Consider the following 57,671-nt stretch of genomic DNA (forward strand, 5'->3'; position numbering starts at 1 on the left):
CAGCAGTATTTTCATCTTACAGGAGTTTTAGGAAGGTGGCTCTATGCAGCGCGCAGGTTGGCTCTATTAGAGCGCGCGACTGGCTCTAAACCTCTGCGCTGGTGGCTCTATCTCGCCGTGTTTCGCAGACTGCCCCGCAGCTGAGAGTAACAATGTTTTCGTCTGCAGTACGAAGCGGGCATGATTCCATTTGAGTCCGGAGATATTCGCAGAGCCTGTAGGTTTCTTCAGCGTTGCAGCCTTCTAACAACAGAGAAAACTCATCTCCGCCGATCCTGTAAGCACGGATATTTTCAGTCTGGATCTTTTTCAGTGTATCCGATAAATAAAGCAGTACCCTATCGCCCGCCGGATGTCCGCATAAATCGTTCACGACTTTAAAATTATCGACATCGATCGCCGCCAGCGCAATGAAATTTTGGGCTTTCCGGCATTCTTCCATAAGCTTCGGCAGATGGTCATCGAAGGTTTTTCTGTTGTTCAGCCCAGTGAATGGATCCAGCTTCAGCTGTTCCTCCATGTTTTGCTGTCTGTCATCGAATTTCATCATGGTTGCAAGATTATCGTGCCCATATAGTATCAGGACCTTTGCCAGCAGGTAGGAACAAAGGAACATGAAGCAGGCGACAAATATCTGCATAAGCATATTACTGTCCAATTTTCCTAAAAAATATATTTTGACACCCACCAGCAACACCGCAAGGCTGCTTATCCAAAAGACCCAATGGGTAATTTTGACATTTGAAAAGACGGTGGAGACGAAAATAGGCAGAATGAAAGAAGCTAGCAATACGTCGGCTATATTATGCGTAAGGGAAAGATAGAAGGAAAATATGATAAAGAGCGCAAGGGACATGTATTCCTTCGAAACAAGGGGAAAACGGGTTGAACGGATAAAAAGGTCTGCAAAAATGGTAAAAGCAAAGAGGCCTATGGCGGGCAGTACAATATAATTCCGCAGATAGGCATCAGGCGGACTTGTAAGGACACTCCGGGCTGCCAAATACCATATCACATGCGCCAGGATTATGATAGCAGCAGTGACATAGCCGGTATTTACTATGTATCGGCACCATTTGATAGGTTCTATGTATGACCTCTCTATGTCGCGGCTGATCCTTTTATCCATAGATGCCCCTCATCCTGATATGCTTCAAAATTTGAAGTCTATTAAAATTCGGTCCCTGGCGGATTTGCGAGGGATTCACTCGCGGAGAATCTGCCGGAAGACCCATCAGGCGGTGAATTGGCCCGTAAGTCTACAGGAATCAGTTCCCGCCTGACGGGGTCAGGCAAATTCTCCGCAGCCCAGAGGCTGCAAATTCCCCGGCGGATTCAGTTCCCGCCTGCCCTTGCGACTGCTTAGCCACTGCTCAGCTACTGCTTAGCCATGTCCTGAAAACTATTGCTTGCCAATTGCTTGTCGGGCCGGAAACCCCACCCGGCCCCCGCCCTACCTGATGATCCTCATCTCCCTGGTCGTCTTGTTCAGTGCTTCGGCGGTCCCATCCGGCTTGACGGTTACCAGGTTCTCTACGCGCATGCCGAATTTGCCTGCAATGTATATGCCGGGTTCGATGCTGAAGACGTTGCCCGGCTTAAGTGGTTTGTCGTTGCCTTCGATGATGTACGGGTTTTCGTGAACTGCTATGCCTACGCCGTGGCCGACGCGGTTGAAGAAGTACTTCCCGTAGCCCGCCTCTTCGATGATCCGGCGCGCGGCACGGTCGACATCCTGGCCGGTCGCTCCCGGCTTTACAGCGGCTTCTCCGGCAGCTTGCGCCAGGCGGACTATTTCGTAGATCTTGCGCTGTTCGTCTGTGGGTTCGCCGACGAAGAAGGTGCGCGAGGTGTCGGAACAGTATGATTTATAGCGGCAGCCAAGGTCGAGGATGATGACGTCCTGCTCCTGTATCACGCGCTGGTCCCCGCCGTAGTGGGGCATGGAGGCGTTGGGTCCGCTTGCCACGATGGGGGAGAAGGACATCTCCGTGCAGCCGGCCTCTTCGAGGAAGTCGGGGATCTTCTTTATAATGTCGCGCTCTTTCATTCCGGGCTTTATGAAGGTGAAAAGTTTTTCGACCGTGAAATCGATCATGCGGGCCGCTTCGCGGAGACGGTCAAGCTCCTCGTCGTCCTTTTGGGAACGCAGCGGGGCGAGTATGTCCTGGCCGTTGACCATCCGGATGTCCATAGTGTCTCGTATCGCGAGCATGTCTACAGCACGGACGCCGTCGTTGAAGGCGATCTTTCCGCCGAGGATGCCGAGGTGTTCGCAGCCGCGCTTAAATGCGCCAGTGAAGCCCTCGTGGTCGTTCCATTCAGCGTAGAAAGGCACGTCACCGAAGGCCCTGACGATCTCTTCCTTGTAAAGCAGCGGCGTCATCGCGAAGCACTTTCCATTTTTGTCGACCGCCAGTCCGCGCACGCGTTCATCGGGATGGGTGTCGAGCTCGCCGATGTATTCGAGGTCCGTGGATGGCCCTATGTAGAGTGCGTCGAGGCCTCTCTTTTTAAGTTCTTCCGCAAGTTTTGCTGCCCGCTCGGTCCTGATCATGACTTTTTCCTCCTCCGGAATTTTAATAGTCGTTTTAAAAATGAAACCTGAATAAACCACTCTATTATAATAGTTCTATTGGCAAATTTATCAATAATGGCAATAATTCTTTTGATAATTCCGTATCTATAAGGCAATGACGCAAAACATTAATTGACACCCAAATACGAATGCCCTAAGATTAGTTCAGTATTTTTGCTTATTCAATCTCAAAGGAGGCTAAAACAGTGAAGAATCGTTTTATCATTACCACGGCAGTTGTTCTCGCGGTCGGATTCTTTACCCTCGCATCGTTTGCTCCCGCAGCTGAAGCAGCGGCGAAAAAGGGCAAGGTGGCGATCGTAACGAACACTGTTTCTCAGAACGAAGAGGAATACCGTTCTGCGCAGGAAATGGTCAAAAAGTACGGCGACCGCATCGTACACGTTACGTGGCCGGACAACTTCATGGCCGAGCAGGAGCAGATGGTAAGCATCGTAGCGAAGCTTGCCTACGATCCTCAGATCAAAGCGCTCATCATCAACCAGGCGGTACCGGGAACCAATGCCGCGGTGGACAAACTCCTTGAGACAAGAAAAGACGTTTTTATCGTATATTCAACGCCGCAGGAGAACCCCCCGGATGTCGCAGCCCGCGCCCAGCTCATCATCCAGCCTGACGAACTCAGGATGGGAGACGCCATCCCCCTTCAGGCAAAGAAGCTTGGAGCCAAGACCTTCGTGCACTATTCCTTCCCGAGGCACATGTCGCAGGTGCTCCTCTCCTCGCGCCGTGAGCTGATGAAGAAGAAGTGCGCCGAACTTGGGATCAAGTTTGTTGACGCGACCGCTCCCGACCCAACAGGAGACTCCGGACTTCCCGGCGCTCAGCAGTTCATCCTTGAGGACGTTCCCAAGATGGTAGCGAAGTACGGCAAGGACACAGCATTCTTCTCCACGAACTGCGCAATGCAGATCCCGCTCATCAAGGCAGTAGTCGACGCAAAGGCGATCTATCCTCAGCCTTGCTGCCCGTCGCCCTACCATGGATTCCCGACAGCTCTCGGGATCAAGTCAAACACCGAGAAGCAGGGCAACCTGGAGTACGTCATAGCCGAGACGAAGAGGATACTGAAGGAAAAGGGCTGCTCCGGCAGACTCTCGACCTGGCCCGTTCCCGTCGCGATGATGGCGACCGTTGCCAGCACGGAATACGCGATGAAGGTCATCGACGGACAAGTCCCGTTTGACAAGCTGAACGTTCCCGTGCTTGAGAAGGACATGGCCAACTACGCGAAGGTCAAGGTCTCGACCACTCCCTACGTAGACGAAGCGGGCAAGAAATATCCGACCTTCCTCTTCGTGCTGATGGACTTCCTCACATACTAGTACAGTGTCAGCCGGGAGCAGCAGAACTCCAGATTTAATTCTGATCTGATCCACAAAAAGAATTCGCAGGATCTGATTCCTGCGGATTCTTTTTGTCATTCAAAAAAGCTGTCAGCGCAGCGGAAAATTTTATACCCTGACAGCAACAGAGACACGGGGAAAAATTGAAAGAGGGGGCAATGCTGTTGAGCGAAAACCTTCTTAGTTTCCGTAACGTATCAAAAAGCTATTATGGGAACACTGTCCTGTCAAACATAAACATCGAAGTCAAAAAGGGTGAGATACACGCTCTTATAGGAGAGAACGGAGCGGGGAAATCCACCCTGATGAACATCCTCTTCGGAATGCCCGTCATCCACACTACAGGGGGATACGAGGGCGAGATCCTCATCGACGGGCAAAAGACCGACATCCGCTCGCCCTATGAGGCGATGCAGGCTGGTATCGGCATGGTGCATCAGGAATTTATGCTTATCCCCCAGTACACGATAGCCGAGAACATCAAACTGAACAGGGAAATTACTACGCCGAACGCAGTCTCGAGGGTCCTTGGCAAAAGACTGGAAACCATAGATATGGCAAAGATGAACGAACACGCGCGCAAGGCTCTTGATACACTCGACATGAACATCGAGGCCTATACCATGATCGCTGGACTGCCTGTCGGTCACATGCAATTTATAGAGATCGCGAGAGAGATCGACAAAACGGGCATCAAGATCCTCGTATTTGACGAACCTACCGCAGTCCTCACAGAGTCTGAGGCGCAGAATCTGCTTGCGGCGATCAAGAGGCTTGCCGGCATGGGGATAGGTATCATGTTCATCAGCCACAGGCTGGACGAGATAGTCAGCGTCGCCGACCGTGTGACCATACTGCGGGACGGCGAGCATGTCGCAACTAAAGATATTGGGGATACAAACGCGGCTGAGATAGCGTCGCTGATGATAGGCAGAAAGGTCTCGATCGCGCGCGACTGCTCCGAGTGCAGAGAACTCTCCGACGAGGTCGAACTGCGGATCGAGGATCTGCATGTAGCCATGCCCGGAGAGAGCGTCCGCGGGATCAGCCTTGATATCAGAAAGGGAGAGATCGTAGGCATCGGCGGTCTGGCCGGGCAGGGCAAGCTGGGGATCGCCAACGGCATAATGGGCACTTACCCTGCCAGAGGCAAGGTGATCTTCAGGGGAAACGAACTGACGCTTAACGACCCTCACAGCGTAATAAAATCGGGCATCGCATTCGTAAGCGAGGACCGGAAAGGCGTAGGCCTCCTGCTCAACGAATCGGTAGAACTCAACATAGCCTTCACCGCAATGCAGACAAATGACCGATTCATGATCAAAGCAGCCTGTATGGCGTTCCAGAATGACCGAGAAATGCGGAAGCATGCACTGAAGATGATCGAAGACCTTGACATCCGCTGCGAGTCGCCTCTGCAGCAAACCGGCAGCCTCAGCGGAGGCAATCAGCAGAAGGTGTGCGTAGCGCGCGCACTGACCCAGGAACCGACATTCCTCTTCGTTTCAGAGCCTACGCGCGGCATCGACATCGGTGCGAAGAAGCTCATTCTCGATCTGCTGCTCAAGCTCAACGAGCAGCTCGGAATGACGATCGTTATGACCTCCTCCGAGTTGGCGGAGCTTCGCAGCATCTGCGACAGGATAGTCATCGTATGCGAGGGAAGGGTCGTCGGGGTGCTGCCGCCTGACGCAACTGATGCGGAATTTGGACTTCTTATGTCCGGCAGCAAGATAAATACTGCTGAAAGGAGTCCTGAAAATGCCTGAGACGAATACAGTCGGACTGATGTACAAAGTTAAGGACGTCGTCAGCACCATCGGGATGCCGACATTGATCATCGCCGCCTTCTGGGTCTTGACCCTCGTGGGCGGATATATCGTGGGCATCTCCATGTCGGCGCTTCTTTCCGACACGATCAAGCGCGCAGGCATGAACGGGATACTGGTGCTCGCGATGGTCCCCGCCATACAGTCCGGGACCGGACCGAACTTTGCCCTCCCCATCGGCATAGTCTGCGGGCTCTTCGCGATGGTATGCTCGATCGAAGCGGGCGTATCCGGGTATGCCTGGTTCCTGCTCTCGTTTGCCTTGACTGTGCCCCTTGCGGCAGTCGTCGGGTACGGTTACGGAAAGCTGATGAACGCAGTCAAAGGTTCCGAGATGACGATCGCGACCTACACAGGCTTCTCTGTCGTCGCACTTATGTGCCTCGCATGGCTTATGATCCCCTTCAAGAACCCAAAGATGGGATGGTTCATAGGTAAAGGGCTTCGTGAGACGATACAGCTGGACGCGGTTGGAGCGGCACAGATACTCAACAATATCCTGGCCTTTGAGGTAGGCGGGATCATCATCCCGACGGGACTGCTCCTCTTCTTTGCCCTCTTTTGTGTACTTATCTGGCTCTTTTTCCGCTCGAAGATGGGGATCGCCATCTCTGCCGGCGGGATAAACCCGATGTTTGCGCAGGCTACGGGGCTGAATATCGATAAGAACAGGATATATGCCAACGTGCTGTCCACAGTCCTGGGAGGGCTCGGGATCATCGTTTACTCCCAGAGCTTTGGTTATGCCCAGCTCTACACGGCTCCGCTCATGATGGCCTTTCCGGCCGTCGCAGCGGTGCTGATCGGCGGAGCCACCGCCTCGCGCGCGAAAGTCTCCCACGCAATAATCGGCGTATTCCTCTTCCAGGGACTGCTGACAACGGCGCTCCCGGTCGCGAATGAGATATTCGCGGGGACAGACCTTTCAGAGATAATGAGGATGATCATTCAGAATGGCATCATCCTCTACGCACTGACGCAGGTGAAGGGAGGTGCGAGATAATGGGAGAAATGCTTAAAACCGGGACTGAAGGCAGGAACATCGGACAGTGGCTGCTGGACAACATCGTTACTCTGATATTCGTCGGCTTCACGCTTTTCGGATTCTTCGTCTCGGAAAATGTCTCGCTCCCTTACTTCCTTTCGGAACTCTCAAGCCGCATATTCCGCAACACCTTTCTTGTCCTTTCGCTTGTCATCCCGGTGCTTGCCGGGCTTGGACTGAACTTCGGGATCGTTATCGGAGCGATGTCGGGACAGATCGCCATTTCGCTTGTGAGGTACTTTGAGCTAGGAGGAGTCTCAGGTCTGCTCTACGCATTCGTGATCGCCTTCTTCGTGGCCGCGCTCTGCGGCTACCTTACGGGTCTGCTCTACAACAAGACCAGAGGGCAGGAGATGATAGCCAGCCTCATCGTCGGCTACTTCGCCAACGGCGTCTACCAGTTCCTCTTCCTCTTTGTAGTCGGTGTTATCATAGCAGTCCCTGCGACGCACCCGATGATCAAGCCGGACGGGATAGGGATACGCATGACGGTCGACCTCGTGCCGGCTCAGAGCGGCGGCCTTAAGTACGCCCTCGACGACATATGTACGATACCTTTCGTTCACGCGCTTCTGATAGTGGCCGCCGGCATAATCATCTTCACCGTCGCGCGCTGGTGGCTCAACAACAGGAGGAAAGAGAGCTACAAAAATGACAGAGGAAGCGCCATAAGCAATATGGTGCTCGGAATCGTACTCGCGGCTGTTTCGATCCACGCGATAGCCGCCGAGACGCCGATGACGATGGTCCGCCGCGTACCGGTGGTGACGGGGCTTCTGATCGTGGCGCTCTGCATTTTCACCGTCCTCATCACCAAAACAAAGCTCGGACAGGACTTCCGCTCCGCCGGCTTCAGCCAGCACGTCTCTCAGATCTCGGGCATCAACGTGGACCAGACAAGGATCATCGCGACGATGATATCTACCGTTCTCGCGGCCTGGGGGCAGATAATCTACCTCCAGAACATGGGCACGCTCAACACCTACAATGCCCATACGCAGATCGGGATGTTCTCAGTCGCATCACTGCTCGTCGGCGGGGCTTCCACCTCGAAGGCGAACATCAAAAACGCGATCTTCGGAACGATCCTCTTCAACTCAATGTTCATAATGTCCCCCGAGATCGGCCAGTCTCTCTTCGGACAGGCACTGCTGGGCGAGTACTTCAGGACTTTCATGGTCTACGGGGTAATAGGCCTCGCACTTGGCCTCTACGTCTGGAAGGCACTGAAGCAGCACCGTGCGGCAGCGATGCAGGAGTAAGCCGGAGACCGGCTGTACATTAAATAAAAAATGCGGAGAGCCCGTCAGGCTCTCCGCATTTTTTATTCCCCGCAACGGAGAATTCGCAACTTTACCCGTCGCTGGAGAATTTGCCCGCTTCGCATCGCGGCAAATTGCGGCCAAAGGCCGCGGAGGTTCATAATCTCCGTCGTTCCCGGATGCTACTTGACGGAAATTCCAGCGGCTTGGGGTTAAAAGGTTTAAATTCAGTCATAGCAAGAATCTAGAGACGCTGGATCCCCGATACGGGCACTCGGGGAAGACGATATAAAAGACCCTCATTCACTGCCGAATGGGTCTTCCGGCAAATTCCCCGCAACGCGAGCATCGCAAAGCGTTGCAAATTCCCCGCTTCTGTTTTTCCCGGTTTAACGATAGCCCCTCTAAAACCGCAAGTGGGGCAGATCGCGGATGATGATGACGCAATGCGCAGTGGAGCCTCACGAAGGCGTATATGAATACGTCGAAGTGAGGCTCCGCAAGCCTTGCTAAGTCAGCGCCGTGCTTTTAAGGTTTTAACGATAGTCATCAATATCGTAATTGAGGTTTAGAGCGAGTGATGACGACGCAATGTGCAGTGGAGCCTCACGAAGGCGTATATCAATACGTCGAAGTGAGGCTCCACAAGCCTTGCTAAGTCAGCGCCGTGCTTTTAAGGTTTTAACGATAGTCATCAATATCGTAATTGAGGTTTAGAGCGAGTGATGACGACGCAATGTGCAGTGGAGTCTCACGAAGGCGTATATCAATACGTCGAAGTGAGGCTCCACAAGCCTTGCTAAGTCAGCGCCGCTCTAAACCTCAATTACCCCCAGAGCCGCAATAGTCTCCATATCCTTATCCCCCCTGCCGGACAGGTTGACGAGGACCTTTTTGTCTTTTTCCATTTCGGCGGCGATCCTTAGTGCTCCGGCGAGGGCGTGGGAGCTTTCGAGGGCGGGGATTATGCCCTCGGTGCGGCAGAGAAGCTTAAAGGCATTAAGGGCCTCTTTGTCGCTTGCGCAGATGTACTCGCCCCTGCCGCTCTCCTTCAGCGCGGCGTGGGCCGGGCCTACCGAAGGGTAGTCGAGTCCGGCGGCAATGGAATATACTTGCGCGGGTTCACCCTTTTCATCTGTGAGAACGTAGCTTTTAAAGCCGTGCATGACTCCCGGGGCACCCTTTGTCAGACTGGCTGCGTGATCTCCGTAGGTCAGACCTCTTCCGGAGGGTTCGACCCCGATAAGCCGAACTTCCGGGTCTTCTATGAAGGCTGTGAAGGCGCCGATGGCGTTGCTCCCGCCGCCGACACATGCGACGACCGCGTCGGGAAGGGAGCCGGTCCGCTCGATCATCTGGACCCTGGCCTCTTCGCCTATTATCTTTTGAAAATCCTGGACTATGGTCGGGTAGGGGTGGGGGCCTACGGCTGAGCCGAGGAGGTAAAAGACCGAGAGGTCTTTGCAGAACACTTCAAGAGCCGCGTCAACGGCCTCCTTGAGGGTTCCCTGTCCCTCCGATACCGGGACCACTCTCGCACCCAGTGCCTTCATCCTGAGGACGTTCGGTGCCTGGCGTCCGATGTCTACAACTCCCATGTATATGTCGCACTCCATGCCCATCAGCGCGGCTACGGTGGCGCTGGCGACTCCGTGCATTCCCGCTCCCGTCTCCGCGATGATCTTCTTTTTGCCCATCCTTTTCGCGAGCAGGGCCTGTCCGATGCAGTTGTTTATCTTGTGGGCTCCGGTATGGTTCAGGTCTTCCCTCTTGAGGAATATCCTTGCTCCCCCGTTTTTCGCGGTGAGGTTTTTGCACTCGGTGAGTGCGGAGGGCCGGCCGACATAATCCTTCAGCAGGGTCAGGTATTCTTCCCTGAAAACGGTGCTGCAGCGGCACTTCTCATACTCGGCCGCTATCTCTTCGAGCACTGGGGTGAGGTTTTCGGGAACGTAGCTGCCCCCGAAATCACCGAACATGCCTTTCACGGGGAAACCTGCCTGATTTTGTAATCTCTCTGTCATGATATTATCCTCCTCTTAGCTCTTGTAAACTCTCTGGTCTGTTCTCATCTTTTCAGCGCGTGCTGCCGTGGTGCATTTATAAAAAAAGGGGGACTGAAAGAAAATTTCCCTTTCAGTCCCCCTGTATCGACACAGCAAGATACGGGCGGACGCTAGACGCACCACCAGCTGTTGAAATTCTTATTCGTGAGGTTGGTAAATGATCTCATGCAGCTTCCCCCGAAATTCCGATATATTGCGCGAAATAGTACCACTCTAATCAATAAATTGCAATCCCACTAAATGATCATGTCTAAAAATACCCAAACACAAGCGCCAGATATATTTCCTGGAGGCTCCGTCGCAGGAAGATCATTTTTGATATAAAATACTACAGTGGTGCCTGAAAAATCGCCGTAAAATCTTATTTTTACCAAGGGGTCGCTTTTTTTTGAGTTCTGTAAAAATTTTGTTTTTTATCCTTACTCTGGGGTATATCCTGGGGAGCATAAAATTCTTCAACATCAGGCTGGGCACATCCGGAGTTCTCCTTGTTGCTCTGATCTTCGGGCATTTTGGACAGGAGATATCCGGCGCTGTCCGTGACATCGGCCTGGTATGTTTTGTTGCGTCTGTGGGATTGATAGCAGGTCCAGTATTTTTCTGCAATTTCAAAAGCAGAGCCGTTGCCTACATGGTAATAGGATTCGTGACGATCATTTCCGGCGCAGCTTTATGCGTGGCTTCAATAAAGATATTGGGGATTCCAGTTCCTCTTGCTGTAGGAATAATGAACGGCGCACTGACAAGCACCCCGGGGCTCGCTGCCGCTATCGAAGCGACAGGTGATCCGAGCGCCTCCATAGGATATGGTATTGCTTATCCTTTTGGTGTCCTGGGTGTTGTCCTCTTTGTACAGATAGTGCCCAGGATACTCAGAATAGATTTTAGCCAGACCAAGCCTGTGATGGACTGTGGGCAGGACCTGCAGCCGGAGGGTACTGCAGGAAAAGGATCTATGAAAATTGACCCCTTCGGGTTTTTTCCTCTTGTACTGACAATAGCGGCAGGACTGATCGCTGCAAAGATAGTTATACCTCTTCCCGGAGGAGCCAGGTTCAGCCTGGGAGCATCCGGCGGACCGCTCCTTACGGGACTTATCATAGGATATTTCGGTCACATAGGCCCGATATCACTTGAGATAAAGAAATCGACCCTTGAGACGATGAGGGAATTCGGGCTCGCGCTGTTCCTTGCTGGAGCGGGGACAGCTGCTGGCAAAGGCTTTGTCGCAACTCTTATCGAACATGGCCCTGTCCTCTTCTTTGCCGGTGTCGGAATGACCCTTCTGCCTATGACAGTGGGGTATTTTATTGCAGCCAGGATGTTCAGCCTTGACATATACAATACGCTGGGGTCGATATGCGGAGGGATGACGAGTACCCCGGCGCTCGGCGTGCTCATCTCAGAGACCCGCACCGACTATGTCTCCCTGCCCTACGCCGCCACATACCCGGTTGCGCTGATACTCGTAGTCCTGGCATCCCAGTTCATAGCCATCCTCTGCTGAAGCCCTTGATCCGGACACACAGGTTTCCTGTCTGAACCAAAGAAGGCTTCCGCATTGAACGGAAGCCTTCTTTTTATAATCGACTTATGAGAAAATCAGTTGCTGCTCAGCTTATACCAGGCATTTTTGCCGGTTGTCTCAGGCGTCTCATTCCAATTTAAGGGCGCTTTTACGTACATCGTATCCCAACTCCGGGGAGTTTGACCTGGGAGCAGAGCTCGGACTATGCAAACGTAGTAAGCGCCATTGTAATATACTATATCGCCCCTGAAGAACTGATATCCCACAGGCACATCATCCCAGTTTACCGATACTCCAGTGAAACGCACCAAACCTGTCCCAAATTCGGATACCCAACCGGGCAGGTTGTCCGGAGCAGTGATTATATTTCCGTCAGCATCCCGGTTGCTCCCGTTAAACATAATATCTTCGTCATCCACCAAGGAGATATAATATTCCCTCTCGCCGTCAGGGGTATCAAAGTAAAGCCTCTCGCCCTTTTCAACGCTTATGTAGTTATTTGTCCCATCTGTATGATAGTTTGCCGGGTCCACCCAGTTAGTGGGCGCCTCGATCCCGTCTCCGCCAAATAAGTCAGTGCCGGGAATTATGGTCCCTGCGTGACCCGGTCCGCCGCCTCCGGGTCCGTCTCCGCCTCCGGGACTGTCTCCGCCGTGGATCGAACATACGACGGCCTCCCTGCCGTTGGATGTTCCTGCAGAGTAGATGCCGCCTGACGGACACTTGACCTCTTTGTTGCTTATCGTGTCTTTATAATCATCGTCTATGAAGTTTTGAAGGGTGTAAGTTTCCTTGCTGACGCCGCTTGAAAACCTGTATGAGTCAAGCGCCAACAAGACAGTAGCCCTGTTGCCGCTGCATGCCTTTTCTCTGACCATATCGTCAGAGGGGCCGACAACCAGATATAAAATTCCCGCCAGGATCCCTATTATTATGACTACGATCAGCAGCTCGACCAATGAAAATCCTTTGTCTATTTTTCTCATGCTGTTCCCCCTGCCGAATATGATCACTCTATTATAGTATCTCTTCAGCATAATGTGCAGCAATAAAGTGCCGGAATTTTAAGATCTGGGTCATATGGCCATCTCGATCTTGACTTCGCTGAAAGCGTCTATTGCCGCGTCAAGGTCCTCTTTCGTATGCCTTGCCGAGACCTGGGTCCTGATGCGGGCTTTGCCCCTTGGCACGACAGGGAAAGAAAAGCCGGTAACGTAGACTCCTTTTTCAAGGAGCCTGGCCGAGAATTCAGTGGCTATCCTTGCATCATAGAGCATGATGGGGACAATGGGATGTGTTCCAGGCAGCAGGTCGAAACCAAGGGCTTCCATCTTCTCCCTGAAGTATGAGGTGTTTTCATGTACCCTGTCCCTGTATTCGGTTGTGTCCCCGAGCATTTTGATGACCTCAAGAGAGGCCCCTGCTATTGCCGGGGCAAGGGTGTTTGAGAAAAGATAGGGTCTGCTGCGCTGCCTAAGGAGTTCAACGACCTCCTTCTTTGCGCTGACGTAGCCTCCGGACGCACCGCCGAGAGCCTTTCCGAGAGTGCCGGTCAGAATGTCCACCCTGCCCATTACCCCGCAGTATTCGTGGGTACCGCGCCCGGTCTTTCCCATGAATCCTACCGCATGGCTGTCATCGACCAGTACGAGGGCATCGAACTCGTCCGCAAGATCGCAGATGGACTTAAGGTTTGCGATGTATCCGTCCATTGAAAAGACTCCGTCTGTGACTATCATCTTAATTCGGGAGCCCTTTGCCGCTTCAAGCTGTGTCCTCAGGTCTTCCATATCGTTGTTTTTATATCTGAATTTTGCTGCCTTGCAGAGACGGATCCCGTCGATGATGCTAGCGTGGTTCAGTTCATCGCTTATGACGGCGTCGCCTTCGCCCAGTATGGGTTCAAATACACCTCCGTTGGCGTCGTAGCATGATGAATAGAGGATAGTATCCTCCATGCCAAGGAAGTCGCTTATAGCTGCTTCGAGATCCTTGTGTATCTGCTGTGTGCCGCAGATGAATCGTACCGAGGCGAGTCCGTAACCCCATCTGTCGTATGCCTCTTTTGCTGCCCTGATGACTCTGGGGGAGTCTGCAAGGCCGAGATAGTTGTTTGCGCACATGTTTATGACACCGAAATTTGTTGTTGTATCTATGATGTCTCTCTGAGGAGTTGTGATAACCCTCTCTGATTTGTAGAGTCCCTGCTCTTTTATCTCTTCTATCGTTTTGATTATGGACCTAATGGCGCTCTTCATTTATTTCATCCCCCCGGTCTTCAAACGTTTTGCCAGTCGAGAACTACTTTGCCCGATCCGCCGCTGTTCATCGCCCTGAAGCCCTCTTCGAAATCCCTGACATCGAACCTGTGAGTTATTACTTTGCTGATGTCAAGGCCGCTCTGGAGCATGGTGGTCATCTTGTACCATGTCTCATACATCTGGCGTCCGTATATGCCCTTGAGCGTCAGTCCGTGAAAGATGACCTTGTCCCAGTCGATGACCGTACCAGGTTCAAGCAGGCCGAGAAGAGCTATCCTTCCGCCGTTGAACATGTGGTCGACCATGTCCGAGAAGGCTTTCGGGCTTCCCGACATCTCAAGCCCCACGTCGAAGCCCTCGCGGATCTTCAGCTCCGCGAAGATATCCCTCAGCTTCTCCCTCTTTACGTTGACGGTACGGGTCGCGCCCATCTCTTTGGCAAGAGAGAGCCTGTAGTCGTTAAGGTCGGTCACGACTACGTTCCTGGCACCGACATGCCTGCATATCGCGGCTGCCATCATGCCTATCGGGCCGGCGCCCGTGATGAGGACGTCCTCCCCGATAAGGTCGAACTGAAGGGCTGTATGGGTCGCGTTTCCGAGCGGGTCGAAGCAGGATACTATGTCGTCGGGTATTTCGGGTGCGCACCTCCAGACGTTGGTCTTAGGTATCGAAAGGTACTGTGCGAAAGCACCGTCCCTGTTGACCCCTACACCGACCGTGTTGGGACAGTTGTGCCTCCTTCCAGCCAGGCAGTTCCTGCAGGTGCCGCATACGATGTGTCCCTCTCCGGAGACCCTCTCGCCGATCTCCCAGCCCCGGACATGGCTGCCAGTCTGTACTATCTCCCCTACGAACTCGTGGCCGATGGTCATTGGGGTCTTTATGGTCTTTTTTGACCATTCGTTCCAGTTGTAGATGTGGAGATCAGTGCCGCAGATGGAAGTCTTCTTGATCTTGATAAGAACGTCATCGGGTCCTACTTCGGGCATATCAACTTCGCGCATCCACAGTCCCGGTTCCGGCCTTTCCTTTACCAGAGCAATCATCTTTTTTGTCATGACCTCACACTCCCGGAGAGATTTTTATGATGACTTTTGTACATGTTTATCAACAAAGAGCCAATGGTTCTAAAATATTGAAGTCACAGGATTCCCGAGAAGGGCATTCGGGAAAGACGGTGGGGAAGTTGAACCGATGAAAATTAATGGGGCAGATACTATTTTACCCCTTTAATGAGTTTGATGCTTGATCATCCTTTATCTCAGGTCCTGTTTTGTCCGTGTTTTGTGATGAGAGCCTCAATATAGCGTGACTTCAGCTGGGCCTGCGCCAGGCTTCTCTTAAGCCCGGGCATCCTGAGTATGCTTCCGAGTATGCCGGCAAGGAGCCTGTGGCTGAAGAGGACCTTGTTGTCGAAGATGAGTTCCTGCAGGAGGCCTCTCTCGGTCGCCATCACGACCACCCTGTGGGCGGTGTCCAGCGGCGTGATCAGCCTGTTCGGGCGCGGTTCGAAGATCAGGGCCCCCGACGGGCAGTGTCTGAGGCAGACTCCGCAGCCGATGCATTTCTTTTCGTCAATCACGGCTTTTTTTTCCTGACCTTCGCCCGTCATCTCTATAGCGTTGACGGGGCAGATCTTTTCACACTTTCCGCACCCTATGCACTTTTCCTTATCTGCTTTTGTGATGAAGTTTGAGCAGATCGTCTGGGCGACCCCGAAGCGCCTTATCGCCAGAAGAGCCTCACAGCAGCATGAACAGCAGTTGCAAATGAAATTGACGTTCCTGCGTACGTTCTCGCCGAACTGGACCAGGTCATGTTCGTACGCCTGCTGCAGGAGGTCTTTGCATTCCGGGGCGCCGACCTGCCTTGCGTGTCCGTGTTTGATGAGAGTGGCCGCCGTTGTGTTGAAGGTCATGCATATGTCCATCGGGGCATCGCAGACAGTCCCGTTGTGCAAGGCCTTGTGCCTGCAGTAGCACATGCTTATCCCGATGTGCGAGGCTGTCTCTATCACGTTTGTCGCCCGTTCGTAGTCAAGTACGTGGAGTGCGTATTCGTCGGGTATCTGCGGTTCCTGGGGGAAGACCCTCCCCATCTGTGTCTCGCCGCTGCAGACCAGGTCTTTCATGAAGTCTTCCTCCACTGATATGTACTGGTGGAAGAGTTCACTCAGGGTCTTCTGGTCGATGTCCTCTCTGACCCTCATAAGTGAGAACTCGAAGAAGCCAGCCATCGGGGGCGGGACAGCGTATATCTGCTCCCCGTTCTGTTCGATGTCCACAAGTATGGCTCTCCCGGCGAGTTCGTCAAGGACCTTTTGCGCCTCGGTTTCAGAAAGCCTCCAAATATCGGCCGCCTGTTTTGCCCTGAACGGTTTTATCGGAAGCTGGGCCATCAGGCCTGCCTCCTTTTCCGTCATAAGGATCCTGAGTATGTCAAAAAGGAGTTTTGAAGCCGGAGCACCCTGGGGGAACCTGTTCAGCCTCTCTGTGAGCCTTGAGTAAGGAGATCCGTGGGTGTGGTTGTGAGCCATTTTCATACCTCCGCGGCGCCTTGAAGATAAGTCTATCGTTCCGGTACAGTATTGATTATACCTCTTAAAGCAGAAACAGGGGCATATACCCCTGTTTCTGCTTAATTTGATCTGCTTTAAACGACTTTAGCCTCATAAAACGGTGCAAAAGTCCGGGATCACAGGTCGAGCTTCATGTCTCCCGGTTTTATAAGACCGATCTTCCTCATTATCTCGGCGATGGCAAGAGTCGTGACCGCAGGCAGAAGGAAGTGCATCAGCCCTATCTGCATAAGTATTGCGGGGCTGCTTCCCATCGCGTCTATGGCACCGAACTGGCCTACAAAACCGCTTGTACCCATTCCCGCGCCAGAGGGGATGTTCTCCATTTTGAAGACAAGGGTAGATATGGGGCCGAGTATGACGCTGGCAAGCGTCGGGGGGATCCATATCTGGGGGTGTCTCACTATGTTGGGCATCTGGAGCATGGAGGTGCCGATCCCCTGCGACAGAAGTCCTGCCAGTCCGTTCTCCCTGAAACTCATCACCGCGAACCCTATCATCTGAGTGGAGCATCCGACTGTCGCGGCACCTGCAGCGATGCCCGAAAGATTCAGAGCTACCGCTATAGCCGCGCTCGAGATCGGAAGCGTGAGTATCATGCCCATCAATGCGGAGACTATGGCTCCCATGGGCCCGGGCTGCAGCTCCGTCGCGTTCATGATGATGATCCCGAGTCCGGTCATCATTGCGCTGACCGTGGGCCCGGCGAGCTTTGCCACCGCCATCCCTGCGATTATGGTGCCGGAAGGGGTCGCTATAATGTCGACTTTTGTCTCCTTGGATATCATCTTTCCGACCTCGGATGCCACGACTGCACCCAGGAATGCGCCCACGGGGCCTCCCCACGTGTTGCCGGCGAAACCTACAGCGACACAGGAGAATACGACCATAGGAGGTGCTTTGAGGGCCTGTGCGATCGCTACGGCGATGGCTGCTCCGGTCATGGAGCTTGCAAGGCCTCCGAATTCCACCAGGATCGGGATCCCCGCTTTAGTTCCGATCGTTTTTAGGATCAGTCCGGTGATCAGTGATGAAAACAGGCCGACGCCCATTGCGCCGAGAGCGTCAACAAAGTAGCGTCTGAAGGAGAACTCCACTCCCTTGCGTTCGAGAAATGCGGAGATTTTGTTATTGCTCTTTCCCAAAAGACAGGACCTCTTTTCAGGTTAGTTTGTGAAAAACTCCATTGGGAAGCATTGTAATGAAGTTCAACGGAATTAACAACCCCGTTATTTAAAATTAATGACAGCAGAGAGCGAATGTGATATTTTTACTGGAACCAGCGACAGAATAGAGAAATATGGGGAGGCAATGCAAGATGACAACAGCCAGCATTCTGAACAACGTCATAGGTCCGGTAATGCCCGGAAGCTCAAGTTCGCACACAGCGGGCCCCTACCACATCGCAAAGATGTGCCGCAGCATGATGGGCGAGCTGCCGTCGGAGATATCATTCACCTTCGAACCGGCATCTTCGATAGCGGAGGTATATCACGAGCAGGGGAGCGACCTGGCCCTGATAATGGGTACCCTGGACCTTCCTCTGACCGACCCGCGGTTCAAGAAAGCGTTCGGCCTATTCCCGTCATTTGGTGCGGACATAAAGTTCATCATAAAAAGTTTTCCGGAGGCATGCCATCCGAACAGCATAAAGGTCGAAGCAAAGCTTAAGGACGGATCGTCATTTTCTGCCGTTGCCGACTCGACCGGAGGCGGTGCACTACTCTTCCGCCGTCTGAACGGATGGGAGGTCGAAATGACGGGAGACGCCTACTATGTTTCTGTCGAAGTGCCCGCAGAGAGATCAGCAGCAGTCAGAGCGATGCTTGAAAAGTATGGCAGTGTTGAAGTGGGCGAAAAAGAGGGAAGGGCGATGCTGCTTCTCTCGGCATCCGCTCCCGCGGACCCCGGACTCATCGAAAAGATCCGCTCTGAAGAGAAACCTTTCAGCTGTCTCTGCGCCATCCCCGTCTTTTTCCCGGTCAGGGGAGAGAGGCTATTCACTTCGGGAGAAGAGATGGTGAAATATGCCGAAGAGAAGGGGCTTACGCTGGGAGAGGCCGCGCTTGAGTTCGAATCGGCCCTTCTGTGCATGCCCCCGGAGACTCTTGATGCCGAGATGGACAGGCGTCTTCAGGTAATGATAGATTCAGTAGTCCTCGGACTTTCGGACGAAAGCCCTCAGATGTTTCTCCTGGATCCCTCTGCAAGGAAGATAATGGATGCGGAGAGGGAAGGGAGGCTTGCCCTCGGAGGGATCCACACCAGGGCGGCTGCGCGCGCAATGGCGGCAATGCAGGTCAACAGCGGACAGGGAATAGTATGTGCGGCTCCGACGGGCGGGTCTGCAGGTGTCATCCCCGGGATCATGGTAACGATGCTTGAGGACATGAAGATCCCGCGCAAAGATGTCGTCCGCTCAATGTGGGCGGCCGGGGCAATAGGATGGGTCCTTGCAACGAGAGGCACTTTCGCTGCCGAAGTTTGCGGATGCCAGGTCGAAATAGGCGCGGCCGGCGCGATGGGGGCAGGTGCCGTGGTCGAGGCTGTCGGGGGTTCACCCCGTGATGCCGCGGATGCTGGGGCGATCATGTTCCAGAACGCTATGGGCCTTGTGTGCGATCTGGTACAGGCGATCGTGGAGATCCCCTGCCACACGAGAAACGGATCCTTCGCGTCCCAGGCATTCATCTGCGCAGATATGATACTCGGAGGATATTACAACGCCGTACATATCGATGACACAGTGGACGCAGTTTACTCTTCGGGAAAAATGCTCCCCCTGGAGCTCCGCTGCACATCACTGGGCGGCATGGCAGTCACGCCAAGCGCCCTTTCTATGCAAAGAAAGAGATAAGCGCACTAAAAAACGGGGTTGTGTGATTTCTCACGCAGCCCCGTAAATTTTTTACATCCTGTTTCTCCATCGGTGGTTCCTGAAGTAATCTTTAGCAAAATCTTTTGTGCCCTGCGGGACCAGCGGTGGCTTTTCCTCGTCTATCCTGTAGTTTCTGTAATAGATCATAAGGTCGCAGCTCACAAGAAGTGCGTTGAAGGTATAGGGGAAGATAAGGAAGCTTCCGTCGTTCCTCAGCAACACCCTGGTTATCCCGGCGACATATCCGACAAAGACTATCGCGAGAAAGAAAAGGCTCTTGCCCTTTCTCGTCCTGCTGGTCCATGATTTATGGATAGAAGCCGGCCAGGCTGCCGCAAAACAGATCAGCATTATCGATTCAAGCGCACTGTCCCAGAACATGCTGATCTCTCCCTGTCTGCTATATTATGGTTCTCTGAGCAGGGTGAGCAATATCGGGAAGCAGTTCCCAGATAAGTTCCCTCTTCTCTTTTACATTTTCAAGCGCTTCCATTGAAACTGTCCATATCTCACAGGGGTTTGCGTTCTCAACAAGTTTTTCACCGAATTTCCCAAGTTCTTCGGCCAGTTCCGCCGCTTCATCTTCCCTCTCTGTTGTGAAGACAAGCCAGCTTACGCTGTCCTGTTCCTGTGTATCCCTGTCCACGTAGCCGGGGATCATCATCCGCCTCAGTGTGTTTAGCCAGAGATGGAATTTTGCCACAGAGGCAAGATCCTTTTCGATCTCCCCTTCAGGGAAGACGAAGAGGAACCTGTCCGTGTTGATCACTTTCATCCGGTCGTTTGGATGGCCTCCGAAATCCCTGTACTGCATGAAATCGTAGTGACAGAGGTAGAGCAGGTCGATGTTCAGCCTGCCGGGCTCCATTGAGTTCTCTTCACACCACGAACTCAGCCTTTCCGGGGTCACGAGGTCTGTCCTTCTGCCCTCAATAAGGGCAGGCTTGAACTCCTCATTTATCTTTTTGTATAGAGGAGAATCTGTATAGCTCCATTCCGGTGTCCCGTTACTGAAGGAAAAGAGCTCCTCTCCCTTTAGGTCAGGATAGAAATCCAGGTCCTGACCGGCATGATAGACTTTTATGCCCCACCTCTGAAGGTGTGCGTTGTCCAGAAGCAGGCGGAGCTTTGTCCTCTTCACGCTTCTGGCGGGATCAGTCGGTTTTGCTCCGGGCAGGCCTTCCAGAAAAAGTTCGTCCCTTGCTCTTTCAAAATCGGTCTTTCCTCTCTCTGTCAGGCTGTATATCCCGTCGAAAAGTTCCAGTGACCCTGAGCTGACAAGCTCATCAAGCCCCGAGGCATCCTCTCCCGCAAGTTCGAGCAGTTCGGCTGTCCAGCAAGGGTTCTGTTCGTCAAACATCGTTAATATTATCTCTGACATGAGTATCTCCCCCTAAATATTGATGTGCGGCATGAACCCTTTTATTACGGCTGTAAGAGAGAGCAAAGATATTATCAGCCAAAGGGTCACAGCCATAAATAAAGGCTTCAAACCGATCTTTTTTAATTTATCCCTGCTCAGGCCCGCTCCTATCAGGAAGAGTGTGCCTGTCATAATGTGCTTCCCGGCAAGAGCCCCAAAGCTCCAAAAGGCTTCAAGCGCGGGAAAAAGCGATCTTGCCGCAGCTGCAGCCAAAAATCCTATCAAAAACCACTGGAACGGAGCCTTGCTCTCAGACCTGTTGAGCTTTGCCCCTCCAAAAGCAAGAGGCAGTATCCACAGAGCCCGCGTCAGTTTGACGGTCGTTCCTATAGCCAGCGCCTCTGCCCCGTATATCGCCGCAGCCCCTACCACGCTGCTCGTGTCATGTATCGCAAGGGCGGCCCAGAAGCCGAATTGCTCCTGTGAAAGTTCAAAGAGACGGCCCACTGCAGGGAAGATCAGAAGGCCTGCTCCGTTGAGCAGGAATACTACCGCCATGGCCACTCCTGTATCCGACTGCGACGCACCTATGGATGGAGACATTGCCGCGATGGCGCTTCCCCCGCAAACAGCCGTGCCGGTGCTCAGAAGGATGGATAGGTCCCTCTCTACGCCAAAGAGCTTGCCAAGGGCCATTCCAATTATGAGGGTCAATGATATCGATATCATAGTGATCCACACAGAAGTGAGGCCCACCCTTATGACCGCGTCCAGATGCATCCCGAAGCCCAGAAGTATCACCGCGACCTGAAGAAGTTTCTTTGAAATTTTACCTGTCCTATCGGCTGCCGGGTTCCCTGCCCAGAGAGCCGCGGCAGAGCCAAGCAGGAGTCCCCATGCGGGGTTTGGCGTCAGCATAGAGAGCAGTGCGGCCGTTGCGAGCCAGTATACCGGGTTTGATGTGATATTTTTGTATTTACCGTCCAAAGCAGTGCCTCCGAAAAAAGCATCATTTTATATGTGATAAGTGTTGATTATAACCCTTAACCACTCAATTATGACATATTTTTGTCATGTGCAATATAAGGCTGATATATTTGCAAAAGATCAATTCCATAACTTTTCTATATAAATGTTGACCACGATTTAAAAATGGAATAGAATATCCGGTATTCCGTTATTGCAAGGAGGAGAACAAACTGAATCCCATCGTCAGCTTGCCGGATCCCCTTATCCTGGGTCTGCATGCTCTTGGAGAGCTTGCGAAGAACCCGGATAAATGTCTTTCCACACAGCAGATAGCAGCAGCTATTGGTTCAACGGAGCCGCATCTTTCAAAAGTCCTCCAGCGCCTTAACAAGGGAGAAATGGTCAAGTCCGTGCGTGGTCCCGGCGGCGGCTATAAACTCAATTGTGTGCCGGATGAGACTCCCCTTCGCAACATCTTTGAGCTTCTTGGCGGCCCCTTTGACTCTAAGGGCTGCGGACTTGACGGCTGCAAAAACAAAGTTTGCTTTATCGGCGCAATGATGAACGAACTGACAAGGGCTTTTTTAAGATATCTTGAGTCCAGGACACTGGCCGATTTTACAAAATACTACGATCATTCCATTCCTGTCGAAATTGAAATATCAGTTATTACGCCAAGCCTCGGCCAGAAACACCCGAATTTCAGCCACGTAAGTACCAAATAACAAATCATACAAAATAATTTATTCGAGGAAGGATTGAGTCAATTTGAAGAAGTTAAGAGGTCTTTTTTGTCTGCTGCTTTTCGCCCTGATCCTGGTGCCCAACGCAGCATTCGCCGATGGATTTGCTATCTATGAATGGTCTGCGGGAGGAGTGGCGATGGGAGAGGCCTATATGTTCGCAGAAGACGATCCTTCCCTGCTTGGATACAACCCTGCAGGCATCACCAAACTTCAGGGCAGCTGGTTCAGCGGCGGGATTTCTTACATCAACCCAAGAGGCAGGGTGGATTTCCACGGAGCGATGGCCGGCGGGCAGACATGGAGCAATACTGAAGCGCCGGGATATGTTCCCAACCTTTTTTATGTGAAGCAGCAAAATGATAAGCTCTGGTGGGGAATAGGAGTACTGTCCAGATTCGGTAACTCGACCGAATACGAACCAACATGGCCCGGACGTTACAACAGTTATCTGGCAAAAATTACAGGTGTTACTGTACAGCCAACTGTAGCCTACAAAGTCACCGATAAACTTTCATTGGCCGCCGGTCTTGATATTAACTATATAAAGCTTGACCTTAAGAAAAAGATACCTCAGGAAAAACTTTTAGGTGTTGCTGGACCTGATGTTGATTTTGAGCTTTCCGGCGACAATATCGCATTGGGGTGGCTCCTTGGTTTGAACTACGATATCACTGACTCGACCTCTTTTGCAGCAGTTTACAGATCTAAAATTAAGCAGAAAATGGATGCCGATGCAAACTTATCAATCCAGGCACTTAACACAGGTGCGCATGGCGAAGTTACTCTTCCCGACAGCTTTACATTTGGACTGGGGCACAGATTCAATGAAAATACAAGGGCTGAGATTGGTGCCACGTACACAAAGTGGAGTACCTATGACAAGCTTGAGATGGTTTTTGACAAGAATCTTCCCAAAAGCACAGACATAAAGGACTGGCGAGACGTCTGGCGTTATCAGGTTGGTATCGAACACAAACTCAACGATACCTGGAGCATCATGGGCGGTTATGCATACGACAACAGCCCGATGCCGGACGAAAGGATGGACTTCATGGTCCCGACGGGAGACAGGCAAACCCTTAGCATAGGCTTCAAGAGGCGCAGCGGGAACTCCGAGCTTGCCTTCGCCTGGGGCTACATGTGGATCCATGATAGGGTCGTCCCGGGAGCAAAATACAGCCCTGTCCCGACCGACTATGCAGATGTCCGCGACAACACGGCCCACATACTCTCTTTGAGTTATACAGTTCATTTAAAGTAAGGGTTTAATTTTTAAAAACAAGGAACGGTTTCGCCTTAAAGGCGGGGCCGTTTTTTATATTTATGTAAATTGTATGATTTGTACATCCACTCTTGCTAATTTTAATAATTGTTGTAAGCTATAGGCAGAGCGAGAAAAACGCAGCGGTTGTTTTTTTGTGCAAAAATATCATCATTTCCCGGGGAGGAAATTTCCAATGTCTACACAGGGACACTTCGTGGATCTTGAAAGCTTCAAAAAACTGAATGCCATTCCGATAAGGACAACGATCGAAACAGCTTTTTACGGGAACAACGTGGTCAGGATAAAGGATTTGAGCCATGCCTATGAACTTGCGAAGAGCAGTCCGGGAACAATAGAGCTTACCGGGATGCCCGTACACCGTCCGACGGAACTGGGCCTCCCTGAGGATGCCCACGTCCTGCTCTTCAACGACGGCGCCGTTTACGGCAGATGTGCCGCAGCCAGAAGGATCGTCGGTTACCCCAACGTATCGGTCCCTGAGTATGCGACCATTCTCCGCGAAGCTATCTATCACGCGCGCTTCAGAAAGTTTTACTCGGCAGAGGCAGTCATAGGCCTTGAAGAGGACTTCATGGTCAAGGCAAACGTAATGGCCCCCAAAGGCTTTGAAAATTCCATATACAATTGGATGTGCAATTTCCAGTATATGAACGACGAGTATAGGGAACGCTATGCCAATTCCAGGCCGCTTCCTAAGGACGGGGACCTCTTTGTATTTATTGATCCTGACTGGACTCACCCCGACTATCCCCTTGGCCTGGCCTTCTTCTCGCCGGAGCAGAACTGTGCCGCGATACTCGGAATGCGTTACTTCGGGGAGTTCAAGAAGGGGACCCTCACACTTGCATGGGGAGTCGGGGCAAGGAACGGCTACGCATCCTGCCATGGCGGCGTAAAGAGATACAAGCTGAAGGACGGCAGCGACAGGAAGTTCGTAATGGCGGTATTCGGCCTCTCCGGCTCAGGAAAATCCACCCTTACGCACGCCAAGCACAAGGGCAAGTATGATGTAACGGTACTCCATGACGACGCCGTAGTCATCAACGTCAAGGAGAAGTACGCGATAGCCCTTGAACCCGCATATTTCGACAAGATGCAGGACTACCCGATGGGCTGCGAGGACAACAAGTTCCTGCTGACTCTCCAGAACTGCGGGGCTGCCATAGACGCCAACGGCAAGTTCTTCGTGGTGAGCGAGGATATCAGGAACGGCAACGGCCGCGCCGTAAAATCGAGATTCTGGTCGCCTAACAGGATAGACAGGATAGACGAGCCGCTCAACGCTATATTCTGGCTCATGAAGGACCCCACCATCCCGCCTGTGCTGAAGATCACAGGACACTCCCTCGCCTCTGTGATGGGAGCTACTCTTGCGACCAAGAGGACCTCTGCCGAGAGGCTCGCCCCGGGCGTTGACCCGGATGCGCTCGTCATAGAGAGCTACGCCAACCCATTCAGAACATATCCCCTCGCGATGGACTACATCAGGTTCAGGTCCCTCTTCGAGGACGGAGTCGACTGCTACATACTGAACACAGGATCCTTCATGGACAAGAAGGTGGAAAAGAACACCACCATCGGCATATTGGAGGAGATCGTCGAGGGCAAGGCGAAATTCGTACCCTTCGGAGGGATCCCCGGGATCGAAGTGCTCAACATCCCCGGTTTCGATGTAGACTTCAAGAACTGGACCTTCAAGCAGCAGTTCATAAACAGGATGAACGACAGGCTTCAGTTCATAAAGTCCAGACAGACCGAGCTGGGCGGAATGGATGCACTTCCGCCGGATGCGCTGAATGCGATCCAGTCAGTCATAGACCATCTAAAAAAATAGCTAAAGGCGGGCGGAAACTGCATACGCCGGGAGTCAATCGGCAAGCAATTGTAAAAGCGGGCAGAGGCTCTCTCTGCCAGCCTTAACGACTGCTCAGCTATTGCTCAGCCACGCTTAGCTATTGTTGAGCCGTATTTAGAGGGGGGATCAGTGTGGAGATCAAAGCTTTTGAAGTCGAAGAGTGGATGAACAGGTACGAGGATGATGCGACATACAACATCGCGGAGACTTGTGTGGAATCCCTGAAAGTCGGAGAGCTTCTTGATATAGCCTCTATTGAAAGGGACGAATTCTTTGGAAAGCTTTCCGAGACAAAGCTGGCCTACGGGGCAATTCCGGGAAGCGTTGACCTGAGGGAAGAGATAACAAAGCTCTACCATAAAAAGAAGACGACCGACAACGTCATAGTGACCAACGGCGGTATAGGAGCGAACTTCCTTGCCCTCTTCACCCTGGTAGGCCCGGGAGACGAGGTGGTTGCGGTCTATCCCACATACCAGCAGCTTTACTCGCTGCCGGAGGCTCTTGGCGCGAAAGTAAGGCGACTTCGTCTGGAACCGGAGGACGGCTATCTGCCCGACATGAACAAACTGAGGACACTGGTGAAATCAAACACCAGGGCGATAGTGATCAACACCCCTAACAACCCGACCGGGGCATGCTTCGGCGAGGCGGTAATGAAAGAGATAGCGGCAATAGCGGATACGGTCGGTGCCTGGGTCGTATGCGACGAAGTCTACCGCGGTCTCGAACACGACGGAAGCTACTTAGTACCCTCCATAGCCGACATCTACGAAAAGGGCATCAGCACCTCCAGCATGTCAAAGGTCTACTCCCTTGCCGGACTGAGACTGGGATGGATAGCAGCAGATGAAGGCTTCATAAAGGAATGCTTCAAACACCGCGATTACAACATAATCAGCTGCGGGATGATCGACGATGCTCTTGCCCTGATCGCGCTTAAAAACAAAGAGAAAATTCTGGAGCGCAACTTGAAAATAGTAGTGGAAAACAAAAAAGTCCTCGCCGACTGGGTAGAAGGCACAGATGGCGTAAGTTTCGTTCTCCCCAATGCCGGAACCACGGCGCTGATCAAATACGACTACGATATGGGATCGGAGGATCTCTGCCGGAAAATGTTCGAATACAACGGCGCCTTCGTAGTTCCCGGAAGCTGCTTCGAATTCGAAAACCACTTCCGCATAGGCTATGCTCCGAAAAAGGAAGTGCTTGTCGAAGGACTGGCGGCTGTGAGCTCATTTTTGCAGCAATTGTGATTTATAGCGGCGCTAACTTAACAAAGCTTGCGGAGCCTTCCTTCGACGTATGCCCAATACGCCTTCGGAAGGCTCCGCTGCGCGTTGTGTCGTTATCACTCGCTCTAAATCCCAATTGCGATATTGCTGTTGACTATCGCAAAAAACTAAAAGCGCGGCGCTGACTTAGCAAAGCTTGTGGAGCCTCACTTCGACGTATTAAGTACGATGGCGAAGTGCGGCATGAAGATGCCGCGGGAAGCTGCGATTCCATCGCCGCGAAGCGATTGGGAAGCGGTTGTTAAAATCTAAGGACCAACTGATTTGCAATCGATTCCCTACTGACTCCCGCCGGATGTTTTTCCGGCAGATCCTGCGTTGTCCCCGAGTGCTTGTATCGAGAGCGATTTATGCATTCGGGAACGACGGAGAGGGGCCAAGGTCATCAATGAATTAAGGTCCAATTCACCGCAGCTTGAAAAGCTGCAAATTCTCCGCGATGCGAAGCGATGCAAATTCACCGTCGCGCAGACGCGACAAATTCACCGCAGCCCAGAAGCTGCAAATTTACTCGCCCCTACAACCGCTCACCATCGCTTCACGGCGATAAAGATCGCCGCTTCACTATCTAATGGGCATATCCTCTTCGGCCGCGGACCCGGAAAGTGCGGGCATCGTGAAAGTTCCCTTTTTGGCAAAAATTGCAAACGAAATAAATGATGCCGCTACTCCAGGAAGTATGGGGTGTATGGCCCCTATTATCCCGGGGGCGTAAAATCCGGTCATGCCCATTGACGTGGGTTTGTAGGCCAGGAGATACCACGCTGTAGTACCCGCGAGGCCCCCGATCGAGGACATCAGTGCCGCAGAAGATCCTGCCCTGGGTCCCTGAATAAGAAGGGCAAGATAAGGGACAAGGATCGAGCATGCCAGTATGGTCCAGCTTGTGGCGCAGATAAGGGCGATGATCGAGGAGCTTTTCAGTGCGAAAACCCCGCTGCAGACAGTGCAGAAGATGACGACGATCCTCCACGACCAGCCGGTGAGGTGTTTTTTGAATACATCCCTGCCCAGGCTGCCGCTTGCTATATGCAGAAGTGCGGATGCTGTGGAGAGAGATGCCGATACTATCGCGAGGGCAAAAAGCTGCTGACCGAATACCGGAAGAAGTTTATGTACCAGCGTGGGAAGTACAATATCAGGATTTGTTATCCCGGGTCCCAGGATCAGCCTTGAAAGCGCGCTTGCAAAGTAGGCTCCGCCGACCACGACAGAGAGCGCAAGCATAGCCAGCGGAGCAGCTTTTCTTGTCTCTTGGGTGCTCTTGAGGGCGAAGTGTCTCTGTATCATCTGAGGCTGTGCCCAGATGCCGACCGATGTCACTATGGTAAGGAAGATAATATTGAGCCCGGCAGGACCGCTGCTCAACGCCAGAAAACCGTTGTTTGCAGCCTCTGTAGGAGGAAGCGCCGCCAGTGCCTGGAGACCTGTTATCGGACCGCCAACCTCTCGAAGCAGAGAGAAGAGAAGGGCACCGACTCCGACTATCATTACAAGCCCCTGGAAGGCTTCAGTGTAAAGAACGCCCCTCAGCCCCCCCCAGACGACGCTTATCCCTACAACGGCCACAAGGAGGGCAAGCGCGGTGTTTGTGGAGATAGGCAGTACTCCGGAGACCATGACTGCTGCGCCTTTGAATACTGCTGAACCGTAAATTATAAGCAGTACTGTCGATATGAAGCCGAGGAATACCTGCAGCTTCGGGGTCTCAAATGCCTTTGAGAGGAATTCAGCCGGTGTTTTTGAATTAAGCTTCCTCTGCCACAGCCTTGTAGGCCATGCGAGGTAACGGTAGACGAACCATGTCCCGAGCCAGACGTTGCCCGCCGCGATCAGGAGCATCTGCATCCCGAAGATGTAACAGAGGCCGCCGAACCCGACCAGCGCCACAGCAGAAATATATGTGGCGACATATGCAAGGGCCTGAACAGCTACGCCAACTTTTCCCGGAAGCAGCGCGTCCCTGCTTCTTGAGTATTTGGCTATAAGGACAAGGAGTACAGCGTATCCGATCCAGAGGGGGGCAAAAGTAAACATTTTATTTCACCGACCTGATGATCTTCATTATCGACCATGCCGCACTCCACAAAAGCGAAGCCCCTGAAACTATTACCCACATATCAGTATTTAACATTTATAATTCCTCCGATCAATTTTTTACATTTGGTATAAAATGCAGATCCGTGTGATCAACAAAAAAGGACCGCCGGCCCTCGGGTCGGCGGTCCTTGAAGTGTCATCCAGCAGAAATATCCCTATGCTGACTCAGACTTCGCAGAAAACACCAATAGCCCCGAGGCGTGATCGCAGCGAGGATAAGAATATGCGTAATAATAGGAAACGTTTCTGAACATATCAGCCGGCATTTTCGCGAGCCTCCTTTGTTTTTTGAAGTCAGATCTTATAATGATTGCACGAGATAATACAGCCACTTCCCCCTTGCTGTCAATAGCAATTGGGATTTATAGCGGCGCTGACTTAGCAACGCTTGCGGACTCTCGCTTCGACGTATTGATATACGCCTTTACGAGAGTTCGCTGCGCATTGCGTCGTTATCATCTGTTCTATATCCCAATTGCCCCTCCCCGTCTTCCCGGTATGCCTTCGAGCCGGGATCCACTGTCTCTGATTTTGACCTTGATTTCTATTCGTAGAACAACATATAAACCCTATGGATCCCGGCTCGAAGGCATACCGGGAAGACAATAAAAAGATAAGGCATACCGGGAAGATGATGGTGAATGAGTCTGGGAATGACGGAGAGGAGGGACAGTGCCTGTACGGTGGGGATTTTGAACCTCCGTGGCCTATGGCCGCAATTCTCCGAACCTGCCCCCGCCCCTTACGACGGCTCAGCTACTGCTTAGCGACCGCTTAGCCATTGCTCAGCTGTATTTAAGAAACGACCGCTTGCCTACAGCTTGCCAATTGCTTGCCGACCGCTCGCCCATCCCTAGGAAGTTCATGGTAAAATACATAGTTGGTTTTTATAAAATATGCCCGTTTTGGGAGGAAAGATATCATGCGCTATGTTGGAGCAGCTTCCAGAGGTATCCGTCTGCCGGTAATAACTAAAGGTGCAGATCTGATAAATATAATTTCCGATACGATCGTTGCCGCATCTGAAAATGAGAGGGATCCGTTCGTTATCAGGGACAGTGATATAGTTGGAGTGACGGAATCACTTGTTGCACGGTCTCAGGGAAATTATGTGACCCTTTCTGATATATCTGAGGATGTAAAAAAAAGGGTCCCGGAAGGTGATGTCTCCATCATTTTCCCCATATTGAGCAGAAACAGGTTTCATCAGCTGCTCAGGGGGATAGTGAACGGTGTCAGGGGCAAGGTTCGTGTATTTCTCTCCTATCCATCGGATGAAGTTGGCAACCAGGTCATTGATCCGATGAATTTTTACCTCAACAGTGACAGACTGTCCTGCGACAGCTTTGATGAAAAAGAGTATTACGAGGTCTTCGGGGAATGCAGACATCCCTTTACCGGCGTCGATTACGTGCAGCTTTACAAATCGATAGACCCTGAAAAGGTATCCGTACATTTCGCCAATAATCCCCTTGCTGCGCTCAGTTTCTCAAATACAGTGATAGTGGCAAGTATACATACCAGGAAGCTCCACAGGGATATCCTTGAAAAAGCAGGGGCAAATGTGATCTCGCTTGATGAGATATGCAGCTCACCCATAAGGGATGGGGCAGGCTTCAACGAGCAGTACGGCCTGCTTGGATCCAACTATACAAACGACAACTCTGTGAAGCTCTTCCCACGCGATTGCGATGCCTTCGTGAGAGAGCTCCAAAAGGAGCTTTTTGACCGCACGGGCAAAAAAATTGAGGTGCTCGTTTATGGGGACGGGGCTTTCAAGGATCCCGTCTGCGGAATATGGGAGCTTGCGGATCCCGTGGTCTCGCCCGGCTATACCGACGGACTCAGCGGGATGCCTAAGGAGATAAAGTTCAAGTACGTGGCAGACAACGCGGGGGACAAGGACCCCTCCGACGCTATCCGAGAGGCCATCGAGTCAAAGGGCGAGATGGACAAGTACGGACACTGCACACTCGGGACCACGCCAAGACGCATGACTGACCTCATTGGCTCCCTCTGCGACCTAACTTCAGGCTCAGGTGACAAGGGTACGCCCGTCGTCTACATTCAGGGATACTTCGACTGCTACCTGGATGACTGATCTCGAAAACCAGATCCCCTTCAGCGGGATCGACCCGAAGGGCAGGCTTAAATTCGGTGTGCTGCTGGAAATGTTCCAGGAGATGGCTGACATCGATGCCTCAAAATACAACCTCTCAGTCAGGCAGACCCTCGAGCACGACGTTACCTGGGTCCTGAGGAAATACCGCATCGACCTGGAGAAATATCCGACTAAAGATGACGGGACGATAAGGATAAAGACCTACGCCGAACCCTTCCGCAACCTCTATTCGCTGCGTTCGTACAAGCTCTGGAACGGAGCGGGAGATTTTCTCGGCTCAGCCTATACGTGGTGGGTGCTCCTGGACCTTAAAAGGGAAAGACCGATCCGCCTTGACAAAAGCGAGCTGATGACGGGCTTCATGGAGAGGGTCTCGGAAGTGCTTCCCGAGGACGTGAAAGTACCGGATCTTACAGATCCTCAGATTGAGGAGAAGTGGAAGGTCCGCTGGCAGGATCTGGACGTCAACGACCACACGAACCACGCGGTCTTCTTCAGCTGGGCGCTGGATACTGTGCCGGATAAAGTCAGCGAAGGGCTTGCGCCTGTTCATGTGGAGTCAGAGTTCTTACACGCCATACCGCGCACCCGGGTGCGCTGCCTCACTCAGGAAATGCCCTGCAGTGAGGGCAGGCGTTTCCTGCACTCACTGCGGCACATGGAAGATGATACAGAATATGCCAAACTGAGCTCACTCTGGAAATAGAGTGAGCTTTTTCTTTTAATCGATAAAACGGACTATCTCGCTGAGTTCTTTCCTGTTTTTATCCCTTATCTTATCGTCCGACGGATAACCGAGGGCAATTACCGCCCGTACAGTGTCTCCCCTGGGGATGTTGAGCAGTTCCTTAACATCACTGTCCTCAAAGGTTCCCATTATGCATGTTGCAAGGTCTGATTCTGCAGCCTTCAGCGTGAAGTGCGCTATTGCTATGCCGATGTCGCCATGGGCAAAGTGTTTGCAGCTCCATCTCTCAAGCACTCCCGGCATAAGTTTGGGGCATTCATCTTCACTGACTGTTATAAGCACCGGAGCCGCGTCTGCGAATTTGTTTCCTCCCACGATCTGCAGAAGGTTGGCGAGCTTCGCTTTCGTTTCCGGTTCAGTGACCACTGTAAATTTCCATGGCTGGCTGTTGCAGGCCGACGGGGCCAGTCTTGCGGCATCAAGACATTTGCTTATATCTTCCTTTGTCACAGGCTTTGTCTCGTAGCTCCGGCAGCTTTGCCTTTTCAAAATTATTTCATCCAGTTTCTGCATACGTTCATCTCCTTATGAAAGTTTAAGACTTTTCCATCTTCCGCTTCTCAGATATATTATACCTATGGTGATCGAGAGCAGTGATGACATGGGGGTCGCGAAGCCTATGCTGAAGAGATCTGCTCCTGGAATTTTGCTTAAAAGCCAGGTTGCAGGAACTCTTATCAAAAACGCGGCCATCAGGTTGTTGACCATGCTGAACCTCGTGTGCCCGCATCCGTTGAAAAATCCGTTGAGGCAGAAGACGAAACATACAAGGATGCAGTCGATGCTGAACGACTTCAGGTAGAGGGAAGTCGCTCTTATCAGCTCTATATCAGGAGTGAATATTTTTATTACAGCCGGAGAAAAGAACTGAAGCAGGGCAAACGATATCACTCCGAATATCAACGTGACCGAGATCCCGACGTATAGACATTTTATTGCCCTTTTGGGCCGGCCGGCCCCCATATTCTGCGAGACCATCGCAGAGATAGCAGCTGAAAAGGCGATGGGAGGGAGCATTACAAACCCGTTTATCTTTGAGGTGATACCGATGGCAGCGGATGCGACAACGCCACCCATCACACTTACAGTGGCCATTATGAACATGAATGAAACTGTTGTCATTGACATCTGGACAGACATAGGCAGCCCTATTTTGAGCAGGTTTTTAAGTTTTTCTCTCTTGATGCGGAAACTGTCGAGCTTGAAGTCGAAATGGAAACTTTGTTTTTTCAGATATATAACAGCCAGGACTGCGCTCAGCCCCTGGGAGAGTATTGTAGCCAGTGCAGCGCCGGGAGCGCCCATTTTGAAGACAGCGACCAGGATCAGATCGCCTATGACGTTGCAGACTGATGCTATGGCAACGAAGACAAGCGGACTTTTGGAATCCCCGAATCCCCTCAGCATAGCGCTGAGTGCGTTGTATGCAAACATAAAAGAAATGCCCGCGGAGCTTATGAAAATATATCCCTCTGTCTGGGAGACTGCCTCAGGGGGAGTCTGAATAAGGCTTACCAGAGGCTTTACGGCAGCAAACATTATCAGGGTCAGAGCAATGCTTACAATAGCAAAGAGAGTAAACATTGTCCCTATAGTCTCTTTGATGTCAGTATCTGATTTTGCACCGAAATATCTGGCGATCAGGATCGTTCCTCCCATTGAAAGACCGATTATGACGCCGTTGATAAGGAACATGAATTGGCTTCCTATTGCGGCGGCCGAAAGTCCCGCCGCGTTTGTGAAGTGCCCGACTATCACTGTATCGACCGCTCCATAAAGTGCCTGGAGAAGGTTCGCAGACATGTAAGGGAGCGCGAATTTTATAAGCTGCGGGGTTATATTTCCCTCAGTCAGAGATCGTTCCTTAAAACGCAGCACGCCTTCAGCCATCAGGAAAGTTGTTCTTTTTCAAGCCTGTTCAGCTTTTTCATGAAAAAGTAGAGGAAGGGGATGCAGGTGAGGAAACTCAGTATGTCTGATACAGGCTGTGTTATCTGTACTCCTGTTATACCGAACAGCGGCGGCAGGATCAGTATAAGGGGAAGAAAATATACCCCCTGCCTGTTGCATGCAAGAAAGGTAGCTCTTGCCGCATGGCCCGTTGACTGAAAAAGCATGTTTGTCGATACGAAGAGGGGCTGCAGGATAAGGGCGGAAAACTGGAGCCGCATTGCCAGAGTCCCTATCACGATGACCTCCGCATCCTCTCTCCTGAACGCCGATACGATCTCAGGCGCCATTATAAAACCTGTCACTGCGGTCACCGCCATTATCATCAGTCCTGTCTTTACGGTGAACCAGAACGCCTCTTTGACCCGGGCGTAATTCTTTGCCCCGTAGTTATATCCGGAGACCGGCATGAACCCCTGTCCGAGGCCGATCATCATTGACATGACAAGCATGAAGGTCCTTCCGACGATCGACATTGCTGCGACGGCAGCGTCACCATATGCAGAAGCAGCGACGTTCAGCGCTACTGTCGCAATGCTTGCGAGTCCCTGTCGGCATAGAGAGGGAGTCCCAAGGGTCAGGATATCAAAGAATTCTTTCGGTCTCCTTGAAATGTTTCTGATGCTGATCCCTATGTCGCTCTTTCTGAATATGAAAACAGACAGAAGTATCGAAAAGCTGATGCACTGGGATATGAGCGTTGCGATAGCAGCCCCGGATATGCCAAGACCGAACTTGAAGATGAATATCGGGTCAAGCACGATATTGAGCAGAGCTCCGAAAACAAGGCCGACCATTGCAAAGGCTGCCTTGCCCTCGGCCCTCAGTACATTGTTCATGACAAAAGAGGTGCACATGACCGGTGCACCAAGGAGAATGTACATCGCGTAGCTTTTAGCGTAGGGGAGGATGGTCTCCGTAGAACCGAGCTTAAGCATAAAATCATCAAGAGTAAAGAGTCCGTAAATGGTGAAAATCAGGCCTGACCCGAAGGCCAGAAAAAAAGAGCTGGAGGCATACCTGCTCGCAGCCTCGGTCTCCCTGGCACCCAGCTTTCTGGATATCATGCTGGCAGCGCCTGTCCCGAAAGTAAAACCTATAGCCTGAAAGATCGCCATTATCGAAAAGACTATGCCGACAGCCCCGCTTGCACTGGTCCCAAGCCTTGAGACGAAGAAGGTGTCTGCAGTGTTGTATATCGCTGTGACAAGCATACTTATAACAGTAGGCACCGCGAGCTTTATGACCAGTCCCGGCACCGGAGCGGTCGTCATTTTAAGATGCTGTGCATTATTCAAGTCTGTAACGAGATCTTTCATTTGGTACCCCGCTTCGCATATTTCAGTTTCTGAACAGAACACTCAGTCAGGTTAGCATTTTATCTTTATTACTGCAATCGACTTTATTGCCCATTCGGAGGACTTGACAAAATAATAAAATATTGTAATATCCATATACGGATAATCTGTAATCGGATAATTGGAGTTGTTACCATGTTGGCCCTCAAAGCCAAGAACTATAAGGATATGTCCCTTCTCTTCTGCAGGTTCGTGATCCCTGCACTTGCCTCGCAGCTCTTAAGCGGTGTTTACACGATAGTTGACGGATTCTTTGTTGGTATCGGTGCGGGAGAGACCGGCCTCGCCGCGATAGGCGTTTCCTATCCCTTCACCCTGTTCGCAACAGCAGCGGGCGCGGGGATCGGTATCGGAGGCGGAGCGCTGATATCCATAAGCAGGGGAAGGGGACGGACAAAGCTTGCCGGGAGGATACTAAGTTCGATGATGATGCTTATGATCATTTCATCCCTTTTGATATCCCTCTCTTTCTGCATCTCCCTGCCTAAGCTGGTAGGGTTCTTTGCCCTGTCGGAAGAGCTTTCGCGCCTCTCACTCGTCTACGGCCGGATACTTCTGCTATTCTCCTTCACCCAGATATTCACTATGGGACTGCTTGGAGCTGTCAGGAACGACGGATATCCCCGCAAGGCAATGTACATAATGGTCTCGGGATTTGTTCTCAATATAGTTCTTGACTGGCTGTGGGTGCTTGTATATCCCTTCGGGGTCGCCGGAGCGGCCTGGGCGACAGTCCTCTCGCAGCTGCTGACCGCGGTCCTGCTCTTTCTGCATTTTGCCGGGGACTGCTCCAACGTCAAAATGAGATGGAAGAACATGTGGGGATCGCTTGCATTTGCCGAGAGGATAACTGCAATGGGCGTTTCGCCCTTTGGGGTGCAGCTGGCGGCTGCAGTCACCATGATAATGCACAACAGGCAGTCCCTTGTCTACGGAGGGGAGATCGGGCTTGCGGCATACTCTGTGATAAGCTATGTGATCCCTGTTGGGATAATGCTGCAGGAGGGCGTAGCAGAAGGAATGCAGCCGCTGATAAGCTATTACCACGGAGCTTCGCTGCCCGCCCGGAGACAATTCACGGCAAAAATGGGCTTCTCGTTCGCGTTCGGGATAGGGCTGCTATGTTCAGCATTATTGGTTCTCTTCGCCCGGCACATACCGGGCTTTTTCTCAATGAGCGGGACAACGGCGGCCATAACTGTCAAAGGGCTGATCCTCGCTTCTCCTATGTTCCCCTTTGTCGGGATAGTGAAGGTTGGAGCATCCTATTACCAGTCAGTCGGACAGGCAGGACACTCCTCGCTCCTTACTTATTCGGACCCGATGCTGATCCTTCCCTTCTTTCTCTGGCTGCTGCCCATGTTCTGGAAACTTGACGGGGTCTGGCTCTCAATGACCTTTGCAAATGCGGCTCTCTCTGTTATCTTGATAACTGTATGGGCCTTTGCATCGGGGTGGGTATCAATACCCCTCCCCGCCCACAAAAATATATAGGGGGCGATAACGGCATATGAAAAATAGGGACGATAAAGACATAAGGATGCTTCTGGAACTCTCGGACCTCTGGCGCCGTTATGACCGGGCATATACGTGCTGGGCACAGAAGCACGGCATTTCCAACAGTGCCATGACGCTTATCGAGGAACTGTACATGAGGCCTGAGGGGGTAGAGCCCGCGGAGGTGGCTGACTACCTTGGAATACCGCGGCAGACGATGACTGCGACACTCGACGCTCTGGAAAGAAAGTCCGTAGTGGGCCGCTTCCCTCATGAAAAGGACAGGCGCCGTAAGGTGATAAGGTTCACTCCTGAGGGGAAGATCATGGCGGAAAAGCTTGTAAACGACCTTCACGAATGGGAGATGAAGGCCCTCTCTTCCCTGAAAGAGACGGAACTTGCAAGGGCGTTCAAAACAGTGAAACTTTTCTGCACGGAACTTGAAAAGGGCCTTAAGGATTAAGGGCCGATAACGACAATAAGAAGGGTGATATGTGTGAAGTCAAAATTTGCTCACTTCAATTTCAACGTCCTTGACCTGAAAAAAAGCATGGAGTTCTACGAAGAAGCCCTGGGCCTTAAAGAGGTAAAGCGTGTCGAGAAGCCTGATTTTACCCTTGTCTACCTTGGTGACGGAGAGACGGATTTTCAGCTGGAATTGACGTACCTGCACGACAGGACAGAAAAATACGATCTCGGAGAAGCTGAATTCCACCTTGCGTTTACGGTAAAGGATATCCAGGCAGCCCATGCCCACCATGAAAAGATGGGATGCATCTGCTATGAGAACAAGGATATGGGGATCTATTTTATCGAAGATCCGGATGGGTATTGGCTGGAGCTTGTCCCCCTCCGCAGATAGGAATTGGAATTTATAGCGGCGCTAACTTAGCAACACTTGTGGAGCCTTCCTTCGACGTATTGTTATACGCCTTCGGAAGGCTCCACTGCGTGTTGCGTCGTTATCACTCGCTCTAAATCCCAATTCCCGGCAATTGGGGCATCTCGCGGCGCTAGCTTAGCAACACTTGCGGAGCCTTCCTTCGACGTATTGATATACGCCTTCGGAAAGCTCCGCTGCGTGTTGCGTCGTTATCACTCGCTCTAAACTCCAATTCCCCGCAATTGGGGCATATCGCGGCGCTGACTTAGCAAGGCTCAAAATCCTTCACTTCGACGTATGACTAATACGTCTTAGTTCGAATTTTTTCGCATTGCGTCGTCATCACTCGCGATCTGCCCCAATTGCGATATGGGTACTATGGTAAAAACTTAAAAAACGCGGCGCAAGTCCGGCAAATTCACCGCCATGCGAAGCGAGCAAATTCTCCAGCGAACATGATTCGTAGTTCGCGAATTCTCCGCGGCCAGAGGCTGCAAATTCTCCGGCTGATGTTCTCTCCGCATGCTGTTTCCCACCCGCCCTGGGAATTGGGGCAGATCGTGGATAATGACGACGCAATTTGCGGTGCTCCGAACTGAGACGTATATCAATACGTTGAAGTGAAAAGCACCGATGTTGTTAAGTCAGTGCCGCGAGATGCCCCAATTCCAAAAAAGAAGCAACCTGCATCAGGCTGATGCAAGCTGCTTCGGAGCGTCTGGCTCCTCGACGAGGACTCGAACCTCGAACCTAGTGGTTAACAGCCACCCGCGCTGCCGATTGCGCCATCGAGGAATAGCATGCCGAGAATCTGAAAACTCGACGCAGAGTATTATAACATTGATTTTCGTTTTGACAACCACCCTTTCAAGTTTTTAGGGATATACTTTGTCTGGGCCGATGATGAATCATGAACGGAGGGCAGTGTTTATGTCTTTGATCCTCATAAAAAACGGGACAGTCGGCAGGGCAGACGGTTCTTTCCGCGGCGATGTGCTGATAGAGGGCGGTAAGATCAGGGAGGTCGGACCGTGCATCGAGCACGACGGGGCTTCCGTGGTCGATGTTGATGGCCGTTATGTTCTGCCCGGTGGGGTGGACCCGCATACGCATGTCTCACTCATCTCTGCCGGAAGGAGCGTCTCGGACGGTTTTGAAGCGGCGACCAGGGCGGCTGTATGGGGAGGGACTACCACGATAGTCGAGCACCCCGGCTTTGTTCCCGAAGGATCACCGCTCTCTGTGGCTGTTGATGATGCCGTGAGGAAAGGCAGCGGTGCTTCCTACATTGATTTTGGGGTGCATATGGTATTTCAGGGAACGAACGGATTCAGTGAAGAAGAGGTAATGGAACTTGTCGGCCGCGGACATGCTACCGGAAAGGTCTACACTACATATGACGCGTGGATGGCGGTTGCGCAGATCGTTCCTCTGATGGAGATGATGGAGAGGGCCGGTGGACTGTTGCTCTATCATGCTGAGGATGACGCGGAACTGAAACGGCTGAGATCGGACTTCGAGGCAAAGGGGATGACAGGGATCCGGACATGGCCTCTGAGCCGTCCTGGCTTCTGCGAGGCGGATGCCGTTGCCCGGATATCCGCCCTCGCGGAGGGCGCGGGTGTTCCGAGTTATATCGTGCATCTTTCAACTGCTCTGGGACTTCAAAGGATCATGGAGGCGAGGGAGACAGGCTGCGAGGTCTACGCAGAGACCTGCCCGCAGTACCTTTGCCTTACAGATGAGCTTTACAGCGAAGAGAGAGGAGCGGACTTTATAATGGCTCCGCCGCTGCGTAAGAAAGAAGACTGTGATGCGCTGTGGGCCGCGCTTGCATCCGGTGATATCGACACTGTGGGGACAGACCACTGCTCATTCAGCAGGGCAGCCAAAATAAAATTCGGAAGCGGGAACGTCTTCAGGGCTCCGGGGGGCATTCCGGGTATAGAGACCAGGATGCCGATACTCTTTTCCGAGGGGGTCATGAAGGGACGCATCTCTCTTGAACGCTTTGTAGATGTGACCGCGACCGCACCTGCCCGGATAATGGGGTTGAGGGATAAAGGAAGGATAGAGCCGGGAGCGGACGCGGACATAGTTATCTTCGACTCTCGGCAAGAGAAGGCCCTATCTGTTGAGACTCTCCACCAGAAGGTCGACTACACCCCATTTGAGGGAATGAGGGTAAAGGGATCTCCCTCACATGTCTGGCTCAGGGGAAGGCCGGTGCTGGCGGAGGGGGTCTTTGTCGCCGGTGAGCCTTGCGGGAAGTTCGTTAAAAGATATTTATAGGCCCGAAACTGTACATAAAAATTAGGCCCCCGGATAGTTCCGGGGGCTGCACTTTTTTCACGTCTGGACTAGAGCCTTTTCCAGACCTCTTTGGAGCACTCCCTTGCCTTTGCGAAGATCCGTTCCCTGTCGAGCTCTGTGAGCTTCCTGTCCTTCATGAGGACCTTGCCGTTTGCAATTGTCGTCACGACGTTCCTTCCGGAAGATCCGAAGAGAAGGTGCCCGTTTATGTTCTTTTCGCTTATCGCGGTCGGGGGAATATAGTCCATTATAATTATGTCCGCAGCATATCCCTCTTTGATCATTCCGAGCCTGACGGGGAAACACCTCTCCGCGATCTCCGCGTTGTTAACGAAGAGCATCTGCGGGAGTTCGCCCCACCCTGCGCCGGGGTCACCCGAGGAATGCTTGCAGAGGGCGTTCCCGAGCCTGTAGGACTGTATCATGTCGCAGAGATAGCCGTCAGTGCCGAGGCCGACAAGAAGGCCCTCTTTGATCATCTCCCTGACGCTGGCCGAACCGACGGCGTTGCCCATGTTCGATTCGGGGTTGTGGACGACAGCTGTATTTGTCTCCCTGATGATATCTCTTTCCGACTCGTCTGTGTGTATGCAGTGTACGAAGACGGAGTTTTCGCCTGTGATCCCGTGATCCCTGAAGCGTTCCACGATCCTTTTGCCGTATTTGGCGACGGAGTCTTTCTCATCCTCCGGTCCCTCAGCGACGTGAACGTGGAAGCCGGTGTTCCTTCCCTCCATAGCCTCGGCGCACTTTTCAAGGGTCAGGTCTGAAAGGGTGAAGGATGCGTGCAGCCCGAACTTGCCCGAGATCATAGGATCGTTCTGCTCTTCGGCCCAGTCGATGAAGGATATGTTTTCACGTATGCCTTCATATGCAGTCTTCTGGCCGTCCCTGTCCGAGACCTCGTAACATAGGGAAGCCCGTATGCCCGCCTCGCGGGTCGCCTTGGCTATCTCACAGAGGCTGCCGGTGACCGCTGTCGGGCTTGCGTGGTGGTCGATAACGGTGGTGCAGCCGCACTTGATGCAGTCGACGAGAGAGGTCATGGCGCTGTAGTAGATGTCTTTCAACGTGAGGGCCTTGTCCAGCTTCCACCATAGCCTCTCAAGTACCTGTGAAAAGTCCTTTGCCGGTTCCCCGGGGGGAATCATGCCTCTGGAAAAGGTGCTGTAGAAGTGCATGTGGGAGTTGATGAACCCGGGCATGATGAGCCCACCCTTGGCATCGATGAATTCTGCCTCGGGGTATTTGGTGCGCAGCTCAGATGTCGTTCCGACCATGAAGATCGCAGAACCCCTGACGGCAGCGCAGCCATCGGGAATGAAAGGAAGGTCGGGGTCCCTTGTGATAAGTTTTCCGTTTCCTACGAGAAGCATTTTCGTCACTCCCCTGCAGAAATTTTTTGCACGTGTTGTCAAGAGTGCGCAAAGGGCCCCCCTCAGTCAAGTAGGGCCCCATAGCGGTCTATTTCAGAAGAGCGATTGCCTCTATCTCGATCAGAACGTCCTTGGGGAGCCTTGCGACTTCAACGCATGACCTTGCCGGGGCATCCTTCGTGAAGGACTTGCCGTAGATCTCGTTGATCTTCCCGAAATCGTTCATGTCCTTGATGAACACAGTGGTCTTCACAACGTCTGAAAAATCCAGCCCCTGGCTTTCCAGAGCGCCCTTCATATTCTTCAGGACCTGTTCAGCCTGAGCCGCCACGTCACCTTCGACGACGGTCATAGTCTTGGTATCGAGCGCGATCTGCCCCGAAAGGAAGAGGAACCCCCCCGCCCTGACACCCTGAGAATAAGGTCCGATCGCCGCCGGAGCTTTGTCTGTGCTGATGATCTCTTTCATTTTTAAAGCACCTCTTTCTATGTTTTCTTGTCCAACGATACCTGTTGTCTATTTTACAGCATTTTCGCGGCGAAAGAGAGTACAGCCGCGGACCTCTATGTCAGAATAGATGTCGTGTTTGTAAGTCGACAGTACAAGTCTCTTCAGGTATAAAGATACTATCAAGACAGGCGGGTGATTCGTATGGATATCGTCATCGAGGGCAAGTACAATGAATATGACTACCTTACTGTGGACAGCCTTACGGGAAAGATAAAGTCACTGGGCAGGGGCAGGCCTCCTAAGGAGCCGGACTCCTCTTTCGGTCGGGATCATGTGTTCAGCGCGGGGGACCTTAACGCGCATTCGCACCCGGAGCAGTCCATATATGTCGAGATAGCGGACAAAAGCTGGGATCTGGCAAGGTGGTGCCGGGAGACCATATATAAATACAGCGTTGAAATGACGGCTGAAATGGTTTACCACGGATGCGTGAGGGCCTTCGGACGTATGCTGGCCTACGGCGAAACTTCTGTAATGGTCTCTTTTTACTGTCACAACAAAAGGGAAAACGAGCTGGACCTTGCAGTGATAAGGGCGGCGCAGGATGTCGGCATAAGGCTCTTCTTCGGAAGGATGAACTATGACCTGACGGACCCAAAAGCATATCCCGAAAAGAGGGCATCACAGCTGAGCTACTATGAGGACCCGAAGGAGGCGGAGAAGAACTTCATCGGCCTTCTTAAATACGAAACGGATACAGTGAAAGTCGCACCGGCACTGCACAGCTTCCACGCGAACACCCTTGATGCGGTCACCAGAGGCATAAATCTCGGCGCAGAGTACGGACGTAAGGTGCAGTTCCATCTTTCCGAGGACGATGGAGATGTGAAGATATGCCTCGAAAATTACGGAATGAGGCCGGTCGAGGTGCTTGCGGACCTGAAAGAGACCGGAAAGGTTTCCACTCTCGATCATCTTCTGCTCTCAGACTGCGTATGGACGAGCCGCAAGGAAAAGGAGCTTATTAAGGAACACGGGATGTCCGTGGTCTTCAACGGCAGGATGAACGAGCGGGTAAAGGCCGGAACTGCCGACGTTCGTGAATACATGGAACTGGGAGTCCCTCTCTATATCGGAACAGATGGGGAGGCCAGCAATGACGACCTCTCGATAGACAATGAAATAAAGTGGCAGGCAGAAAAGCATAAGTTTAGCGAAGAGGAAGAAAAAAAGTTACGGAGGCCCTTTGAGATGGCGGGAGTCAGAGTAGGGCAGCTTGAAGCCGGTTCCGCCGCGGATATAAAGGTCTGCAAAGACGGAAAGCTTAACGCCCTCTTCGTAGGCGGCAAAGCCGTCATGGTGGATGGGGAGCTCCTTTCAAATAAGAAAATAAGCGATTCAGAGGCCTTTATTAAAGATATGTGGCAGAAAAGAGCTTGATGAGCTTTTCCCACCGGGATAGTGTGTTGTAAGAGCAAAAAAATGTATAATAGTCCTGACATTAATTTTTATAACTAAACCTTGGAACAATTGTGAAACTGCGGCGCGAAGATGCCGCGGCAAGCAATAGCAATTGCTCAGCCATGATTTTTATACAACTGCTTCCCGCGGCTCGATTTTAGCCGCACTTTACGACAAGCGGTTTTCTTGGCAGCTTATCGCGGCACGCAGTATTTATCGACAGGAGGTTTTCAGATGGACGAATTTAATATAATTGGCAGCTCACCATTAAGGGACGACGGCCCCGGGAAGGTCACGGGGCGTACCGAGTACATTGCCGACATAGATATACCGGGATGCTGGATTGGAGGCATAGTGAGGTCGAAGGTTGCGAGGGGAAGGCTCAAGGGTATCAAAAAGTCCGCCTCATTTGACTGGTCTAAGGTCACTCTCGTTACCCACGAAGATATACCGGGAGAAAACTACATTTCCATGGTCAGGACCGACTATCCGGCCCTTGCCGAAAAGGAGGTCAACTATTTTTCTCAGGCGATCGCACTTGTCGCGGCACCCGATGAGATGCTTCTCAAAGAGGCCATGACGTCGATCGAGGTTGATATCGAACCGCTGAAACCTGTGCTTACGGTGGAGGAGGCCCTTGAGGGAAAAGACATCATCTGGGGAAAAGACAACATGATCGACGAGTACAGGACAGAATCGGGAGACCTAGAAAAGGGTTTTGCCGAGGCGTACCTGATCGTCGAAGGCAACTGGGCAACGGGTTTCCACGAACAGCTCTACCTTGAGACCCAGGGCATGGCGGCATTTATGCGCGAGGACGGTGCGGTGGAGGTGATCGGCTCGCTGCAGTGCCCGTTCTATGTTCAGGGAGCGATCCAGAAGGTGATGGCCCTTCCTCCCGAAAAGGTGATCATAAGGCAGGCGGCGACAGGCGGAGGATTCGGGGGCAAAGAGGACTACCCTTCGATACTCGGCTCATACGCTGCCCTGCTGGCTTATAGATCGAGGCATCCCGTGAAGATCGTCTTCGACAGGGAGGAAGACCTGCGGGTAACGCCAAAAAGGCATCCTTCAAAGAGCCGTTACAGGATGGGCGTCAGTAGGGAGGGCAAGATAACCGCACTTGACGCGGACATTATCCTGGACAGCGGAGCCTATACGACGCTCAGCAGGGTGGTACTCCAGCGCTCTCAGCTCCACGCATGCGGGATATACCACGTGCCGAACGTAAGGATAAGGAGCAGGGCGGTGGCTACCAATACGCCACCTAACGGAGCCTTCAGGGGCTTCGGGGCTCCCCAGACGATTTTTGCCATGGAACGACAGATGGACCTTGCGGCGAAAGAACTGGGGATCGACCCGCTCGACATCAGGCTGAAAAACGCACTGAGGACGGGGGACAGGTTCCCGTACGGACAGGTGCTTAAGGAGAAAAACAACGCGGTCGCCGTGCTTGAAAAGGCAGCCGAGATGTCGGACTACAGGGCGAAAAAGGAACTTTACGCGTCCCAGCCAAAGGGAAGGATAAGGAAGGGGATAGGGATCGCTGCGGCGCTCCACGGAGGAGGCTTTACGGGAGCCGGGGAGGACAAGATGGGCACGACAGCCAGAGTCTGCTTCGACGGCTGCAGATTTGCTCTCTATGTCAGCAGCACTGAGATCGGGCAGGGTTCTTCAACGGTGCTGCGGATGGCGGCGGCCGAAGAACTTGGAGCCGGAATGGAAGATGTTGTATATATGGCGCCGGATACTTCAAAGGCTCCCAATACCGGGCCGACAGTGGCCTCGAGGACGACGATGTACGCCTCTAAGGCAGTCAGGGACGCATGTGCCAACATAAGAAGAAAGCTTGAAGAGTGGAGGACTGCGGAGGGGCTGCCGGCAAATACGCCCATGACTGCTCTTGCGGCCGGATACATGAAGGAAAAAGGGATGCCGGATGAGTTCGGATACAACATATTCGATGACGACAGCTGCTGGGACGAGGAAAAATTCGAAGGAGACGCCTACAGGGGCTACGCATGGATCGCGAACGTGATCGAGGTCGAGGTCGATACGGACACATACGAGGTCTCGGCAGAGAGGGTCTGTGCGGCCGCTGAGGTCGGCAGGGCGATAAACCCGATGCAGCTCAAAGGGCAGCTGACGGGAGGGATGCTCCAGGCTATAGGCTGGTCGCACCTGGAAGATATGCGAACAGACGATAAGGGCAGGTACACGGCTTCTCACATGAACGCCTATCTTGTGCCGACGACCCTTGACACACCCGAGTGGGAGATAGAGCTGCTGGAGGATCCCTGCGTCCAGGGATGCTTCGGCGCGAAGGGCATAGGGGAACTTCCGATGAACGCGGCGGGGCCTGCCTTTGTATCAGCGGTGGACAACGCGGTGGATGTTTTCTGCGATTCGATCCCCTGCACCGGGGAGAAGCTCTTTCGGCTGATGTGCCCGGACGAAAAGAAGTCATAAGGGGGAGGAAGATAATAATGAGGATAGAAATGACGATAAATGGAGCCCTTTATTACACCGACGTTCCTCCCATGAAACCGCTTCTGGCAGTGCTCAGGGAAGATCTGGGCTTTGCCGGGCCGAAGGAAGGCTGCGGCGAGGGCGAGTGCGGAGCGTGTTCTGTCATCATAGATGGAAAACTTGTCAATGCATGCCTCGTGCCTGCAGTACAGGCATCGGGAAGCGAGATACTGACCGTCGAGGGTCTTGGGGACCCCGATGATATGGATCTGCTCCAGAGGGCATTCGTATCGGAGGGCGCGGTCCAGTGCGGCTTCTGTACCCCGGGAATGGTAATGGCTGCGAGGGCGCTGCTTGAAGAAAACCCTACACCGACAAGGGACGAGATAAAGGTCGCCTTGTCGGGAAATATCTGCCGGTGCACCGGCTACGAGAAGATATACGACGCAGTGGAGAAGGCCGTCAGCGAAGGATACTGCGATACCTTCAGGGTCCGCGAAAACCTCTGCAGCGGACAGGCTCCCACTCCCACATCGGAGAGCGACATGAACTGCCTTACGCCCGAAAATCTGGACGATGTGTTTGAGATACTGGAGAAAAACAGCGGAGTGTCCATCCTCGCGGGAAGCACGGATATCATACCAGACATAAAGAACGGGAAATATTCATTCAGGAAAATAATGGACCTCAGCAGAGTCAAAGAGCTGAAGGGGATCAACAAGACCGGCGATACTATAAGGATAGGGAGCTGTGTTACCAACGGAGACCTGATCAGGAGCAGCATTATCAAAAAGTATCTCCCCGCACTCCGGGAAGCTGCATTTCGGAGCGGGGCGCCGGCAGTGCAGAACAGGGCTACCGTAGGCGGGAACCTCTCAACAGCCTCGGGTGCGGCCGACCTTCCGACGATACTTCTTCCGCTTGATGCGGGCGTCATAGCCGAGGGCCCGGAAGGCGCGCGCGAGATGAAGCTTGAGAAGTTCATCATCGGCTACAGGGAACCTGACCTGAAGCACAACGAGATAATGAAGGAGATCGTGATCCCCTTGCCCAAAGAGAAGAGCTTCCAGAAATTTTTCAAAAGGGGTTCGCGTAAGGCGTTAACGCTCTCAAGGCTCTCGCTAGGTTTTTATACCGAGGTCGAAAACGGGGTGATCTGGGAGATCCGCGCAGCCGCGGGAAGTATGTCTCCCATACCTCTCAGGCTCAGCGGACTTGAGTCTGCCCTTAAGATGAAGAGGCTGACTCCGGAGCTTGCCGAAGAAGCTGCCGCGGTCGCATACGACGAGGTCAACCCCAGAAAGAGCCCGGAATGGCGTAAGAGGATGACATACAACCTTGTAAAGAGCTTCCTGAAGGAACTTATGGAGGAAAAATAGACAAAAGAAGGGCGCCGCGGAAGCGGCGCCCCTTAAATATATTCTTTCTCAGTTAAATCTTACAAGGAATGCGGTGAGCGAGTCGTAGAAGCTGTCCGGGTTTTCGAGGAAGGATGTCTGTGATGCCTCAGGTATCGTGACCCTTACAGACCCCGGTATGAGTGAACGGTAGTACTCAATAGTTTCTTTCCTTACCTGGTCATATACTCCGCATATGAGCAGGACGCGCACTTTTATATGAGGGAGCTTCGGTGTTATGTCCATGTTTTTGAGTATGCCGATGCATGTAAATTCACTGGGACCCCACATATGCCTGTAGACCCTGAGTCCGTTCGGAGTCTTGGGTTTCATTGCGTACTGCCTGAACTGCCTTTTGTGCTTCTGCAGTTCCCTGCACTGGAAATTTCTGTTGTACTCGGCTATCGCGTCCTGGTAGAGTCTGCCTCCGAACTGTATCTCCTTTTCGGATTCCTCTACGATCCTGACGTACTCTTCTCCGAGTTCAGCAAGCCTTGATTTGGCATCCCTGATCCATATCTCCGTGCTGAGGTAGGGGCTTACCATGGTTATGGACTTTACAGGAGTGTCAGGCGTCCTCAATACGTGTTCCGCAGCCAGCATTGCTCCCCAGGAGTGTCCTATGAGGTGGAGCTTCTCGACCTTCATTTCACTGATCACGGTGTTCAGTGTCTCGATGTAACGCTCCGGGACCCAGATCGATTCATCGCCCACATCATTCTTCTCGTCGCTTCCAAGTTGGTTGTACATATAGACCTTGCAGTCCTTGGCGAGCATTTCTGCCATCGGTGAAAAAGATTCGAAATTGCCCCCTGGACCGCCGTGAATGAATAGAATAGGGATAGCGGAATCGTTGTCGCCTAATACGTTAAGTCCGACATAGCCTCCCGGCACGTCTATGTATTGGGTCTTCATCTCAATTGCCATTTCCGGTTCCTCCCTTCGCAGTCAGGTAGTTGCTCTTTTTAGATTATATCTTAATTTTCTGAACATTTGAAGGTCAGTATGTATCGTTTAGGTATTTTTACCAACTTATGATCAGAAGAAGTAATTTATAATAATTTTGACAAAAACAGCTTATACTGACACACGTGGCATAAGAACGATCACAATTTCCCGGTTATTATTGATCCGAATGGTCTTATGTGATTTATAACATGGGATAGTGTCAGCGAAAAAGAATATCAGGAGGAGTTATGGAATGTCATATCCCGATCCGGTAATGGCAATTTGCTACGATTTCGACGGGACCCTGGCCCCGGGGAACATGCAGGAGCATGATTTCTTCCCTGACCTCAGGATCGCCCCCAGGGATTTCTGGGAAGAATCGAACGCCCTTGCAAGGGAGCAGGAGGTCGATCCGATACTTGCTTACATGAAGCTGATGCTGGACAAGGCCAGGCTTTCGGGAAAAGTCAGGATCTCAAAGAGCGCATTCAGGGACTACGGCAAAACAGTTGACCTCTTCAGGGGCGTCAAAAGCTGGTTTGGCGAGATCAATGATTATGCTGCTCAAAAAGGGGTCAGGCTCGAGCACTACATAATCTCGTCAGGCCTCCGGGAGATGATCGAGGGAACTTCGGTAAGCAGGCACGTGAAGGCGATATATGCGAGCTCATTCATCTACGACCAGCACGATGTTGCGATATGGCCTGCCAATGCGGTCAACTACACAACCAAGACCCAGTATCTGTACAGGATCAACAAAGGGATCGAAAGCGTTACTGACAACGTTGCTATAAATGAGTTCGTAGCCGAAGAGGACCGCAGGATACCTTTCTCAAGGATGCTCTTCATAGGGGACGGAAGCACCGACGTTCCCTGCATGAAGCTTGTTAAAAACCAGGGCGGACATGCTATAGCCGTCTATTCCGGCGGGAACGGCACCGGCAGGGACTACGCCGAAAGGCTCCTTCGGGACGGAAGAGTGAACTTCATCGCAGAGGGTGTCTATACTAAGAACTCGAAGATGTTCAAATATACGTCATCTATCATAGACATGGTCTCGGCCTCATACAAACTCTACACCCTGATGAAATCTGCAGGCAAAAGTCAGGCAGAGTGCGGCCCCGAAAACTGAAAAGAGGACCGAAAGGATAAGTTCAGCGGGGAGGCTGCTTTTCCTCAGTCTCCTTGATCTCTCCCTTGATACGGACGTCCCTCTGGGGGAAGGGGATCTCTATCTTCGCACTGTTGAAGGCCGCGAGTATCCTCTGCCGGATGGAGCTCTTTACGTCCCTTTCAAGGTTTTCCTTGATGTCGACGAAGAACTGCGCGGTCAGTTCAAGGGCGCTCTCCCCGAAATCCTCCAGGAGTATCTTGTATGGGGGTGACTTCAGCACGTTCCTGTCCTTGCTCAGGATATCCCTCATTATGCACATCGCCTTTTCGACGTCCGTTTCGTAGGCGACTGAGATCTTTACCTCTGTCCTTGTGAAGGAGTTGTTGAGGGTCAGGTTGACTATCGCTCCTTCCAGGACCTTGCTGTTCGGGATTATCAGGTGATTGCTCTGCTCACATTTTACGACGGTGTTCTGAAGCGTGATCTCCTCCACGATGCCCCTTTTATCGGCTATTATGACTTCGTCGCCGATCCGGACCTTTTTCTGGAAGAGGAGTATCATCCCGCTGAATATGTCCCCGGTGTATTTCTGTGCCCCGAATCCGACTGCGATCGCCACCGCACCTCCGAGGAATGCGAAGGCCGTGAGAGGGATGTGCAAGCTCCACAGACCGAAGAAAGTTGAAATGACGACGCCCGTGTAGTAGATGAACTTCTGGATGAGGAGGCTGCTGTGCCTGCTCATGCTCAGTCCGTCAGCGGTCCTCTTCCTGAAAATGTATGCAAGGTATCGGGTGAGCAGGATGCCTGCAAGGAAGATCAGAAGAGCGAAGGAGAACTTGCCTACGGTTATAGGGTATTCGCCGACGTGCCAGAGTTCAGTCTCCCTGAACCTTGAAATACCGCTGCCCCAGAGGAAGCCGAGTTTCTCTTCGCTGTTGTGAGCTCCGGTTATGCGCAGTGTCTCTTTACGGAGGTCCGTGTACTGGCTCCTGATCGTCCCCAGCTCTACAAGATAGGAGAGATATCTTTTCTTCCTTGCCGACAGGTTCTCAAGGAAACGGTCCCTGATCTGATCGTCCTGCTCCGTCATCAGCGGGCTCCCGCTGCTGAACCTCCTGCTTACAGCCTGTTCTGTCTCCCTGATGGTCTGGATCGAATCGACGCATAGGGTAATGTTGGCGTTTATGTCATCAATAAAATCATTTGTCCTTGAGAGGATGAATTTCTGCCTTCCGACGTCGAGGTTTCCTTCTATCAGGTCCTGCATTCCCCTCCATACCGACCTGAGCGATGTAAGCTTCTCAATGACCTCCAGGATCATCAGGATCTCGTCCCTTATGAGCTGCTGCTCGTTCGAGATCCAGAACCTCGCAAATGAGGTGAGGTCGCTCTCTTCGTCTACGAACTCGTTTGCGGGGTCGGATTTCTTTTCAAGCAGGATTATGGTTTCGTAAAGGGCTCCCGTCTTCTGTAAAACAATGGAATTGAGAAGTGCGAAATCTTCGCTGCTGAACTTTATGTTCTGCCTGATGTCGGCAAGCATGGGTTCGATCATATCGACCTTTCCCTTTGTGTCGTTTAGTTCCTTTTCCGCCAGTGAGAGCGTGGTCATGTACAGGGTGTTTATTGCCGTGCACTCTTCGAGCTTCGCCTTTATCTCCCTCATCCGCCAGCTGTTGGTCAGGCTTTCCCCGTTGCCTCTGGCGATCCTTTCGTTGACTACCCGGAACCTCTTTTCAGTCTCGGTCATATCGGTATTGTTTCTCAGAAGGGTAGACTTTGCCTTTTCTATAAGCCTTTGGTATCTTTCAGCCTCGTTGCGGTAGTTTTCGACATCTTCGAGGAAGTCAAGGTAGAGAAGGAATGAGTATGGAGGCGCTTTTTCTGCAAGCTCCTCGAGCCTGCCCTCCTCAAGGATGAACTGCGATGCGGCAGTGCCCTGCTTCTGGAGGAAATAGATGCTGTGGTATACGTGTATGTTGTTTTCAAGCATCATCTCGTAGTTGATGACCTGAGAAACGGGGATCCTGTACTGTCTTGCGAGCCCCTCCTCAAGTCCCTGTATCTTTATGACCTCGTTTTTGAGCGTCTTTATCCTTTCGAGGGGCTGAGACTGGTGTTCTGTTAGAATTCTTTTCACGTCTGAGAGCGACTCGGCGAAAGATATTGCAGAAAAGAGAAGTATCAGGAAAAGGGCAAGGAAAGGTACAGATAAATTTTGTCCGGATATTACGGCGCTCTTTCTCACAAAAGTTCCCCCCGCAGTAACAACGTTTCGGCACATTACACAAGACTATTTTACATTAATAAACCAAAACAAAAAGGGGCAGTCATTGTTAATTATCTGGCTGCCCCCTATCCGTTTTTTTTTGTATTTTTGAAGTCTTAGCCAAGCAGGAAACCGGGGAGCAGGGGATCGCTCTCCTGACGCACCAGCCAGTTGAAGCCAGTGATGTTGGCGGTGCCCTTTATGTAGGGCTGTACTGTATCGAACTCTCCGACCTTGAGTCCGGGCTCATAGTGCCCTTCAAAGACCGTTCCCAATATGCTCTCGTGGAGGAACTTCTCTCCCGGTTTAAGCTCTCCCTTTGCTGCTAGCAGTGCCATCTTCGCGCATGTGCCTGTGCCGCAGGGAGACCTGTCGACGTTTTTTGCGCCGAATATGACGCAGTTCCTGGCGTTTTCTCCTTCTTTATGGATACCAAACTCGGCCAGCAGCACCTTGTTGTTTTCAGGGATCAGGGGATGCTGTACCTTATGCTGTTTGTTTGCCTCTTCCATTACTTCGAGCCCCATTTTTGTGATGGCAGCTGCTTCAGACGGAACGATCTCAAAACAGAAATCCTCGGCTTTGAGGATCGCAAAAAAACTTCCCCCGAAACAGATGTCAAACTTGACTGTTTTATCGATCGATGGGAGATAGAGGTCCAGGTCTCTTGCGAAGACAAACGCCGGGACGTTCTTAAGTGTAGCGGAAACTGCCTCTCCGTTTTCGACATCAACTGTCATTGTCACAATGCCGGCAGGAGTGTCCAGCTTTACCTCTGTTGTCGGTTCCGTGACAGTTACCATTCCCAGGTTTACCATCGCTGAAGAAAGCCCGATCGACCCGTGTCCGCACATGGATACGCTGCCGCCGGAATCGCAGAAGATGACTCCTGTATGTGCCTCCGGGTTTACCGGCGGGACCATTATCGCCCCGAACATGTCAGCGTGCCCCCTGGGCTCAGTCATTATGAACCTGCGGAAGTCGTTGTGATTATCACAAAAATCTTTCCATTTCTCAGACATCGTTCGCCCTTTAAAAACAGGAGAACCTCCGATAATGATCCTTGTCGGTTCCCCGCAGGTATGGGAATCGATCGCTGCAACCATTTTTGTGATCCTCATTATGACAACCGCCTTTCTGTCGTTTGGATTTGACTTATCATGATGCTAACACAATAAATCACTCGTCGCAACATTTGGTCAGAATTTATAATTTTTTGATTGACAAATCATATATAGTGATTTAATATTCTGATGGAACAAATGCTCCACATATTGACAATATAGGAGAAAATAATCCATGAACAGCGGAGCTCTCTCCCTTTTTGAGAGGATAAGGTCCGGATCCGACAAGCTGTCTCCGGCGCAAAAAAGAGTAAGCAACTATATCCTTTCATCTTACCGGTCACTGGCCTACGTAACGCTGGCGGAGCTTGCCAGGCTTACTTTGACGGGACAGGGGACGGTCGTCAGATTTGCCCAGGCGCTGGGCTACGGTTCGTTCTCTAGTCTGCAGAGGGCATTGAGGGATGAGATAGAGAGGGGTGCTCCGAGAAGCCTGGAGATCTACTCGTCCAAGGGCGTGAAGGATGAAGATAATTCTCCTTTCGACACCGTATTTGAGATGGAGAGGAGCCTCATGGACGAGACGCACAGCCTGATCAAAAGAGAAGAGTTCGACCTGGCTGCAAGGATCCTCTCAGATGCTCCTGCGCTGATAGTGTCAGCCACAGGGAGCAATTCGTTCCTGGCTGACTATGCCGGTTACTTTCTGGGAACGATGAAGGAGAAGGTTGCGGTCGTAAAGGGAACGGATCTTTCAGATGTGAACACCCTCCTTGATGCCCAGGAGGGAACTGTGGGGCTTGTTTTCAGTTTCCCCAGATATCCGATAAAGACACAGTCCATAGTAAAGGCCATGAAAGAGAAGGGCATGAGGATCATCGGCATCTCAGATTCAATTGCCTCGCCGATTGCCTGTTACTGTGCTCCGTTCTTCATGGTCCCTCAGAAGTACATGACATTCATGGATCCGTGCGCTGCGGTTATGTCGCTGATACATTCAATACTGTACGGAGTATGGATGCACGACAGAAAGAGCTGCAGGAACAGGATCGAGGCAAGAAAGCGTCTTTTTGAGGGCGAAAAGTTCTTTGTGTCCGAAAATATCCCCCTTCCGGATCTCACGCCCTGAATATAAAAAATGAATGACCGGCATGCCGGGAAAAACATAAACAGGAGGAGTTGCAGCAATGGCATACGATGTTCGTTTTATTTCTGAGGCAGATGTACAGTCACTCGGCATTACTATGAAGGAAGTAATGGATCATGTGGAAACGGGCTGGAAGATGAACGGCGAAAATAAGACAGAGCTTCCCGCAAAGATAGGCGTACATCCAAGGCATGACTGCTACATGCACGCCATGCCCTGTTGGGTAGGCGGAGAAGTAGACATGGCCGGGATCAAATGGGTGGCCGGCTATCCGAGCAACCTGCAGAAAAAATTGCCCTACAACAACGGCGTCTTCATCCTGAATGACGTCGAGACAGGTGTGGTCAAAGCCATCATGGACTGTAACTGGATGACTACATGGAGGACCGGCGCGGCTGCAGGGCTTGGCGCCAGGTACTTCGCGGATCCGGCAACAGAAGTTGTGGCAGTGGCAGGACTCGGTACGATCGGAAAGATAACCCTCAGGGCGTTCAAGGAAGTCCTTCCCGCGATGAAGACGGTCAAGCTGTACGACCCCGTTCCCGAACAGGCCGAAAGGTACATCGAAGCGATGAAGGGCATCTGTCCAAATGTAGAATTCGTGGTATGCACCGATGTGAAAAAAGCATGTGAAGACGCCGATGTCGTTACCACATGTGCGCCGATCCTGGAGAATCCAAACAGGATCATAACCGCTGATATGCTTAAGAAGGATGTCTTCTGCATGACGAGTGACTACGATTCGACCTTTGCTGGTGAAGTGGTAAACAAAGGAAGTGCCTTCGTCTGCGACAACAGGAACCAGTACCTCTGGACCCAGGGGCACGGAGTATACTTCCAGAACGGATATCCGCTTGCCGAGGAGATATACGCCGACATGGGCGAAGTGGTCGCAGGCAAGGCCCAGCCCGTAAGGACAGGGCGCAGGACATGCCTCTTCATGGGTATCGCTAGCCATGACGTGATGACCGCTAAGCTGATCCTTAAGAAGGCTGCCGTGAAAAATGCCGGCACCATGCTGAAGCTGTGATCTGACTATCAAAGGACCGAAGATAAAACCGTAAACGGGACTCCCCCCTGACCGCCTTACCGAAGCGGCATGGGGGGAGTTTTTTTACCGGTCTTTTTGCTGTCTCTTTCCAAAATATCGGCCTTCCGGATAACAGAATATTTGGATTATTACCCATAAATCAAAATGATTATTGACCGGGGAAGACAAAGATAATATATTGCCAAAAACAGTCTGGGCAGATCTTATAAAAATGTCCCGTCAAAAGGGTATCCGAAGGGTCAGAGTTTTTGCTCGGAAAGGTGTGATGTATCAGTCAGTATCTTCCTATGACATAAATTACCGATATGTTTTTCCGTCCTTTTATGTAATAATTAATAAATTGGCGACAAAAAAATCTTTGAAATAGCGACAGTTCCTGTTTAAGTTAAACTAAATCATGAGGAGGTAGCTGCAATGACGAAGAGGAAGATGGTAACACTCGACGGCAATGAAGCGGCGGCGTATGTTGCACACGCAGTCAATGAAGTGATAGCAATTTACCCCATTACACCATCTTCACCGATGGGGGAATGGTCAGACCAGTGGACTTCAGAGGGACGCCCCAACATCTGGGGCACAGTGCCGCATGTTGAGGAGATGCAGAGCGAGGCCGGTGCCTCGGGCGCATACCACGGAGCCGTACAGGCGGGAGCTCTCGGAACGACTTTTACGGCATCACAAGGCCTGCTTTTGATGATACCGAACATGTACAAGATAGCGGGCGAACTTACCAGCACGGTCATGCACGTTACGGCAAGGACACTTGCAACACACGCGCTTTCGATATTCGGCGACCACTCGGACGTGATGGCGGTCAGGCAGACGGGCTGGTCGATGCTCTGCTCGTCTACTGTTCAGGAAGTCATGGACATGGCTCTTATCTCACAGATGGCGACGCTTGAAAGCAGGGTCCCGGTCCTCCACTTCTTTGACGGCTTCAGGACCAGCCATGAAGAGATGAAGGTAGAAGAGATCGAATACGACGACATGCGCGCACTGATAGACGACGAGCTTGTCAGGGCCCACAGATACAACAGGCTCAGCCCCGATTCCCCATTTATCCGAGGTTCCGCTCAGAACCCCGATGTATTCTTCCAGGCCAGGGAGGCATGCACCCCCTTTTACGAGGCAGTGGCAGACATAACGCAGAAGTCCATGGATCGCTTTGCGAAACAGGTCGGCCGCAAATATCATCTATTCGATTACTACGGCGCGGAAGATGCCGAGAGAGTGATAGTAATGATGGGATCCGGCGCGGCAGTGGCGCACGAGACAGTTGAAAGGCTCATGCAGAACGGTGAAAAAGTGGGACTCCTCGTGGTCCGTCTCTTCCGCCCCTTCGACGTCTCGCGCTTCCTTAACGCACTTCCGGCGACGGTCAGCAGGATAGCAGTCCTTGACCGCTGCAAGGATCCCGCGGCGATCTGCGAGCCCCTTTGCATGGATGTGAGGGAAGCGCTCTCCGGCAGCGACATCACGGTCGTCGGAGGCCGCTATGGACTCTCCTCCAAGGATTTCACCCCTGCTATGGTAAAGGGAGTATATGACGAGCTGAAGAAGGCTCTGCCGAAGGATAGCTTCACGATCGGGATCGAAGACGACATCAGCTTCTCGAGCCTCGACTACGATCCCTCATTCGACACGGAAGATCCCAAAACTGTCCGTTGCCTTTTCTACGGACTGGGATCTGACGGAACGGTCGGTGCCAACAAGAACTCGATAAAGATCATTGGCGGAGAGACAGACCTCTATGCCCAGGGCTACTACAGTTATGACTCCAAGAAGTCAGGCGGCATTACCGTCAGCCACCTCCGTTTCGGACCCAACCCGATCTATGCCAGCTACATGATCAACAGGGCAAACTTCGTGGCATGTCATGTATATTCCTTCCTTGAGAAGCTTGATGTGCTAAAGGGCGCGGCAGAGGGAGGCACCTTTCTCCTCAACAGCCCCTTCGGGCCCGATGAGGTATGGGAGAAGCTTCCGAAAACCACACAGCAGAGAATAATAGACAAGAAGCTCAAGTTCTACACCATAGACGCAGTGAAGATCGCAAGGGAGACAGGCATGGGCGGACGCACCAACACGATCATGCAGACATGCTTCTTCGCGATAAGCGGAGTCCTTGAGAAGAAACGCGCTATAAAGGCGATCAAGGATGCTATCGTAAACAGTTACAGCCGCAAGGGCCAGGCAGTCGTTGATCAGAACATTGCGGCCGTCGACGCCACGCTCGCGAACCTTTACGAAGTGAAGGTCCCCAGGAAGGCGACGTCGAGGTTTGACATCAAGCTGCCCGTAGCGGATGACGCCCCGGAATTCGTGAAGGATGTCCTTGGCCCGATGATGGTCCTTGAAGGCGACAGACTGCCGGTATCGTGCCTGCCCGAAGACGGAACTTTCCCGAGCGGGACTACGCAGTATGAGAAGCGCAGCATAGCGATAGACATCCCGTCATGGGATCCGTCGCTCTGCATACAGTGCGGCAAATGTGCGCTAGTATGTCCTCATGCCTCCATACGCGCGAAAGTCTATGATGCCGGCCTTCTTAAAGGTGCACCGAAGACATTCAGGAGCGCTGACGCAAAGTGGAAGGAATTTGAGGGAGCCAGGTTCACGGTTCAGGTAGCTCCCGAAGACTGCGTCGGATGCGGCCTCTGCGCATACAACTGCCCTGTGAAGGCGAAAGAGGGAAGCTCTGCCCGTCCGCTCATGATGGTCACACAGATGGATGTCCGCGAGAAGGAGCGGGAAAACTGGAACTTCTTCCTCGAACTGCCCGATGTGGACCGCAGCAAGCTCAACCTAGGACTTGTCAAGGACGTGCAGCTCCTAAGGCCGCTCTTTGAGTTCTCGGGAGCATGCGCCGGATGCGGCGAAACGCCTTACCTTAAGCTGCTTTCATCCCTCTTCGGAGACCGGGCTATAATTGCAAACGCCACTGGGTGCAGTTCCATTTACGGCGGCAACCTCCCGACGACCCCATGGACAGTCAATGACGAGGGACGGGGACCGGCATGGAGCAACTCGCTCTTCGAAGAT

Annotated in this window: 43 protein-coding genes and 1 tRNA gene (1 of these 44 running past the window's edge); 23 read left to right on the forward strand and 21 right to left on the reverse strand. The window is 52.2% G+C overall.

What is annotated here, in order from left to right; genetic code table 11:
- Nucleotides 1-85: 85 nt before the first annotated feature.
- Both OLM33_03415 and OLM33_03420 read right to left on the reverse strand, forming a co-directional pair.
- The gene (locus OLM33_03415) at nucleotides 86-1,129 is read right to left on the reverse strand and encodes a diguanylate cyclase (protein MCW1712720.1); all 1,044 of its coding nucleotides are present in this window, start codon (nucleotides 1,127-1,129) and stop codon (nucleotides 86-88) included.
- A gap of 324 nt (nucleotides 1,130-1,453) precedes the next feature.
- Nucleotides 1,454-2,617, reverse strand: a complete 1,164-nt coding sequence (locus OLM33_03420) for an aminopeptidase P family protein (protein MCW1712721.1) — start codon at nucleotides 2,615-2,617, stop codon at nucleotides 1,454-1,456.
- 167 nt (nucleotides 2,618-2,784) lie between these two features.
- Between OLM33_03420 and OLM33_03425 the strand changes: the two genes are divergently transcribed.
- The 4 genes from OLM33_03425 (at nucleotide 2,785) to OLM33_03440 (ending at nucleotide 8,081) form a co-directional block, all read left to right on the forward strand.
- Nucleotides 2,785-3,924 carry a DUF3798 domain-containing protein gene (locus tag OLM33_03425; GenBank protein MCW1712722.1) on the forward strand — a complete coding sequence of 380 codons (1,140 nt, stop codon included), beginning with the start codon at nucleotides 2,785-2,787 and terminating at the stop codon, nucleotides 3,922-3,924.
- A gap of 179 nt (nucleotides 3,925-4,103) precedes the next feature.
- A complete protein-coding gene (locus tag OLM33_03430; GenBank protein ID MCW1712723.1) occupies nucleotides 4,104-5,714 on the forward strand; it encodes a sugar ABC transporter ATP-binding protein in 1,611 nt (536 codons plus the stop codon).
- The gene (locus OLM33_03435) at nucleotides 5,707-6,777 is read left to right on the forward strand and encodes an ABC transporter permease (GenBank protein MCW1712724.1); all 1,071 of its coding nucleotides are present in this window, start codon (nucleotides 5,707-5,709) and stop codon (nucleotides 6,775-6,777) included. The genes OLM33_03430 and OLM33_03435 overlap by 8 nt, the downstream gene beginning before the upstream one ends.
- Nucleotides 6,777-8,081, forward strand: a complete 1,305-nt coding sequence (locus OLM33_03440; GenBank protein ID MCW1712725.1) for a hypothetical protein — start codon at nucleotides 6,777-6,779, stop codon at nucleotides 8,079-8,081. Before OLM33_03435 ends, OLM33_03440 begins: the two co-directional genes overlap by 1 nt.
- An 815-nt stretch (nucleotides 8,082-8,896) precedes the next feature.
- On the opposite strand, the gene trpB is transcribed toward OLM33_03440, so the two are convergent.
- Nucleotides 8,897-10,105, reverse strand: a complete 1,209-nt coding sequence (trpB, locus tag OLM33_03445; GenBank protein MCW1712726.1) for a tryptophan synthase subunit beta — start codon at nucleotides 10,103-10,105, stop codon at nucleotides 8,897-8,899.
- A 430-nt stretch (nucleotides 10,106-10,535) separates the two neighbouring features.
- On the opposite strand from trpB, the gene OLM33_03450 reads away from it, so the two are divergent.
- Nucleotides 10,536-11,654 carry a permease gene (locus OLM33_03450; GenBank protein MCW1712727.1) on the forward strand — a complete coding sequence of 373 codons (1,119 nt, stop codon included), beginning with the start codon at nucleotides 10,536-10,538 and terminating at the stop codon, nucleotides 11,652-11,654.
- A gap of 95 nt (nucleotides 11,655-11,749) precedes the next feature.
- Here OLM33_03450 and OLM33_03455 read toward each other — a convergent pair whose 3' ends face one another.
- From OLM33_03455 to OLM33_03475, 5 genes are all read right to left on the reverse strand, one after another.
- Nucleotides 11,750-12,661, reverse strand: a complete 912-nt coding sequence (locus OLM33_03455) for a prepilin-type N-terminal cleavage/methylation domain-containing protein (protein MCW1712728.1) — start codon at nucleotides 12,659-12,661, stop codon at nucleotides 11,750-11,752.
- A 90-nt stretch (nucleotides 12,662-12,751) separates the two neighbouring features.
- Nucleotides 12,752-13,933 (reverse strand): glycine C-acetyltransferase, encoded by a 1,182-nt coding sequence (locus tag OLM33_03460; GenBank protein MCW1712729.1) that lies wholly within the window; start codon nucleotides 13,931-13,933, stop codon nucleotides 12,752-12,754.
- Between the two features lie 20 nt (nucleotides 13,934-13,953).
- Nucleotides 13,954-14,997, reverse strand: coding sequence for an L-threonine 3-dehydrogenase (tdh, locus tag OLM33_03465; GenBank protein MCW1712730.1), 1,044 nt, complete (start codon nucleotides 14,995-14,997; stop codon nucleotides 13,954-13,956).
- Nucleotides 14,998-15,200: 203 nt separating this feature from the next.
- The gene (locus OLM33_03470; protein MCW1712731.1) at nucleotides 15,201-16,475 is read right to left on the reverse strand and encodes a 4Fe-4S binding protein; all 1,275 of its coding nucleotides are present in this window, start codon (nucleotides 16,473-16,475) and stop codon (nucleotides 15,201-15,203) included.
- Between the two features lie 158 nt (nucleotides 16,476-16,633).
- The gene (locus tag OLM33_03475) at nucleotides 16,634-17,662 is read right to left on the reverse strand and encodes a PTS sugar transporter subunit IIC (protein MCW1712732.1); all 1,029 of its coding nucleotides are present in this window, start codon (nucleotides 17,660-17,662) and stop codon (nucleotides 16,634-16,636) included.
- Between the two features lie 173 nt (nucleotides 17,663-17,835).
- Between OLM33_03475 and OLM33_03480 the strand changes: the two genes are divergently transcribed.
- Nucleotides 17,836-19,374, forward strand: a complete 1,539-nt coding sequence (locus OLM33_03480; protein MCW1712733.1) for an L-serine ammonia-lyase, iron-sulfur-dependent, subunit alpha — start codon at nucleotides 17,836-17,838, stop codon at nucleotides 19,372-19,374.
- Nucleotides 19,375-19,425: 51 nt separating this feature from the next.
- Here OLM33_03480 and OLM33_03485 read toward each other — a convergent pair whose 3' ends face one another.
- The 3 genes from OLM33_03485 to OLM33_03495 are packed head-to-tail and all read right to left on the reverse strand — an operon-like array spanning nucleotide 19,426 to nucleotide 21,745.
- Complete coding sequence (locus OLM33_03485; protein ID MCW1712734.1) at nucleotides 19,426-19,776, reverse strand: hypothetical protein; 351 nt, start codon at nucleotides 19,774-19,776, stop codon at nucleotides 19,426-19,428.
- Between the two features lie 19 nt (nucleotides 19,777-19,795).
- A complete protein-coding gene (locus OLM33_03490; protein MCW1712735.1) occupies nucleotides 19,796-20,776 on the reverse strand; it encodes a hypothetical protein in 981 nt (326 codons plus the stop codon).
- A 12-nt stretch (nucleotides 20,777-20,788) separates the two neighbouring features.
- Nucleotides 20,789-21,745 carry a putative sulfate exporter family transporter gene (locus tag OLM33_03495; protein ID MCW1712736.1) on the reverse strand — a complete coding sequence of 319 codons (957 nt, stop codon included), beginning with the start codon at nucleotides 21,743-21,745 and terminating at the stop codon, nucleotides 20,789-20,791.
- A gap of 230 nt (nucleotides 21,746-21,975) precedes the next feature.
- Here OLM33_03495 and OLM33_03500 point away from each other — a divergent pair, with 230 nt between their 5' ends.
- The 4 genes from OLM33_03500 to OLM33_03515 all read left to right on the forward strand — a co-directional run bounded on the left by OLM33_03500 (nucleotide 21,976) and on the right by OLM33_03515 (nucleotide 26,869).
- Nucleotides 21,976-22,452 (forward strand): Rrf2 family transcriptional regulator, encoded by a 477-nt coding sequence (locus tag OLM33_03500; protein MCW1712737.1) that lies wholly within the window; start codon nucleotides 21,976-21,978, stop codon nucleotides 22,450-22,452.
- 43 nt (nucleotides 22,453-22,495) lie between these two features.
- Nucleotides 22,496-23,734, forward strand: coding sequence for an OmpP1/FadL family transporter (locus OLM33_03505; GenBank protein ID MCW1712738.1), 1,239 nt, complete (start codon nucleotides 22,496-22,498; stop codon nucleotides 23,732-23,734).
- A 196-nt stretch (nucleotides 23,735-23,930) separates the two neighbouring features.
- Nucleotides 23,931-25,592 (forward strand): phosphoenolpyruvate carboxykinase (ATP), encoded by a 1,662-nt coding sequence (locus OLM33_03510; GenBank protein MCW1712739.1) that lies wholly within the window; start codon nucleotides 23,931-23,933, stop codon nucleotides 25,590-25,592.
- A gap of 152 nt (nucleotides 25,593-25,744) precedes the next feature.
- Entirely contained in the window at nucleotides 25,745-26,869 is a 1,125-nt protein-coding gene (locus tag OLM33_03515) for an aminotransferase (GenBank protein ID MCW1712740.1), read from the forward strand.
- A 603-nt stretch (nucleotides 26,870-27,472) separates the two neighbouring features.
- Here the strand turns inward: OLM33_03515 and OLM33_03520 are convergent.
- Nucleotides 27,473-28,945: a sodium:solute symporter family protein gene (locus OLM33_03520; GenBank protein ID MCW1712741.1), complete on the reverse strand. Its 1,473-nt coding sequence runs from the start codon at nucleotides 28,943-28,945 to the stop codon at nucleotides 27,473-27,475.
- Nucleotides 28,946-29,930: 985 nt separating this feature from the next.
- On the opposite strand from OLM33_03520, the gene OLM33_03525 reads away from it, so the two are divergent.
- Both OLM33_03525 and OLM33_03530 read left to right on the forward strand, forming a co-directional pair.
- Nucleotides 29,931-31,109, forward strand: a complete 1,179-nt coding sequence (locus OLM33_03525; GenBank protein MCW1712742.1) for a coenzyme F420-0:L-glutamate ligase — start codon at nucleotides 29,931-29,933, stop codon at nucleotides 31,107-31,109.
- Entirely contained in the window at nucleotides 31,102-31,836 is a 735-nt protein-coding gene (locus tag OLM33_03530; protein ID MCW1712743.1) for a thioesterase, read from the forward strand. Before OLM33_03525 ends, OLM33_03530 begins: the two co-directional genes overlap by 8 nt.
- A gap of 15 nt (nucleotides 31,837-31,851) precedes the next feature.
- Here OLM33_03530 and OLM33_03535 read toward each other — a convergent pair whose 3' ends face one another.
- Genes OLM33_03535 through OLM33_03545 form a run of 3 tightly spaced genes read right to left on the reverse strand, consistent with a single transcriptional unit; the run spans nucleotide 31,852 to nucleotide 35,147 of the window.
- A complete protein-coding gene (locus OLM33_03535) occupies nucleotides 31,852-32,391 on the reverse strand; it encodes a nitroreductase family protein (GenBank protein MCW1712744.1) in 540 nt (179 codons plus the stop codon).
- Nucleotides 32,392-32,403: 12 nt separating this feature from the next.
- Nucleotides 32,404-33,768 (reverse strand): MATE family efflux transporter, encoded by a 1,365-nt coding sequence (locus OLM33_03540; protein ID MCW1712745.1) that lies wholly within the window; start codon nucleotides 33,766-33,768, stop codon nucleotides 32,404-32,406.
- Nucleotides 33,768-35,147, reverse strand: a complete 1,380-nt coding sequence (locus OLM33_03545; protein MCW1712746.1) for an MATE family efflux transporter — start codon at nucleotides 35,145-35,147, stop codon at nucleotides 33,768-33,770. Before OLM33_03545 ends, OLM33_03540 begins: the two co-directional genes overlap by 1 nt.
- Nucleotides 35,148-35,321: 174 nt before the next feature.
- Here OLM33_03545 and OLM33_03550 point away from each other — a divergent pair, with 174 nt between their 5' ends.
- Genes OLM33_03550 through OLM33_03560 form a run of 3 tightly spaced genes read left to right on the forward strand, consistent with a single transcriptional unit; the run spans nucleotide 35,322 to nucleotide 37,545 of the window.
- The gene (locus tag OLM33_03550; GenBank protein MCW1712747.1) at nucleotides 35,322-36,680 is read left to right on the forward strand and encodes an MATE family efflux transporter; all 1,359 of its coding nucleotides are present in this window, start codon (nucleotides 35,322-35,324) and stop codon (nucleotides 36,678-36,680) included.
- A gap of 16 nt (nucleotides 36,681-36,696) precedes the next feature.
- Entirely contained in the window at nucleotides 36,697-37,146 is a 450-nt protein-coding gene (locus tag OLM33_03555; GenBank protein MCW1712748.1) for a MarR family transcriptional regulator, read from the forward strand.
- A 33-nt stretch (nucleotides 37,147-37,179) separates the two neighbouring features.
- Nucleotides 37,180-37,545 (forward strand): VOC family protein, encoded by a 366-nt coding sequence (locus OLM33_03560; protein MCW1712749.1) that lies wholly within the window; start codon nucleotides 37,180-37,182, stop codon nucleotides 37,543-37,545.
- 740 nt (nucleotides 37,546-38,285) lie between these two features.
- On the opposite strand, the gene OLM33_03565 is transcribed toward OLM33_03560, so the two are convergent.
- Nucleotides 38,286-38,361, reverse strand: a tRNA-Asn gene (locus OLM33_03565).
- 135 nt (nucleotides 38,362-38,496) lie between these two features.
- Here OLM33_03565 and hydA point away from each other — a divergent pair.
- A complete protein-coding gene (gene hydA / locus OLM33_03570) occupies nucleotides 38,497-39,858 on the forward strand; it encodes a dihydropyrimidinase (GenBank protein ID MCW1712750.1) in 1,362 nt (453 codons plus the stop codon).
- A 68-nt stretch (nucleotides 39,859-39,926) separates the two neighbouring features.
- Here the strand turns inward: hydA and ssnA are convergent, their stop codons facing one another.
- A complete protein-coding gene (ssnA, locus tag OLM33_03575) occupies nucleotides 39,927-41,297 on the reverse strand; it encodes a putative aminohydrolase SsnA (GenBank protein MCW1712751.1) in 1,371 nt (456 codons plus the stop codon).
- 46 nt (nucleotides 41,298-41,343) lie between these two features.
- On the reverse strand, nucleotides 41,344-41,724 hold the full coding sequence (locus OLM33_03580) for a RidA family protein (GenBank protein ID MCW1712752.1): 381 nt from the start codon (nucleotides 41,722-41,724) through the stop codon (nucleotides 41,344-41,346).
- A 183-nt stretch (nucleotides 41,725-41,907) separates the two neighbouring features.
- Here OLM33_03580 and OLM33_03585 point away from each other — a divergent pair, with 183 nt between their 5' ends.
- The 3 genes from OLM33_03585 to OLM33_03595 all read left to right on the forward strand — a co-directional run bounded on the left by OLM33_03585 (nucleotide 41,908) and on the right by OLM33_03595 (nucleotide 47,015).
- Nucleotides 41,908-43,146, forward strand: a complete 1,239-nt coding sequence (locus tag OLM33_03585; protein MCW1712753.1) for an amidohydrolase family protein — start codon at nucleotides 41,908-41,910, stop codon at nucleotides 43,144-43,146.
- A 255-nt stretch (nucleotides 43,147-43,401) separates the two neighbouring features.
- Nucleotides 43,402-45,636 (forward strand): xanthine dehydrogenase family protein molybdopterin-binding subunit, encoded by a 2,235-nt coding sequence (locus OLM33_03590; GenBank protein MCW1712754.1) that lies wholly within the window; start codon nucleotides 43,402-43,404, stop codon nucleotides 45,634-45,636.
- 17 nt (nucleotides 45,637-45,653) lie between these two features.
- The gene (locus tag OLM33_03595) at nucleotides 45,654-47,015 is read left to right on the forward strand and encodes an FAD binding domain-containing protein (protein ID MCW1712755.1); all 1,362 of its coding nucleotides are present in this window, start codon (nucleotides 45,654-45,656) and stop codon (nucleotides 47,013-47,015) included.
- A gap of 48 nt (nucleotides 47,016-47,063) precedes the next feature.
- Here OLM33_03595 and OLM33_03600 read toward each other — a convergent pair whose 3' ends face one another.
- Nucleotides 47,064-47,960: an alpha/beta hydrolase gene (locus OLM33_03600; GenBank protein ID MCW1712756.1), complete on the reverse strand. Its 897-nt coding sequence runs from the start codon at nucleotides 47,958-47,960 to the stop codon at nucleotides 47,064-47,066.
- A gap of 274 nt (nucleotides 47,961-48,234) precedes the next feature.
- Between OLM33_03600 and OLM33_03605 the strand changes: the two genes are divergently transcribed.
- Nucleotides 48,235-49,113 (forward strand): haloacid dehalogenase-like hydrolase, encoded by an 879-nt coding sequence (locus OLM33_03605; protein ID MCW1712757.1) that lies wholly within the window; start codon nucleotides 48,235-48,237, stop codon nucleotides 49,111-49,113.
- A 22-nt stretch (nucleotides 49,114-49,135) separates the two neighbouring features.
- On the opposite strand, the gene OLM33_03610 is transcribed toward OLM33_03605, so the two are convergent.
- Together OLM33_03610 and OLM33_03615 are read right to left on the reverse strand one after the other, a co-directional pair.
- A complete protein-coding gene (locus tag OLM33_03610) occupies nucleotides 49,136-51,346 on the reverse strand; it encodes a mechanosensitive ion channel (GenBank protein MCW1712758.1) in 2,211 nt (736 codons plus the stop codon).
- A gap of 137 nt (nucleotides 51,347-51,483) precedes the next feature.
- Nucleotides 51,484-52,488, reverse strand: a complete 1,005-nt coding sequence (locus OLM33_03615) for a proline racemase family protein (GenBank protein ID MCW1712759.1) — start codon at nucleotides 52,486-52,488, stop codon at nucleotides 51,484-51,486.
- Between the two features lie 178 nt (nucleotides 52,489-52,666).
- Here OLM33_03615 and OLM33_03620 point away from each other — a divergent pair, with 178 nt between their 5' ends.
- The 3 genes from OLM33_03620 to nifJ all read left to right on the forward strand — a co-directional run.
- On the forward strand, nucleotides 52,667-53,560 hold the full coding sequence (locus OLM33_03620; protein MCW1712760.1) for a MurR/RpiR family transcriptional regulator: 894 nt from the start codon (nucleotides 52,667-52,669) through the stop codon (nucleotides 53,558-53,560).
- A gap of 58 nt (nucleotides 53,561-53,618) precedes the next feature.
- Complete coding sequence (locus OLM33_03625; GenBank protein MCW1712761.1) at nucleotides 53,619-54,608, forward strand: ornithine cyclodeaminase family protein; 990 nt, start codon at nucleotides 53,619-53,621, stop codon at nucleotides 54,606-54,608.
- A gap of 435 nt (nucleotides 54,609-55,043) precedes the next feature.
- Nucleotides 55,044-57,671 carry the 5' portion of a pyruvate:ferredoxin (flavodoxin) oxidoreductase gene (gene nifJ, locus OLM33_03630; protein ID MCW1712762.1) on the forward strand. 903 nt of this gene lie beyond the right edge of the window, so only the first 2,628 of its 3,531 coding nucleotides appear in the window; the start codon lies at nucleotides 55,044-55,046; its stop codon lies beyond the right edge, outside the window.

Source organism: Synergistaceae bacterium DZ-S4 (assembly GCA_025943965.1).
GTDB classification, from domain to species: Bacteria; Synergistota; Synergistia; order Synergistales; family Synergistaceae; genus Caenicola; species Caenicola nitritireducens.

What these genes read in the sequence shown, in the direction of transcription:
- OLM33_03460 (MCW1712729.1), bottom strand. Translation starts at nt 13,933, where the DNA reads ATGAAGAGCGCCATTAGGTCCATAATCAAAACGATAGAAGAGATAAAA.
- OLM33_03435 (MCW1712724.1), top strand. Translation starts at nt 5,707, where the DNA reads ATGCCTGAGACGAATACAGTCGGACTGATGTACAAAGTTAAGGACGTC.
- OLM33_03585 (MCW1712753.1), top strand. Translation starts at nt 41,908, where the DNA reads ATGGATATCGTCATCGAGGGCAAGTACAATGAATATGACTACCTTACT.
- tdh (MCW1712730.1), bottom strand. Translation starts at nt 14,997, where the DNA reads ATGACAAAAAAGATGATTGCTCTGGTAAAGGAAAGGCCGGAACCGGGA.
- OLM33_03415 (MCW1712720.1), bottom strand. Translation starts at nt 1,129, where the DNA reads ATGGATAAAAGGATCAGCCGCGACATAGAGAGGTCATACATAGAACCT.
- OLM33_03490 (MCW1712735.1), bottom strand. Translation starts at nt 20,776, where the DNA reads ATGTCAGAGATAATATTAACGATGTTTGACGAACAGAACCCTTGCTGG.
- OLM33_03530 (MCW1712743.1), top strand. Translation starts at nt 31,102, where the DNA reads ATGACTGATCTCGAAAACCAGATCCCCTTCAGCGGGATCGACCCGAAG.
- hydA (MCW1712750.1), top strand. Translation starts at nt 38,497, where the DNA reads ATGTCTTTGATCCTCATAAAAAACGGGACAGTCGGCAGGGCAGACGGT.
- OLM33_03615 (MCW1712759.1), bottom strand. Translation starts at nt 52,488, where the DNA reads ATGAGGATCACAAAAATGGTTGCAGCGATCGATTCCCATACCTGCGGG.
- OLM33_03550 (MCW1712747.1), top strand. Translation starts at nt 35,322, where the DNA reads ATGTTGGCCCTCAAAGCCAAGAACTATAAGGATATGTCCCTTCTCTTC.
- OLM33_03540 (MCW1712745.1), bottom strand. Translation starts at nt 33,768, where the DNA reads ATGGCTGAAGGCGTGCTGCGTTTTAAGGAACGATCTCTGACTGAGGGA.
- OLM33_03520 (MCW1712741.1), bottom strand. Translation starts at nt 28,945, where the DNA reads ATGTTTACTTTTGCCCCCCTCTGGATCGGATACGCTGTACTCCTTGTC.
- OLM33_03480 (MCW1712733.1), top strand. Translation starts at nt 17,836, where the DNA reads ATGACAACAGCCAGCATTCTGAACAACGTCATAGGTCCGGTAATGCCC.
- OLM33_03620 (MCW1712760.1), top strand. Translation starts at nt 52,667, where the DNA reads ATGAACAGCGGAGCTCTCTCCCTTTTTGAGAGGATAAGGTCCGGATCC.
- OLM33_03455 (MCW1712728.1), bottom strand. Translation starts at nt 12,661, where the DNA reads ATGAGAAAAATAGACAAAGGATTTTCATTGGTCGAGCTGCTGATCGTA.
- OLM33_03485 (MCW1712734.1), bottom strand. Translation starts at nt 19,776, where the DNA reads ATGTTCTGGGACAGTGCGCTTGAATCGATAATGCTGATCTGTTTTGCG.
- OLM33_03470 (MCW1712731.1), bottom strand. Translation starts at nt 16,475, where the DNA reads ATGGCTCACAACCACACCCACGGATCTCCTTACTCAAGGCTCACAGAG.
- OLM33_03595 (MCW1712755.1), top strand. Translation starts at nt 45,654, where the DNA reads ATGAGGATAGAAATGACGATAAATGGAGCCCTTTATTACACCGACGTT.
- OLM33_03580 (MCW1712752.1), bottom strand. Translation starts at nt 41,724, where the DNA reads ATGAAAGAGATCATCAGCACAGACAAAGCTCCGGCGGCGATCGGACCT.
- OLM33_03440 (MCW1712725.1), top strand. Translation starts at nt 6,777, where the DNA reads ATGGGAGAAATGCTTAAAACCGGGACTGAAGGCAGGAACATCGGACAG.
- trpB (MCW1712726.1), bottom strand. Translation starts at nt 10,105, where the DNA reads ATGACAGAGAGATTACAAAATCAGGCAGGTTTCCCCGTGAAAGGCATG.
- OLM33_03590 (MCW1712754.1), top strand. Translation starts at nt 43,402, where the DNA reads ATGGACGAATTTAATATAATTGGCAGCTCACCATTAAGGGACGACGGC.
- OLM33_03525 (MCW1712742.1), top strand. Translation starts at nt 29,931, where the DNA reads ATGCGCTATGTTGGAGCAGCTTCCAGAGGTATCCGTCTGCCGGTAATA.
- OLM33_03430 (MCW1712723.1), top strand. Translation starts at nt 4,104, where the DNA reads ATGCTGTTGAGCGAAAACCTTCTTAGTTTCCGTAACGTATCAAAAAGC.
- OLM33_03535 (MCW1712744.1), bottom strand. Translation starts at nt 32,391, where the DNA reads ATGCAGAAACTGGATGAAATAATTTTGAAAAGGCAAAGCTGCCGGAGC.
- OLM33_03510 (MCW1712739.1), top strand. Translation starts at nt 23,931, where the DNA reads ATGTCTACACAGGGACACTTCGTGGATCTTGAAAGCTTCAAAAAACTG.
- OLM33_03625 (MCW1712761.1), top strand. Translation starts at nt 53,619, where the DNA reads ATGGCATACGATGTTCGTTTTATTTCTGAGGCAGATGTACAGTCACTC.
- OLM33_03605 (MCW1712757.1), top strand. Translation starts at nt 48,235, where the DNA reads ATGTCATATCCCGATCCGGTAATGGCAATTTGCTACGATTTCGACGGG.
- OLM33_03600 (MCW1712756.1), bottom strand. Translation starts at nt 47,960, where the DNA reads ATGGCAATTGAGATGAAGACCCAATACATAGACGTGCCGGGAGGCTAT.
- OLM33_03545 (MCW1712746.1), bottom strand. Translation starts at nt 35,147, where the DNA reads ATGAAAGATCTCGTTACAGACTTGAATAATGCACAGCATCTTAAAATG.
- OLM33_03555 (MCW1712748.1), top strand. Translation starts at nt 36,697, where the DNA reads ATGAAAAATAGGGACGATAAAGACATAAGGATGCTTCTGGAACTCTCG.